This window comes from Candidatus Omnitrophota bacterium, from assembly GCA_028712255.1.
Classification (GTDB): Bacteria; Omnitrophota; Gorgyraeia; order Gygaellales; family Profunditerraquicolaceae; genus UBA6249.
Genome location: JAQTQJ010000009.1, coordinates 1 through 56,173, shown reverse-complemented (window position 1 = coordinate 56,173; position 56,173 = coordinate 1). Strand labels below are relative to the sequence as shown.

The window sequence follows — 56,173 nt, the reverse complement described above, 5'->3', positions numbered from 1 at the left end:
TATTTGCCGAGGTAACTACATCAACTGTGCGGCCGGTATCTCCTGAAGATTCTTCTACTCTAGAAGGGGTAACTACGATTTTATCTAATTCAATATCGCCTGCACTGGCAACACCCGATAAGACAAAAAACAATATTGCCGAAACAACTAGATTCTTTATATTTTTTTTCATTACAATCCTTTCTCTTTCTGCGAGAGTACTTACCTGCCAACAGGTGATCGACCGGGCTACTCCTTAAAATATCAGGTGTTTACCGTTGCGCAACAGCGCCTGGAATTTTACCAAGACTTCCTTCACCTATCCGGTTTTGTATCCTTAGAAATTTTAACCGTATTTTTTAATATCTAAAAACCAATGTTTCCAAAAACTTTCCTTAATTACAGGTTCTGCTTCTAATATTTCAATGGGCTTGCTGAATATCGGCCCATCAACCACTAAAGTATGAAATTCTCCTTTCTCCCCACAGGGACAAATTCCTTTATTCTTAAGTTCTTCAACCAGGCTTCTATCAATATAACGGCCAAGATATTCCTTGCCCATTACATCTGCCTTACAGCTAACAATAACTGCTTTAAATCCTGCTTTTAAAAAATCATCGATAATATTTTCTGTAGGATTATTCCAAAGTGGCTCTAATGCATTAATATTCAAATCTTTACATACCCGTTCAATCCAACTTTCATGCTCTAATAAATATATATCCCCGAACACCATCGAACCGATATCTTTGCCCCGCAGCTGGGTTACCGCAGCTTTAAATTCCTCCTCATATTTTTCCATATCCGGGCTAACTTCTTTTTGCGCCAAAGGAATCCCGATTAAATCCGCCTGATGCTTAAGCAACCTTCCCTCAATCCCATGAAAACATCCGCGCTTTGATTCCCGTGAGACAAAATTTAAAAGCAGCTTTACATCATACCCCTGCTGTATTGCCTTATAACAAGCCAAACAGCTGTCTTTACCTCCGCTCCAGGATGCTATTGCCTTTTGCTTATCCATTGATCACCCCTTGAACAAAACACAAAATTAATAAAGTAGCAACTTCTGTCAATTCAATTAGAGCTCCCAGCGTATCACCGGTTATTCCTTCGATCTTTTTACAAATAGATTTTCCAATTAAATAAATACAACCGGATATAGTTAATAAAATAGCCAATCCCGCTATGCTCAAAACTACAGATACGCAGATAATGACGACTATTGAAGAAATAATAAAGATTTTTAAGTTAATCCCTTCTATAAATAATTTTGCCTTGCCTTCCTGGCGCGCGTAAGGAAATAAATACATACAAAAAACAGCAGACCACCTACCTAAAACACACATCAATATTAAAGCTGCTGGTTTCAGCACAACACTCACAGACAGGAGCAAACCGGTCTTAAGAAGTATAATACTTATCAAGCTCAAAACGCCCATTACTCCGGTATGCGAATCCCGCATAATCGTAAGCATTTCTTCTTTCTCTTTACCACTTAAAAACGCATCTGCTGTATCACTTAACCCATCTAAATGCATTCCTCCGGTAAGAATAATTAAAACCACAACCAGGATTATGTTTACGGTCAACGGAAAAATACCCAAAGCCGTTAATAACATGTTTATACCAGTAAGTATTAATCCTAAAAATAAGCCGACAACCGGAAAGTAGATTAGGGACTTGGCTATTTTAACCTGGTTAAATTTTTTAATCTCTAGAGGCAGAATGGTTAGAAATTGCATTGCCAATAAAAAACTACTCATTCCTTTTTCTCCGATACATTAGCATTCTTAAAAGTAGCCATTTGCGTAAGGATCTTAACTGCTGCATCAGCCAAACCAATACCCAATGCCCCTCCTGTGCCTTCACCAAGCCGTAAATCCAAATCCATTAGGGGTCTTAAACCGATATGCTCTAAAATAATTTTATGGCCCTTTTCTACAGAATTATGCGCGGCGATCATATAATTTTTTACTTTAGGCTCAATTTTAAAAGCAACCAAAGCACTGGCTGCGGATATAAATCCATCAATAACTACAGGAATCTTATTGGCAGAAGCCGCCAGAATAACCCCTACAAGGCCGGCGATTTCAAATCCTCCTATTTTAGATAAAACATCAATAGGATCGGACGAATTAGGTTTATTAATAGAAAGAGACTTTTTAATCACCTCTATCTTATTTTTTAGTCCTCTATTATCTAAACCTGCCCCTCTTCCAACTACCTCTTCAACTTCTCTTTTAGTAAAACAGGCAGCGATTGCGCTGGCAGCAGTAGTATTACCAATGCCCATCTCCCCGGTTCCAATAATATTAACCCCAAACTTAAGCTCTTCTTTAAGTATTTCAATCCCCGCGCAAATGGCTTTTATAGCCTCATCCCTAGTCATTGCCGGACCCTTTGCCATATTTTTTGTTCCGTAATTTATCTTCTTAATCTTCAATTTCTGGTTGGCTTTTAGATCCACAACAACTCCAAAATCTGCGACCACTACCCGTGCATTAACATGCCTTGCTAAAACATTTATTCCTGCCCCACCATTTAAAAAATTGTAAACCATCTGAGCAGTTACCTCCCGAGGATAAGCACTTACCCCCTCATCAGTAACACCATGATCTGCAGCCAAGGTAAAAATAACCTTCTTTTCTAGCAAGGGATTATCTTTTCCGGTAATTCCACAGATTTGTTTTGCTAATTCTTCCAATCTGCCTAGGCTTCCTAAAGGCTTGGTCAAACTATCTAATCTTTCTTGAGTTTTCTTCATCATCAAGATATCGACCTCAGAGATTTCACCGATTATCTTTTTTATCCTTTCCAATTAGTTGCCTCCTTTTATCTTTAAAGGTATTCCGGAGACCATAAAAATTACCTCCTTGGCCTTTGCTGCGACAAATTGATTTACTTTTCCTGCGATATCACGAAAATCTCTTCCTAATTTATTTACGGGAACCAACCCCAGACCAACTTCATTAGAAACTATTATTATTTTTACTCTTTTTTTAACTAAAATAGACAATAATTCATCAAGCTCCTTAAAAATTTTTGGCTCCTTCTCTCCAGCTAAGATAAAATTAGAAACTAAAAGAGTTAGGCAATCAATTAAAATACATTCAAATTTATTATTTATCCCTTCTATTACTTTTTTTAAATTTCTGGGCTCCTCAAAAGTATCCCAATGCTTAGGCCTGGCTTCTTTATGCAACTTGATACGTTGACGCATTTCTTTATCTTGCCCCTGGCAAGTAGCAATAAAGGCAACTTTTTTATATCTTTTAGCAAGAGTCAAAGCATAGGAACTTTTTCCACTACGTGCTCCTCCTAAAATTAAAGTTATTTTATTCATTATTTACTAGAAAGATATTTTTTGTGATAAAATTTACTCAGCTTAAATTTCTTGTCCTTATACTCCACAACTGTAATACTTGAAGAGGCGGGTACATAACGCCAAAATTCACGATCCTTCTTTAATATATTACTTACGAATGCACCGATTACCCCACCGTGACAAACCGCGGCAATAGTTTTTCCGGAATTAATTTTAAATATCTTCTTTATAGTACCCACCACCCTTTTTTTAAAAATCTGCATAGGTTCTGCCCTAGGAATCCGAGCCTTATAAGGATTAGTTAACCAGTTTTTATAAACCTCGGAGTATTTTTTCATAATTTCATCATGCTTTAACCCTTCGAGTACGCCAAAATTAATCTCTCTTAAACCCTTCATCTTGGTAAATTTATGCCTTCCAAAGAGTATTGACCTGCTCTGGAGCGCGCGTTTCCTATCGCTACAGTAAATTTTATCAAATCTTAAACTTCCAAGACTCATGCGTAATTTAGCAACCTGGATCTTCCCTTGGCTGCTTAAAGACACATCCTTACACCCACAGTAACGGCCCTGCTTATTCCAAACGGTTATCCCATGGCGGATTAAAAAAAGCCTTGTCATTATTGATTATCTCCCGGAACCAAAACCACATTTGGCTTACCGGTAAGGGGATTATCATTAACTAAAACGATTGTTTTATACACCGCTTCGATATTCTGATAGGTTAAAACTTCCTGCGCAGAACCCTGCTTAAAAACAATACCCTTGTCTAGTAAAGCAATACGATTAGCATAGGCGCTGGCTAAATTTAAATCATGTAAAATCATTACAATCGTAAGGTTATCACGGCGATTAAGCTTTTTTAATAAATCCAAAATCTGCACCTGATGCCCGATATCCAAATGCGAAGTCGGTTCATCCAATAACAGAAGAAGTGGTTCCTGAGCTAAGGCGCGGGCTATAACCACTCTCTGGCGCTCACCAGCACTTAATTCATCGATATGCTTGTCTTTTAGGCTCAGGGTATCAGTGAGGGCAAGCTTACTAATAGCAATCTCAATATCTTTTTTAGTTTCAAATTGCAGCCTTTTTAAATGAGGAATTCTGCCCATTAAAACTAGTTCCATAACCGTAAAAGAGAAATCTGTTGAGATATCCCCAGATACAAAAGCTATTCTTCGACAAAATTCTTTTAAATCCATCCGCGCTATATTTTCATCTTTATAAAGAATCTCTCCGGCTTTTAAATTAAGCACCCGCGTTACCAGGCGTAAAAGCGTAGTTTTCCCTGAACCATTGGGCCCGATAATTACCAGAAAATCGCCTTGATTTACATTCAGAGTCAATCCCTTGATAATATCTTCTTTATAATAGCCACCGACTAAATTATTTATTTTCAGCAGAGCAGGCATTAAATCCTCTTCCCTTTTTTCAAAAGTATGATAAATACCGGCGTCCCGATTATTGCCGTAAGTACACCAATAGGAATTTCAACAGGCGCAAAAAGTGTACGCGCTAAAAGGTCACAGGCAACCATAAAGACCGAAGCAGCCAGACACGTCACCGGGATTAAAACTTTGTGGTTCGGGCCAACAACCAGGCGCATCATGTGCGGCACAATCAAACCGACAAACCCAATTATCCCGCAGATACAAATAAGGCTAGCAGTAATCAAAGCAGTAATAAAAATAAGCACCTTCTTTATATTCTGTACCTCTATACCCAAATGCCTTGCATCCTCTTCTCCCATGCTAATGGCGTTAAGATCCTGAGCAAACAGATAAATCACACATATCCCCAATACCACTGGAAATGCAACCAAAAGTAAAAGCTTATAATCAAAAACCTGCAGGCTTCCCCACAACCACCAGTTCATCTCATGCATTGCTTTATCCCCAAACAACGATACAAGAAATACTATTACCGAAGAAAAAGCAACAGAGATAATGACACCGGAAAGAATCAGAGTTTTATCCACAATCATACCTCTTTCACGGGATAGATTATAAACAATGATAATACTCAGACCTGCACCCAGAAATGCTGCCAAAGGCATATAAATCCTAGAAACTCCCAATATCATAGCACTAAGCGCCGCTAGGCCCGCGCCGCTTGAAGTACCCAATAAATATGGTTCAGCTAGTGGATTCCTTAATATTGCCTGAAGCGCTATTCCAGACACCGCCAGACCACTTCCCACAAAAATTGCCGCAACAATCCGTAATAAACGTAAATTAATAATCGTTTGGTTACCTTTGGATAAAAGATCGGGCAATGGAATGTTTACCGCACCTTTTATCAGGCCCAGAATTACAGCCACACAGAGTAGTAAAAATAAAATTAAAAGTTTTCTTCCAAGGCGCATAATTATCCTCTATTATTGGTACAATCTTTTATAAATTTGACTAAGCCCTTTGGTAATTCTTGGGCCGGGCCGAAGTAAAATATCCGGATCAATATCGTTGAATATCCGCCCATTCTTTACGGCATCGATTCTTTCCCAGCCAAAACGCTGTTTAATTAATTTTAAAGGAGCCTCCTTATCCATATACGCCAGGATAATGCATTGAGGATTAAGGCTAATTACACTTTCAGCGCTAAAACTGCAATATGGCCGTGGTAAATCATGAGCAATATTAATCCCTCCTGCTAGAGTAACTAACTCGTCAACAAAAGAGCCACCCGCCGCAGTCATTAATGGCTCATGCCAAATCTCAAGAAAAACTTTAATCCTTTTTCCCTGTGGAATAAGTTCTACCTTCGAAGTTACTGCCTGAATCTGGTTTCTCATCTGTTGAATCAATACAGTTGCTTGACTTGTTCTCTTGGTTATCTCTCCTATTTCTTTGATTGTTTTTAACAACTCTTCGACATTTACCGGGTCGGCGACATAAACATTAAGTTTGAGCTGTTTTAACTGTGTAATTACTGGCGCTTGCTCAAGGCCGGTACAAAAAATATAATCCGGCTTTAATGAAATTATCTTCTCAATATTAGGACTACTAAAATCCCCAATCCTGTTCTTGTTTTTTGCCTGCGCCGGATAGTTACAATACGAGCTTACCCCCACAATCTCTTCATCTAACCCTAAAGCAAAAAGTATCTCGGTTGTAGAAGGAGCAAGGCTGATATAGCGCGCATACGCAAAAGCCGTGGAGTAAAAAAATAAACCAAAAAATACGGCTAGAAAAATAGTTTTCTTCATAAAATAAAATACCCGAACCTGGTACTCCTGGTACCTGGATCGGGCTTCACCCTGATAATACTATGGCCCTTCCACGAGGCATTACTTTCTTTATACAGGCAGGTCTTCTGGCTTAAGTCTTATCCTACTTGCTGCGCCTTCCCATACTAATTTCCATAGTACAGTGGCTTTTATCTGCTAGCAGCTTTCGTCAACTTTTACAGCGGCGGGACCGCATCCGATTTCTGGCTTTGGCTTTTTTGTGCCAAACCATGGCCTTGTGGCCAAACGGATTTCCCTTAACCTGTATCACTAAATTGTCTTAATTACTTTAACACTCCATTCTAATTTGTCAATAAACTTTATCTTTTAGAACTCAATGCCTTTTCTTGCTCTAAAACCACGCTTATAATAATGCTTAATTTCCTTTATTTGGCTAACCAAGTCTGCGCATTTTACAATCTGCTCCGGAGCGCAGCGGCCGGTAAGAACCAATTCAATGCCTCTGGGAGTATATTTCATTAAATCCAGCACGTCTTTAATCTCGACCAACCTTAATTTCAGAGCAACGTTAATTTCATCTAAAATTATTAAGCGGTATTTCCTGCGGGAAATAATTTTTTTTACTTTTTCCAGGCCCTTATGAGCTAACGCAACATCGATTGCTTGAGGTTTATATTTTATAAAACAATTCCTGCCAAACTGTTCCACTTTTATATTTTTTATTTTCTTCAATGCCTTATGTTCGCTACAAAACCGGCCCTTTGTAAACTGCGCAATATAAACATTAAATCCTGCTCCGGCAGCACGTATTGCCAGGCCCAATGCCGCAGTAGTCTTACCTTTACCATTACCTGTGTAAACCTGAATCATTCAGAAAACACCTTTTCAAACATGCTTAGGGCTCCTTATAGAGTGCAGAATAATGAAACGCAGGAATCTTAAAGTATCGATAAAAGGATTTATCTGGCTTTTTTGCCCGGAATAAATAGTTTTAATCGGGATAGATTCGATTTTAAAACCGAGGCGCGCCGCCTTAATCAGAATTTCAGACTCAGTTTCATATTTAGAGGTTGATAAGTTTATTTTCTCAAGTAATTCTTTTTTTATTAAACGGAAACCACACTGAGTATCAGGAATATATTGCTTAATGATTAACGAAATTAATGCTGACATAAAACGATTAGTTATAACACGTAAGGCAGGCATGCCTCTAGTTGTGCTCATACGGTTACCAACAATCAAAGCGTTTTGAGAATCTTTAGCCTTATGGATAAATGCCGTAATATCATCGCATGAATGCTGGCCATCCCCATCCATACTTATCACTGCGTCAAATCCCTGAGCAATAACAAAATTATACCCCTTGATTAAAGAGGCGCCTTTGCCCATATTAATATCATTACGCAAAACCTTAGCGCCGCTTGAAAGTGCAATCTTTGCTGTATCATCCCTTGAGCCATCATCCACTATAATTACCTCAAGGCCTAATTTAGTTATCTGGCTAATTAAGCTGCCAATTGCCCTAGATTCATTATAAGTTGGAATAATTACACAGGTGCGCATAATTAGCTAACCCAGAATTTATGGAAAACATACCATTGTTCGGGATATTTACGGATATAATCTTCAATAATCTTCTTATAAACAGTAACTAATCCTGCCAAATCTTTTTCCCTATCTCCGGTAGGAGAAAATTCTATTGGTTTTTCAATTCTCAAAGTAAAACTATCGTCTGGATTCCTAAGCATGAAACCGGGAACAATCAAAGCCCCAGTCATTAGGCTTAAAGCTGCCGGCCCTTTCGGAAAATGCGTAGGTTTACCAAAAAAATCAATTACAATCCCTTTTTCAGTAAAATCCCGGTCCCCCACCAAAGCCACCATATGATTATTTCTGATTTCGGAAATACAGCTTCTGACAGCTTTTCCCATGGCAATAACCTTAACCCCTTTTCCATTCCTCTGCGTGTCGAAAAATCCATTAACTTTTTTGTTTTTATGGGGCAAGGCTACCACCCAAAAAGGATACTTTAATTGCGCGATAACCACTCCTCCAAGCTCCCAATTGCCTAAATGAGCAGTTAATACTATTGCGCCCTTGCCTTTAGACAAGGCGTCATCAAAATGATGCAAATTTTCCAACTTTATATTTTTATCTATATACTCAAGATCCAATTTTTCAAAACGGAAAAAATCTACCAGGTACTTGGCAAAATTTTGAAAAACCTTTCTACTAATCTTTCGTAAATCTCTAATCGGTTTATCCGGAAAAATAACCCTTAGGTTATTTCTTACAAATCTCCTATCACGGAATGCAAAAAAATAATGTAGGTCGGCTAAAAACATTGCAAAACAATAAACAAATTTTAGCGGTAAGTTTAAAGCGATAAATTGGCCAAAGCGGTAAAGATAATAATTTAGCACTATAGGCTCAAAAGAAGTTTAGCAATATCCATGCTGGCCTGCGGCTTGGCAATTTTTAAAGCAGCGCTTTTCAATTGCTCTAATTTTGTTTTATTTTCTAACAGTTCGTCGATAATCTTATGGACTACTTTAGGCTCATCCACTTTGATTGCTGCCCCTTTCTGGGTTAAAAAACTGGTGTTATTGACTTCCTGGCCGGGAATAGGTTTAACAATAACCATAGGCAAACCCATACTTAAAACTTCAGCAGTAGTAACCCCTCCAGGCTTAGAAATAATTACACTAGAAATCCGCATTAATTCATGGATATTCTGCACAAAACCAAACAAGTGAATATCTTTTTTATAATGCTTTATCTTACGCTTGAGAGACCTAAATAATTTCTTATTAATACCGGCGACAATCAGCTCGCAAAGATCATGATTACTTTTTTCAAGGGATCCAACGATAGTTTTAATAGGACCTAACCCCTGGCCTCCCCCCATAATTAATACCACTGGTCTTTGCTTATTCAACCCTAACTTATCAAAAATATGCCCAATATCCAGTTTCTGATTAAACTTGTGGTCGAATGGTATGCCATATGACCTAATCTTACCGGAGGCGACACCTTTTTTTTCTAGGCGAGCCGATACATCTTCGGAAGGAGTTATATAGTAATCTACCGTATCATAAACCCAATATGAATGCGGGATATAATCCGTTAATACCGCAACTAATGGTAAATTTACACTGTAGGTTTTTTTATAATCAGCAACCATCCCGCAAGGAAATGCCTGGGTACAAACAACTAAATCCGGATTAAAACTATCAAAAAGTTTTTTAAGTTTTGGCGAATTTGATTTATGGACACGCCGTTTGATATTTTCAAGCCCTTTAACTACGCTGGGATTATCATAAAGATAATCCCAAATCTTAGGAGTACGCTTGATTACCTCCATATAAATACGGTTAATCACTTTTTCCGATATCGGATTAGTGTAATTAAAAGCATTAATATTTAAGATTTCGGTATCCGGGCGCAATTGCTTAATTGCTTTTTCTATAGCCATAGTAGCGCTGCGATGGCCGGAAACCTCAGAAATATACATTAAGATTATACGTTTAGGGCGCATAGAAGTTAGATTCTGCCTTCCCTGCAGAGCTCTAGAAAAGTATCAGTAACACGGGGACAAAACTGCTTGCCGCTTAGAGACCTGATTTCATTAATTACATCCTTCTTGTCTAAGGCCAAGCGGTATGGCCGGTCAGTACTCATAGCATCAAAAGAATCTGCTACGGAAATTATGGAAGCAATCAAAGGGATCTGCTGGCCTTTTAAGCCTTCAGGATAACCTTGCCCATCAAAGCGTTCATGATGATATTTAACGCCCAGCATTGGCCCATCCAGCTCTTTAATCGGCTTTAGAATATTAACCCCAATCATAGGATGCTCTTTAATCCGATTACGCTCTCCCACTGTGAGATCGCTTCTTTTATTTAAAATATGCTCCGGCACTCCAATTTTTCCAATATCATGTAAAAGACTGGCAATATGCAAATTCTCTAAAAACTTTCCATCAAAATTATTCCTGGATTTATGCGCTATCCTTTTAGCAATCTCAATACTCAAATTTGTTACCCGGGTAGTATGGCCATGGGTATAATTATCCTTGGCTTCAATGGCCGCGGCCAAAGCAATGGTAGTGCGCACAAATAGCTGATGTTTGTGCTCCAATTCATTTTCTAACTCCTTAAATAGCTGGGCATTCCTGATAGCCATTGATGCATTGGAATTAAGAGCAATAAAAAAATCCAGCTCCTCATCAAGGAATTTCCTACCATTACTTTTTCCACCTAAAAACAAAAGCCCAAGCAACTGTTCACGAAAATAACTTGGGATACAAACATGGGTTTCCAAAAGTTCCATCTGGTAAAGAACCTGCCCTAACTGTTGCAATACTTCCTTCTTTAATTTTGCGTTTTTTAATACAGTTCTTGCTTGGTCATAAAGCAATACTTCTCTACCAAAAATAAGGCTGCTTTTATGCTCTTTAAAAAAACGTATCAATACATCATCTTTGTCAATACAAACAAGCCCTAAAGGAACTTTTTTGGACAAAGAACCCCTGGAAACCGTAAGTAGATATCCCTGTTTTTCCTTATCATACAAAAAGAAACTGGCGTGATTAATTTTGGTTTTGGCAACAATCATGCGCACAATCATCTTGATCAAAGAATCCGGATCATGAACAAGAATCATGTTTCTGGCTGCATTCTCTAGCTCTTTTTTATAATCAATTGCCATTTATCTCACCTATTCCTAAGTTTAATTATTATATAATGATAGCAAAGTGTGCATGCTGTTGCAATTAAAATCTTAGTTAAAAATAAGGGGATGGTTCTCTTGCTTAAGAGAACCATCCCCTTATTTTTAACGGAATCAGCTGCCGATTATTCTTCATCGATTACCGCTAGTGTCTGACCTGCCTCTACGCTATCGCCTTCACTATACATTATCTCAGAGATTATTCCAGTACAGGGGCTGGGTAAATTAAATGTAGTTTTATCTGTAGTAAGTTCAACCAAATCATCATTCTTACTTACTTTCTGTCCATCTTTAAAAAACCAATATGATACGGTAGCCTTAGTAATACCTTCGCCTAATTCCGGTAAAACGACTTTTACCATAAAAGCCTCCTTCCCACAAGGAAACACCCGCGCAATTCTTCGCCACCAGGCGAACACTGGCCCAATTCCATTAAGGGCCAGGTGCTCTTAATCACATACAACTTCATGTATTGATTCCGAAAGAGTAGGATGAGCAAAGATTATTGCGCGTATCTGACTAACGGTCAAATGCGCAGAAATTGCTACAGAGAAGATTGCAATTAATTCGCTAGCAAACGGGCCAATTATGCTAGCGCCGATTACTTCCTGAGTATCCCGATTGCTAATAACCTTGATAAATCCCTCAACCTCATCGATAATCCAGGCCATACCGCAAGCACGGAAATCAAACTTATAGGCCTTAACCGATATACCAGTAGCCACCGCCCTATCTTCATTCAAACCTACGCTAGCAATCTGTGGATCAGTAAATACACAAGAAGGCACAACTGAATTATCCGCTTTATGCTTATTATTCAAAACCATATTTTCAACCGCAGCTCTGCCCTGATAAGAAGCATAATGAGCCAGCATTATCCTAGAAGTACAATCTCCTGCAGCATATATATTGTCAACATTAGTTTTAAGGTAATCATCAACAATTATTCTACCATTTTCCAATTTTATCCCTAAACCTTCCAACCCTAAGCCTGAAGTATTAGGAGCCCTTCCTACACAAACCAAAACTCGTGAATAATTCTGTAAAGCCAAAGTTGCAATATCAACACCAGTAATCACTTCAATGGATTTTTTCCTAAATATAACTTCAATCTTTCTAACCACATCATTATCCTGTCCTGCTAATATATTAGGGATTTTCTCAGCTATAGCCACTTTAGAACCCAGAATAGAAAAAAGGCTGGCAAATTCACAACCAATTACTCCTCCACCGGCTATCAATAAAGAAGGCGGGATTTCTGATAAAGACAGAGCTTCATCGCTTGAGATTATTTTTTCCTTATCGAATTTTAATTGCGCTAATTCCAGCGGATGGCTTCCGGTTGAAATCAGTAGAAACTTGGCGCTAATTAAACGGCCATCGACTTTTATTTCATGAGGAGAAAGAATTTGTGCGGTTGATTGAATAAAATCAATACCCGAAAGATTGGCTCTCATACCTTGAGCAAGCTGATAAATAATTTTATTTTTTCTCTCTTGGATTTTTGTGAAATTAAACCGGGGATTATCTAATTCTATTCCAAAAGTTGATGATTTCTTAGTAAGCGAGAATACTTTTGCGCAGGCAATTAATGTTTTGGTTGGAATACAACCCTTGTTTAAGCAGGTTCCGCCGATATTATCGGACTCAATAAGGCAAACTTTTAACTTAAAATCCTTTGCCCTTAGAGCAGCGTTAAAACCCGCCCAACCTGCTCCAATAACAGCCAGATCATACATGGTATGGTTTATAATTGTGCTGCTGCCTGAGTAACAAGTTTGGCTGATTTGATCAGCTTAGCTTTTTCATCGACTGAAAGATCCAATTCAATAATCTGCTCAATGCCATTCTTTCCCAGGCGGCAGGGAACACCAAGGCAACTGTCATTAATACCATATTGGCCATTTAGATAACTACATAAGCCAATGATACGTTTTTCATCTTTTACTATTGTTTTAACGATTGCCGAAACTGCAGCTGAAGGAGCAAAAAATGCACTACCTGTACCAAGGCTGGCAACAATTTCAGCACCTCTTCCAACAGTACGGCTGACTAAAGTTTTAATTTTTTCATCATGAATAAACTCATCTAAAGGAACGCCTTTAACTTTTGTAAGAGCTGGCAAAGGAAGCATGGTTTCACCATGAGCGCCAATTACAAGCGCCTCAATATCCGTAACGGGTAAATTTAATTCACCGGCTATTAGGTTAACAAATCGGGCAGTATCCAAACTAATTCCCATGCCAAAAAGCTTACTAGGGCCAAAACCAGTAATCTTTAAAGCATAAAGAGTCATAATATCCAAAGGGTTAGTTACCACTATAACAATTGCTTGTTTTGCCAGTTCTTTTATATTTAAACATACCCCTTTTAAAATCTGCGCATTCTTAACTAGCAATTCTTCGCGGCTCATCCCAGGTTTACGCGCCAGGCCTGCAGTAACTACTATAATATCTGAATCCTTTATTCGGCTGATATCATCACTGCCAGAAATATTGTAATTATACCTTAAAAGCGGCCGGGCATCCTCTAAATCCAATGACTTTCCGTACGCTAAACCCTTCACCACATCAATAAGCAAAACATCGCCCAATCCATCCTGGGCGATGCGCATTGCCGTTAAGCTACCAACATTACCCGCACCGATAATTGATATTTTCATCCTAAATATCCCTTTTAACAAATCTAAAACTGGAATCTTGGGACCGTTTCTATTTTTCTAAATTTAGAAAAATAGAAACGGTCCCGTGTTTTCTAAAATCTAAACAAGCTGTAAGCTTAAGGCTTATCACTTATAACTTATGCCTTATTTAATTTTTTAACCTTCTCAATAATCGCATCAGCCATCTGCGCAGTACCTACAGCAGTTGAATCAAGCGGATCATTTTTTAAATCGTATGTTACAAATTTACCTTCACTAATTACCTCTTTTACCGCCTCTTCTAATTTATCTGCCGCCTTAGCTTCATTAATATACCGCAGCATCAAAACCCCAGATAAAATCATAGCCGTTGGGTTAACCTTATTCTGACCCTGATATTTTGGCGCAGATCCATGTACTGCTTCGAAAACCGCAATATCAGAACCGATATTGGCCCCCGGAGCAACCCCTAAACCACCAACCAAACCTGCGCAAAGATCTGAAATTATATCTCCATAAAGATTGGGCAACACCAAAACATCATAATTATGCGGCTTCTGTACTAGCTGCATGGTAATATTATCTACAATAGCTTCTTCAAAAATTATCTTTTCTTTATAATTTACTGCGACTTCCCGGGCAACTTTTAAAAATAGTCCGTCGGTAAATTTCATGATATTTGCCTTATGCACACAAGTAACTTTTTTACGCTTATTCTTTAAAGCATACTCAAAAGCAAACTTTACAATTCTTTCTGAGGCAAATTTAGAGATAGGCTTGATAGTTATTCCGGAATCCTGACGAATTATCCGCTTGGTATCTTTTTGAATCTGAGCAATTAAATTTTTGGTTTCAGGCTTACCTTCTTCAAATTCTATACCTGCGTAAAGATCTTCGCTATTTTCCCTAATAATGACCAAATCGATATCTTTAAAAATACTTTTTACTCCTAAATAACTTTTTGCCGGACGCACGCATGCATAAAGATCTAAAGCCTGCCTAATAGCTACATTTACCGATCGAAATCCAGTGCCAATAGGGGTAGTAATCGGGCCCTTAAGAGCGACTTTATTCTTCCTGATTGAATCTAATGCGCTCTGTGGCAAGAGCTCTCCCATTTTCTCCAAGGCGACACTTCCTGCAAGCACAGTATCCCATTTAATCTTAACTCCCGTAGCGTCAATACATCGAGTAGCTGCAAGAGAAACTTCCTGGCCAATACCATCTCCGGGAATCAAAGTTATTTTATATTCCATCTAAATTTTAAGTTCTCCATGCTTCTTATAATAATTAGTTATTCCGCCTTCAGCCAATAAATCCTGCATAAATTTAGGTAAAGGTTTAATCTTTAAATCAATGCCTTTGGTTAGATTCTTCACCAAGCCTAAATTTAAATCAATTTCCAGCTGGTCATGCTCATCAATTTTACTGGTATCAGTTTCAATTAACGCTAAACCGATATTAAAACTATTACGGAAAAATATACGCGCAAATTGTGGTGACAATACCGCCACAATCCCTGCCTCTTTAATTACCAAAGGAGCCTGTTCACGGCTTGACCCCATGCCAAAGTTATTACCTGCTACAATAATTGTTTTACCCGGAATAATCTTTTGAGGAAAATTCGGATCAATATCTTCCATAATATGCTTAGCCAACTCCTTCATATCCGTAATCGCAAACTTATATCTTCCGGAAATAATAAAATCCGTATTTATATTGTCCCCTAATTTTACGCTAGTTCCTGCAATACTCATAGCTGTTTGAATTCTTCCCTATTCTTTACCTTAGACATAGCCATATCTAAAGTAATCAACCCTTTCTGAGTCAACTCCTTAAGACAGCTATCCATGGTATTCATACCATATTGTAAGCCAGTCTGCATCATTGTCGGAATCTGTTCAATTTGTTGTTCACGGATAAGGTTGCGAATACTAGCCGTTGCTATCATCACCTCCGTAGCCAATACCCTGCCCTTCCCTGAGGCATGCGGAAGCAAAAGCTGTGAAATTACTCCTTGCAAACAATCGGAAAGTTGTAATTTAACCTGCGTCTGCTGATGCGGAGGAAAAACATCGATAATCCTAGAAATAGTTTGCGGGGCATCTGGGGTATGCAAAGTAGCCAAAACAAGGTGGCCAGTTTCAGCTGCCGTCAGCGCAGTTGAAATAGTTTCTAAATCACGCATCTCTCCTACCACGATAACATTGGGATCTTGTCTAAGGGCATGGCGCAGGGCATCAGCAAAAGAATGTGTATCCGAATAAACCTCTCGCTGTTTAACTATGCTCTTCTTATTGGCATAAATAAATTCAATCGGGTCCTCAATACAGGTGATCATGCATTCCCGCTCGCCGTTAATAAGATCAATCATCGCCGCCAAAGTAGTGGTTTTTCCCATGCCAGTAGGACCAGTTACTAAAACCAAACCATTTGGCCTACGAGCTAAATCAGATATAATTTTTGGTAAACCTAATTTTTCCACAGCAGGAATCTCTCTGGGGATACGGCGAAATGCCGCCTCAACTGAACCTTTTTGTAAATGGACATTCACTCGAAAACGGTCTAAATCAGGCAGGGCAAGAGAAAAGTCGAGTTCCAGTTCACGCTCGAAAATCTCTTTCTGGGTATTAGAAAGAACGCTATAAATCATTTTCTTTAGGCTCTGCTTATCTAATTTTTCCAGTTGTGTACGCAATAATCTACCATCGACTCGTAAAACCGGAGGTTCATTTTCCGTAATATGTAAATCCGAAGCTCCGTTTTCATTACACATCAAAAGTAAATCGCGAATTTCCATAAAATACCTCCTTATCCTGAAAGGGTATTACTTAAAATAAACTCTGGGGTCAGTTATAAAACCGGTCAGCGCAGAAGCTGCTACTGTAGCCGGAGAAGCTAAATAAATAAATGCCGCAGGATTGCCCATCCTGCCTTTAAAATTACGATTAGCAGTTGAAATCACTACTTCTCCATCGCTAGGAATTCCGTTATGCGTTCCTACGCAAGGGCCACAACCTGGAGCTACAATACAAGCACCAGCTTTAATAAACATCTCGACTAACCCGAGCCTTAAAGCCTCCAGATAAACTTCACGTGAGCTGGGAGCAATAATTAATTTGACTGCCGGGGAAACTTTTCTTTTATTTAAAACTCTTGCCGCAACCACAAGGTCATCTATTCTGCCATTAGTACAGGTCCCCAAGAAAGCCTCATCAATTTTTACCTTATTCAGAGAAGTAACCTCTGCGGTATTATCTACACTATGCGGCATAGAAACCATCGGGCCAAGCGTAGAAACATCAAATTCGTAAACACTCTCATAGATAGCCCCTTTATCCGCCGCAATACTTTCAATACGCACTCCTTTGGCAATTCTAGGTTTTAACCAAGTAACAGTTTTTTTATCAACCGGCATAAAGCCTGCTTTTGCCCCCATTTCAACTAACATATTAGCAATAGTAAAACGCCCATCCATTCCCATATTATCAATCACAGGGCCGTAAAATTCAACTGCTTTATATGTGGCTGCGTCGCTTTTTAAATTACCGATTATATGTAAAATTACATCCTTAGCAAAAACGCCACTTTTAAGCTTACCCTGAACTATAATTTTTATAGTTGCAGGAACCTTAAACCAATTCTTCCCTGTAGATAAAGCTATAGCTAAATCCGTCGACCCTACACCGGTAGAGAATGCGCCAAGGGCTCCATAAGTACAGGTATGGGAATCCGCTCCTAAAATCAGATTCCCGGGAAGGATTTTGCCGGATTCAGGAATAACCTGATGGCATACTCCACAACCAATATCAAAAATCTCTGTCTTAAAATCCCGTGAAAAATCGCGCATCTTCTTATGTACACGAGAAACCCCTTCACTAGGGCTTGGAGAGCTATGGTCAATTACCATACAAAATGAAGTCTTTAATTTCTTTATACCCAGCTCTTTAATGCGATCAATTATTATCGAGGAGGTACCATCCTGGCCAAAAGTAAAATCTACTTTACAAACAGCAAAGTCACCCGCCTTCAAATCTTTACCGGCATGTTTACTTAAAATTTTTTCTGCAATTGTCTTGGCCATAAAATAACTTTAGTTTTAAGCTATAAGTCGTAAGCTTTAAGCTTAAAACTTTCGACTTACAACTTACAGCCTATTTATATTTTCTTTAACCAACCCTCTATCCTATCCATTCCTTTTTGTAATTCTTCAATACTTGTGGCAAAACTTATCCTAATATGATCATCCATTCCAAAGCTGCATCCTGGAATTACGCTTACATATTCTTCCTCCAGCAAGCGCTTAGCAAAGGTTAAAGAGTCAAGGCCTGTTTTAGATATATCACAAAACATATAGAACGCTCCAAACGGCATAGAAAAACTTAGCCTCTTAACTTCCCGAAGCCTTGCAGCCAAATAATCTCTCCTTTTGGCAAACTCAAGGCATAATTTATGCGTGAAATCTTCCGGAGCACTCATTGCTGCCACCGCTGCCTTCTGAGCAATAGAATTCGGATTAGAAGTTGTATGATCCTGCAGATTGGAAATAGCATTTGCAATATCACTGGGAGCCCCCAGGTAACCGATACGCCAACCAGTCATCGAATGGCTCTTAGATAAACCATTGACCGTAATGGTTAAATTATAAATATCTTTATTTAGACTGGCAATAGAATTATGTTTTAAACCGTCAAAAGTAATCTTCTCATAAATCTCATCGCTGATCACAAAAATATTTTTAGCCACACAGATTTTAGCGATAGCTTCCAAATCCTGCCGGTCATAGACAGAACCGGTCGGATTCGATGGGCTATTAAGAATAAGGATTTTGGTTTTTGCAGTAATATGCTTGGAAAGATCAGCTGCAGAAATTTTGAAATTATTTGCGGAGATTGTTTTTATAAAACGCACATTTGCCTCGCACAGATTTACCATCTCAGGGTAACTTACCCAATAAGGCAGGGGAATAAGTGCTTCATCACCACGGTTTAGAAGCACCATCAACGCATTAAAAATGCTATGCTTTGCTCCATTGGAAACGATGATCTGATCCGGAGCATATTCCAAAGAATTATCTTTTTTAAATTTCTGACAAATAAGTTTTTTTAATTCGGGTATGCCTGTGGTAGGAGTATACTTGGTGAATCCTGAATTTATTGCCGCAATTGCCGCATCTTTTACAAAGTCAGGGGTATCAAAATCAGGTTCGCCGGCGGCAAAACTAACAATATCCTTACCCTCGCTTTTAAGTTTCTTAGCTTTAGAGGTTATCGCCAGCGTTGAGGAAGGATTTATTTTTTTCAGCCGCTCAGCAACTCTAGTATCTATTTTCATAAAAGTTTTTCTTATACCCCCCACACTATCTGTACTCTAACGAAATTTAATATACAGCTATTGTGAAGATGAATTTACAAAGAATCACTTTTCTTTCTAAAAATGGTTCTTAAACCACCCATGAATTTCTTCTGCGGCTTCTTCGCATCAAGCGGATTCTCTTTAACTACCTCTTTAGTTTCCTTTTTCGGCTCTTGAGTGATTTTGTCATCCTTGACTTCTTCCGTTACCTGGGCTACTTGAGGCTTTTTCTCTTTTGCCTTCTTAGGTTCTTTTCTCTTTAACTCAGTAAGCTCAAAAATAACCAATTCCGCATTATCTCCTCTACGTTTACCCAATGGAATAATCCGAGTAAAACCACTTGAGCGCCCCGTAAACCGCGGCCCAATTTCAGTAAAAAGTAGATTCACCAGCTTATGTTCACCTAAAACCCTTTGCGCCTGTCTACGGGCAAAAAGCGTATTTCTCTTAGATAAAGTTATAAGCTTATCGACCATTTGTTTAGTAGCTTTGGCGCGAGTCAAAGTAGTTTTAATGCTTTGACAGATTATCATGTTTTTGGCCAAACTCTTTATTGTTGCATCATGCCAACTGGTAAAACGGCCAAGCTGCATCCTTTTCTTTGCGTGACGCATTTTTTAACCTTTCTTCATTTTCTTAGGATCAACCTGCATCCCTAAACTAACCCCCATACTCATAAGAAGCTCTTGAATTTCGGTAAGAGACTTCTTACCAAAATTTTTAAAGTTGAGCATCTCATCTTCGGTTCTTTTAACCAGGTCAGCAATAGTTTTAATTCCGGCTTCTCGTAAACAATTTGAGCTTCTCACTGAAAGTTCAAGCTCAGAGATTGGCAACCTTAGTTTTTCATATAAAGCTGCATCTTCTTTAGTCATCTCCGGCTCTTCTTCTGCGATATCTTCAGGCAACTGGCCAAAGCTGACAAAGATATCTAAATGCCTTTGTAAAATGTTGGAAGCATAAAGCAAAGCATCTTTAGGGTTAATACTGCCGTTAGTCCAGATCTCAAGGATCAATTTATCATAATCCGTGCGCTGTCCTACACGCGTATTCTCCACATAATAATTAATCTTCTTAATAGGAGTAAATATCGAATCAACTACAATAAAACCTGCAATTTTATCTTCTTTATTATTCAACTCAGCCGCAACATAACCCCTGCCACGCGATACTTCCATTTCTATATTGAGCTTGGTATCCTTGGTAAGGGTAGCAATATGAAGCTCTGGGTTAATTATCTCAATGGTCTCATCTGTTTGAATATCTTTAGCCTTAACCTCACCCTTCTTATCCGCTTTTAAATAAATTGTTTTGGGGATCTTGGAATGAGAATTTAAAACTAGGCTTTTGATATTCAAGATGATTTCAGGGACATCCTCAAGAACCCCGGCAATCGTAGAAAACTCATGAGAAGCACCAGCAATTTTAATTGCAGTTACAGCACTTCCTTCGATAGATGAAAGTAAAACTCTTCTTAAAGAGTTACCCAAAGTTACGCCATAGCCTCTTTCAAAAGGAGCTGCTTGGAACTTTCCATATGTATCAGTATATGTTGACTCATCGCACTCAAGTTTTTTAGGAAACTGAAAATCTCTCCATTTTATCCCCATATTACCCCCCTGATTATATTTAATAAACCTGCTTAATTAATGCCTGATTATTTAGAATACAACTCGACGATCAACTGCTCCTGTATCTGCTGCTGGATATCGCCTTTTTCAGGAAGCCTCAAAACTTTGGCTTTCATATCGGCTAAGGTAAACTCAAGCCAACTAGGAACAGTTCTGTCTTTAGAAAGCTCCAGATTATCTTTAAGTTTAATTTTGGCTTTATCCTTAGCTTTGATCTCAACCACATCATCTTTATCAACTAAAAATGACGGAATATTTACTCTACGGGAATTAACCGCGACCCAATTATGCCTAACGATCTGGCGGGCCTGCGAACGCGAAATTCCCAGCCCCATACGAAAAATCACATTATCAAGCCTACGCTCTAACAATTGCAGAAGAACCTTACCGGTTACGCCTTTAGTTTTTGAAGCAATCTTAAAATATATGCGGAATTGTTTTTCCAAAACCCCGTAAATCCTCTTAACCTTCTGCTTCTCTTTTAGCTGTACTCCGTAGTTAGAAAGCTTCTGCCTTCTGCCTTCACCATGCTGGCCCGGCGGATATGCTCTCTTGCTAGCCGCGCATTTTTCAGTCTGGCACCTTGTCCCTTTTAAAAATAATTTTTCACCCTGCCTACGGCATAACCTACAAACTGCACCAATATAACGGCCCATAAATTAAACTCTCCTTTTCTTCTTGGGACGGCAACCATTATGAGGAATAGGAGTAACATCTTTAATCAAAGTTACGACCAATCCTGCTGCCTGAAGCGCCCGAATTGCTGACTCTCTGCCAAAACCCGGCCCCTTCACATAAACTTCCAACTCTTTAACCCCTACCTCTTTAGCTTTTCTGGCAGCATCAGTTGCTGCAAGTTGCGCGGCAAAAGGAGTGGATTTCTTAGAACCACTATAACCTACTGAGCCTGGAGCACTCCAAGCCAAAACATTACCTTGTTTATCGGTTATAGTAATAATCGTATTATTGAAACTTGCCTGAATATGGGCAATACCGCTGGTTATGCCGCGAGCAATTTTTTTCTTCTTTGCGTTATCTTTTGTCGCCATTTTATTTTATCTCCTTGTCTACCTAGACAACACCCGCGCAATACCAATTAGCGCGGGGTGTATATTACTTTCCCGCCTGCTTTGCAGCTTTTGGTGCGCTTTCAACCTTCTTAATAGGCGCCAAATTTACTCTCTTCTTGCCTTTTCTGGTACGCGAATTTGTACGTGTACGCTGGCCACGAACAGGAAGGCCCTTTTTATGGCGCATCCCCCTCCAAGAACCAATATCCATCAAGCGTTTAATATTCTGTGAGATATCACGACGTAAGTCACCTTCAATCCTCAAAGATCCTTTCTGAAGAATATTAGTAATACGCGATACCTCCTCTTCAGTTAAATCCTTGGCCCTCTTATCAGGGCTAATCCCTGCTTCTTTTAGCACAACATTTGAAGTTGCCCTGCCTATTCCATATAAATAAGTAAGCGCTATCTCAATTCTTTTTTCTTTAGGTATATCAACACCGATAATTCTTGGCATATGAACTCCTTGAGCACTGAGTAAAGGCCTTAAAAAGCCTAGCCTTGCCTCTGTTTATGTTTAGAAGTCACGCAAATTACACGCACAACCCCTCTTCGTTTTATTATTTTACACTTATCGCAAATCTTACGGATCGACGCTTTAACCTTCATTCTGCTACGCTCCTAACATTAAATTTATGGTAGAGCTCCGCAGGAATAGTTCCTTCGAAGCCACACCATTGCTTTAAATATCTATTGGCGAAGAAAAACATTTATCTCACCCTAAAAGTAATTCTCCCTCGGGCCAAATCATAAGGAGAAAGTTCTAATTTTACTTTATCACCCGGAAGAATCCTGATGAAATTCATACGCATCTTTCCCGAAACATGCGCTAAAACTACATGCCCATTTTCAAGCTCTACCTTAAACATAGCATTAGGCAGCGCTTCAATAATCTTACCCTCAGTTTCAATTAGTTCTTCTTTTGCCATTTACTTTGTCAGTACTACTGGCCCTTTATCGGTAATCGCCACAGTATGCTCAAAATGGGCTGATGGAGTGCCATCTTTAGTCACTGCTGTCCAGCCATTCTCAAGAATAAGACATTCCCAGCTTCCAACATTAATCATTGGTTCAATTGCTAAAACCATACCGCTTTTTAAAAGAACTCCCAAATGAGGCCTACCAAAATTAGGAATCTCCGGATCTTCATGTAATGCAGCCCCAATACCATGGCCCACAAACTGCCTAACTACGGAAAATCCCTGCGCCTCTGCAAAACTTTGAATACTATGAGAAATATCAGTTAAATAGTTACCTACCCGCGCCTGCGTAATACCAATTTCTAACGATTGCTTGGTTATTTCAATAAGTTTTATTTTAGCCTGATCTGCCTTACCTACTGGCAGCGTTACTGCCATATCCGAGAAATAACCCTGATAGTTTACTCCTAAATCTATACTTATGATATCCCCTTCCAAAATCACTCTTGGACCAGGAATACCATGAACAACCTCTTCATTTACAGAAACACAGGCAGTTGCCGGAAAACCTTTATACCCCTTAAAAGCTGCAATAGCCTTTTCCTTAAGAATTAATTCTTCGCTCAAACGATCGATATCTAAGGTAGTAATCCCTGGCTCTACGATATCCTCTATCCTGCGCATAACAGCTGCCAAGATCTTACCTGAACGCTTAAGCATCTCAATTTCACTTGGAGACCTCAAACAGATCATTTAATTTTTCGTACTTAATTTAATAATCTGCTCCAGAACCACCCCAGGATCTAAATCGGCATTCAAACTGTGCAGCTTTTTTACCTGGTTGTAATACTCTATCAAAGAAGCAACTTCATTTTTATAAACTTCAAGGCGCTTGCGCACCGTTTCCTCATTATCATCAGAACGCTGATATAAAGACCCCTGGCAACTATCGCAAACTCCCTCTTCTTTAGGAGGCATATTAATTACATGAAAATTCGCCCCGCATTTAGAACAAACTAACCTTCCGGTAAGCCGCTTAATAATTACTTCATCGCTTGTATTCAAATAAACTACTAAATCTACCGCTAGTTTCTTTTTACTTAAAATCTCATCTAAAGTCTTAGCCTGAGACAATGTCCTGGGATATCCATCTAAAATAAAACCTTTTTTTATATCCGGATTATTAAAACGTTCATCGAGCATTTTTGCCACTAAATCATCCGAAACAAGTAAACCCTTATCCATAATACCTTTGGCCTGTTTACCAAGGGCAGTGCCATCTTTGACATTCTGTCTTAAGATATCTCCGGTAGATATATGCGGCAGGCTCAATCTTTGCGCCAATCTTTTTGCCTGCGTGCCTTTACCGGCCCCAGGAGGGCCTAAAAGTACTAAGTACATTATCTTCTTCCTCTAATTTGGCCGCTTTTTATAAAACCTTCGTAATGATGCGTCAATAAATGCGATTCAATTTGCTTTAAAGTATCTAACATAACCCCGACAATAATCAAAACGCCTGTGCCCCCAAAAAATGAAGCTACCAAGTATGGAACTTTTAGCCAGGCCATAATGAAATCCGGAAAAATAGCAATTATTGAAATAAATGCCGCTCCTGCTAAAGTAATTCTAGTCATAACATAATCAAGAAACTCAGCGGTTGGTGCACCCGGCCTAATTCCGGGGATAAAACCTCCATATTTTTTCATGTTCTCAGATAAATCATTAGGATTAAAAACAATAGCAGTATAAAAATAACAAAAGAAAATTATCAAAAGAGCATAAACTATTGAATAAAGTATTTGCCCGCGAATAAGGTTCTGGGCTAATTGTTGAAAAGCCGGATTCGGAATAAAAGAAGCCAGGGTCGCCGGAAATAGAATAATTGACTGTGCAAAAATAATCGCGATAACTCCGGAAGTATCTACCTTAAGCGGTATATAGGTGCTCTGTCCTCCGTAAATCTTACGGCCAACAATTCTACGGGCGTATTGCACGGGAATCTTTCTTATTCCCTGTGTAATCATGATTACCGAAAAAACTACCACCACCAATAAAACTGCCATGATTAAAAGAGTAATTGGTTGAATCTGCCTGCGGCTTGGAGCAAACGGTGAAATTAGAACAAATAGCTGGCTAAGTGCCGTAGGAATCCTTGAAATAATACCAGCAGTAATAACTAAAGAAATTCCATTGCCAATACCCCGTTCCTGAATCTGCTCTCCTAACCACATAATAAAGATCGTCCCGGTAGTAAGAGTCAGGACCGTTAAGATCCGAAATCCCCAGCCCGGATGCATAACAATCTGCAAACCTTCAAAACGCGCCGGATTCTCAAGCCACAGAGCTATAAAATATGATTGTATAACCGACAATAATACTGTTCCGTAACGCGTAAACTGATTTATTTTTTCGTATCCGGATTTCCCTTCTTTTGCCATTTTCTCAAAAGCCGGAATAACTGCAGTAAGTAACTGCATGATAATGCTTGATGATATGTACGGCATTATCCCTAAGGCAAATATAGTCAAGCGTTCCATAGCACCACCGGAAAACATATTAATTATGCCAAAGAGCGTACCGCCTTGAGTCTTAGAGATACGGTTAAAAAAATCTGCAAGTGCTGCGCCGTCTATACCAGGAGTAGGGATATAACATCCTACGCGATAAACTGCAATAAGCGCGCCTGTTATAATTAAACGTTTTTTTAAATCCGGAATCTTAAACGCATTAATTAGTGCGTTAAACATTTATTGATTACTCAGTAAGATTTCTGCTTTTCCGCCGGCGTTGACAATTTCACTAGCGGCGCGTTTTGAAAAAGCATGCGCTTGAACAATCACCGCATTCTTAATACTGCCATTGCCTAATATCTTAATTAACGCAGATTCATTTCGAATTAAACCATTTTTCTTTAAAATAAGCGGGGTAATTGTGGCTTCCTTAATTGCGTTTAAGTCATTCAGTTTAACGATCTGGTAAACTTTCTTGAAATTACTCACAAATCCGCGTTTGGGCATCTTACGGATAAGCGGAGATTGGCCACCCTCAAAACCTAAATAAAAATGCCGTCCTGCACGCGAAGTTTGCCCTTTACTTCCGCGGGTTGAAGTCTTACCATGCCCGCTACTTGAACCTCGTCCTAAATATTTTCTCTTTTTGTGTGAACCAAACGGCCTCTTCAGATTATATAAAGAAACCCCGCTTATTGAAATTTTTTGTTGAATCTCTTTAGCTGGTTTAGCAGAAACTTTTTTAGCCACTGCTTTCTTAACGGACACTTTCTTAACTACTGATTTTGTAACTGGTTTTTTTTCTTTCATTTTAAATTTTTAAGCCTTTAGGCTTATTAATCCCTGCATCGTAGCCTTGATAACATTAATCGGATTATTTGATTTTAAACACTTAGTGAGTATATCTTTAATACCAGCCGCTTCACAGATTGCACGTACCGGCCCTGCTGCAATAACACCTGTACCTTCAGAAGCAGGTTTGAGCAGGACACTTGCCGCTCCAAATTTACCAACAACCTCATGAGGAATAGTTGCCCCCTCCAGAGGGATTTTATACAGGCTTTTTTTAGCTTTCGTCAAAGATTTCCGAATAGCTTCGGCGACTTCATTGGCTTTATCTAAAGCAAAACCCACTCTCCCTTTAGTATCGCCAACAACCACTAAAGCACTAAAATGCAATTTCTTTCCACCCTTGGTTACCTTAGTAACGCGGTTTATGCTAATAACTTTCTCGATCAGGTCTGTTTGCTGTCCAATATTTAATTCACGCATAATTTAAAACTCCATTCCACCTTTTCTTAATGCATCGGCAAAAGATTTAACCCTTCCATGATAAAGATACCCTGCCCTATCAAAAATTACTTTGCTATATCCTTTTTCCTTTGCTTCTTTAGCAAACAACTCTCCAAAAATTTCCGCCGATTTAATATTTCCGGCGCTGGTAAATTTCTGTTTTGCCCCCTTATCTTTGGTAGAGAAAGAAAATAATACCTTACCCGCCGTATCATCCAAAAGCTGAGCGGAGATGTTTTTCAGAGAACGATGCACAACCAACCGTGGCATCTCTTTGGTACCCAACATCTTCATTTTAATTCGTTTATGCCTCTTTAGCCTTAACTCTTCTTTTTTTCTCATTTTATTTAGCACCGCCAGTTGCCTGCGCCTTACCCACCTTCTTCTTTACCTGTTCTCCTACAAAACGAATCCCTTTACCCTTATAAGGCTCAGGAGGATAAATTGCGCGTATTTCAGTTGCCACTTCCCCTATTAACTCCTTATCTATGCCTCTTATGACTAATTGAGTGGGTTTAGGAGTTTCGATTTTAATACCTGCGGGAATTGTAAAATTCACCGGATGCGAAAATCCTAAGGCCATATTTAATTTATCCCCAGCCACCGCAGCTTTAAATCCCACGCCGATAATCTCTAGCTCCTTAAGATAACCTTCAGTTACACCTTTAATCATATTCACAATAAGAGCCCGGTATAATCCATGCATAGATTTATCCAACTTAGTATCCGCTACTCTTTTAACCAAAAGTTGATCATCTTTAATCTCAACACTAATCCGATCAGAAAGTTTACGGTCAAGCTTACCCTTAGGCCCCTGGACCAAAACTACTCCATCTTTGACTTCTATTTTTACATCTTTAGGTATTGTTACCGGTTTTTTCCCAATCCTAGACATTTATTTTCCTTTGCCCACAAGGGCATACCCGCGTAATTCCTTATAAACGCAAAGTGTTACCAGATATAGGCGATAACTTCCCCGCCCACACCAAGTTCTTTAGCTTCTTTATCAGTGATAACGCCTTTCGAGGTAGAAACAATCGCCAACCCTCTGCCCCTCAATACTGCGGGAACCTTCTTGCCTCTTACATAAACCCGCAAACCCGGCTTTGAAACACGCTTAATATTACGGATCGCCGATTTTCCCGCATTATATTTCAGGTAAACTCTCACCATGCCTTGTTTCTTATCTTCAATCAATTTAAAATTATCAATATATTCATTCTTCTTAAGAATAGCCATAATTGATTTTATATTACCAGAAGCCGGAACATCAACCACATCCCTTTTAATCAATATAGCATTACGTATGATTGTAAAAACATCTGCAATTAAATCAGTTCTTGACATTTAACTCTCCTTCCGCACAAGCGGAACACCGGCGCAATCCCGCTTAGCGCCGGGTGTAACTTACCAGCTGGCCTTTTTTACGCCGGGGATAAGCCCCTGCCAAACCAGCTCCCTAAAACATATACGACAAAGTTGAAATCTTCTTAAGTATCCACCACTTCTTCCACAAATTGAACAACGGTTGTATTTACGAGTTGAAAACTTAGGCGCTCTTTTCCATCTTGCGATCTGTGAATTCTTTGCCATTTTTTATTTTTCTTCCTTAGCCTTAAAAGGCATACCGAAATATTTCAATAGGCTCCTTGCTTGTTCGATATTTTTAGCGTTCTTGATTACAAAAGTAATATCCATTCCTTGGGTACGGGTAATTTTATCATATTCGATCTCAGGAAATATAATCTGCTCACTTAAACCCAAGGTATAATTAAACCCTTTATCAAAGGAATCCCGGGAAACCCCTTGAAAATCACGAATACGAGGAAGAGCGATATTAAGCAGCCGATCCATAAACTCATACATCATCACACGCCTTAAAGTTACTTTGGCGCCAACCGCTTGGCCCTCTCTAACCTTAAAATTTGCAATTGCTTTTTTTGCGCGTCGGATAATCGGTTTCTGCCCAGTTATATTTCCCAGCTCTTCGACTGATTTCTCTAATAATTTAACATCCTGAGTACCTTCACCAATACCCATATTCACCACAATCTTATCAACTGCAGGAACTGCCATTTTATTTTTTAATTTAAAATCTTCCATTAATTTCGGAACAATTTCATTACGATATTTTTCTAGTAGTCTAGGTATCATCTTATAATGCCTCTTTACATGCTTTACAAAATCTGGATTTGGTTCCGTCTTTTAAAGTCAAAGCTCCTACACGCGAAGGCTTTGAACAATGCTTACAAAAAACCATAAGATTAGATACAGACAAAGGCATCTCTATCGAAATTATCCCGCCTTTTTGATCCTGTCGGCTCTGACGCTTATGTTTCTTAGCAAGGTTTAAACCCTCAACTATGGCGCGCTTGCCTTCCTCGATAACATTAATTACTTTGCCCTGCTTTCCTTTATCTTTACCTTTAATTATCTGAACAATATCATTCTTCCTAATTTTCTGCATTAAATTACCTCTGGCGCTAAAGAAATTATTTTATTAAAATTTTTATCCCTTAATTCGCGGGCAACCGGCCCAAAAACGCGTGTTCCTCGCGGATTATCTTTATCATCAATAATTACTATGGCATTGCGGTCAAAACGTAATATTGAACCATCCGCCCGTCTTATATCACGCCTGGTGCGCACGATTACCGCCCTGGCCATCTCCCCCTTTTTCACTGCAGCTCCCGGGATAGATTCTTTAATATTAACCTTTATGACATCTCCGATATCTGCATTAAAACTACCCATTTTTTTTAAAACACAAATCAAAGAAGCCTTACGGGCCCCGGTATTATCTGCAACATCGAAAATACTACGTAATTGAAGCATTAAACTATCTCCTCAGCAGATACAAGATGCGTATCTGCCGCTTTTTTAAGTACTGCTTTGACTATAAAATGCTTATCTTTGGATAAAGGACGCGTTTCTGCTATACTTACTGTATCTCCCAGCCTAGCCGTGCCTTTTTCATCATGAGCTTTGAATTTATTATGAAGTTTAATTGTTTTGGAATATTTCGCATGCCTGGTCAAATGCATAGTCTTAACTACGACTGTTTTTTGCATTTTATCGCTTACTACTAAACCTATAAATTCTTTTTTCTTTCCCATCTTATCTTTCTTTCTTCTGGTTTAAGATTGTCCTGATGCGCGCAATATCTTTTTTTATCAGTGCAAACTTATGCGGCTTCTCTACTCGGCCTGTATAACGCTGTAAATTTAATTTAGACAATTCAGCATACAGCGTCTTCTCTTTTTCTAACAATTCAGTTCCTGTTAAAGCTTTTAATTCAAGTAGTTTCATATTATTTATGCATCCTGGTTACAAATTTTGTGCGTAGCGGTATCTTATAGGCTGCCAGACGAAAACATGACTTAGCATACTCCTGAGGAATTCCGCCCAATTCAAAAAGTATACGGCCTCTTTTTACTACAGCCACCCAATGATCAAGATCTCCTTTACCTTTACCCATACGTACTTCAGCCGGTTTCTTGGTTATGGATTTATCCGGAAATATCCTGATCCATAATTTACCGCCTTTATGCAACTGACGCGCCAAAATCACGCGTACTGCTTCGATTTGCGTATTTTTAATCCAACCATTTTCTAAAGATTTTAAACCAAACTCTCCAAAAGATAAAGTCGAGCCACAAGTAGCTATCCCACGCCTTTGGCCTTTTTGTAATTTACGATATTTAACTCTTTTGGGCATTAAAACCATTTTTACCTCTTAACGTTGAGACTGCTGCCGAAATGCTTCCTGAGACCGTCCCTGTTGAACCACTTTAACATCTTCTTTGACAAATTCTTTTCCCAGAATATCCCCTTTATAAATCCAAACCTTAACTCCGATTAAACCGTATGTTGTAAGGGCTTCTGCAAAACCATAATCAATATCCGCGCGTAAAGTTTGTAAAGGAACCTTGCCAATTTTATAAGTTTCACGGCGGCCCATTTCTGCGCCATTGAGCCGGCCAGAACAACTAACCCTAATACCTTTTACTCCGGATTGAATTGACTGCTCCATAGCTCTTTTTACTGCCCTACGAAATGCAATCCTCTTTTCTTGTTGCAAAGCAATATTCTCCGCAACTAATTGCGCATCCCAGGCAGGATTATTAATTTCCTGTATATCAATAGACAATTCATTCTTGACCAAACTATTTAGATCCGCGCGTAAGCGCTCAATATCCGAACCATGCCGGCCGATAATAATTCCAGGGCGGGCTGAAAAAATACGAACTTTAATTTTTTCTGCAAGCCTTTCAATAACAATTTTAGATATCGCTGCCTGCTTAAACTTATTTTTAATAAATTTTCTTATTTTTTGATCCTGCTGGATAAACAGCGGGAAATCTTTGGCTTTAGCAAACCAACGCGAATGCCACTGTCTTATAAAACCAATCCTTAACACTAAAGGACTTACCTTATGTCCCATAAATTACTCCCCCGGTTTTAAATCTAATTCAATTTTTATATGAACAGTACGCTTAACTATTGAGGCAGCCCGGCCGAAAGCTGCTGCCTTAAACCTCTTCCACATCGGGCCAGGATTACAAACAATCTTAGAAACATATAATTTATCAGCTACGAAACCTTTTATTTTAGCATTAGCAATGGCAGATTTCAATATCTTTATTAAATATTCTTTTGACCTTTTATTTAAATGCAAAAGAATCCCTTGTGCGACAATTGCATCTTTGCCACGAATAAGATCAGCAACTATACGTACCTTACTGGGAGAAATTCTCAAAAATTTTCCTTCAGCTTTTGAAATCATCTTATGTTTTCTCCAGAGCCTTCTTTGCTTTTATACCGCCATGTTTCCTGAATATCCTCGACGGAGCAAACTCTCCTAGTTTATGCCCTACCATATTCTCGGTTATAAAAACCGGAACATGCTTCTTGCCATCATAAACCGCAAACGTTAAACCTACGAAATCCGGCAACACTGTTGACCTTCTGCTCCAGGTTTTAATTGCCTGACGCAATCCAGCCTTAGTCTGCTTTTGAATCTTTTTTAATAAACTTTCCTCAACGTATGGACCTTTTTTAAGTGAGCGCGGCATAATTATGGCTTCCTTCTTTTAACGATAAATTTATTAGAATATTTATTTCGGTTCCTAGTGCGATAACCTTTGGTAGGCTTACCCCAAGGAGTAACAGGATGCGGATTACCTTGCCCACTCTTGCCTTCTCCTCCACCGTGAGGATGATCAAATGGATTCATTACTACTCCTCTTACTGAAGGTTTGATTCCTAACCAGCGGCTTTTACCTGCTTTTCCTAAAATAATGGCATCGTGGTCAATATTACCAATTTGCCCGATAGTAGCATGACAATCTAGGCTTACTAACCTTACTTCACCGCTTGGCAATCGAACATGGGCCATATCAGACTCTTTTGCCATAATCTGAGCGCTAGTTCCTGCACCACGGACAATTTGTGCACCCTTGCCCTTAGATAATTCAATATTATGAATCAGTGTTCCGGAAGGAATATTGCGTAAAAGAAGGCAATTACCAGGTTTAATTTCAATGTCTTTCTGGTCGCTGGCAACAACAATATCCCCTACATTAAGGCCAAGCGGGGCAATAATATATCTCTTTTGTTTATCAGGATATTCAACTAAAGAAATCCTGGCTGATCGATTCGGATCATATTCAATAGCTAGAACCTTTGCCGGTTGGTCGAGGTTATCGCGTTTAAAATCAATTAAACGCAACATACGCTTATGTCCGCCGCCAATATGCCTAGTAGTAATACGCCCATAAGAATTTCTTCCCCCCGTTTTTTTTAAGGGGACCAACAATGAACGCTCCGGTTTTGTCTTGGTGATCTCGGCAAAATCCGGCCCGCTCATATGCCTGCGGCTTGGTGTAGTCGGCTTGAATTTAATAAGACCCATCTTATGCTACCTCTATTTTTTGTCCGGCCGCCAAAGTAACCACAGCCTTCTTGGTATCAGATGTACGCCCTAACTGATGCCTTACTCTTTTTAACTTCCCAATTGAAACAAATGTATTAACATCCTTTACTTTGACTTTATAAAGCACTTCAACTGCTTTTTTAATTTCAATCTTGTTGGCAGCATTATCTACCAGAAAAAGATATTTACCACCAGGCAAATAAGTACTAGATTTTTCAGTTTGTAAAAGCGCTTTAATTATAGAATCCAACCGAGCCATTATTTTAACCTCTTTGTAAGAAGCCCCAATCCCTCTTTAGTAATAAGCAGTTTTTGGTTGTTCATTACTTCATAAGCATGGCAATCAGAAGCCAAATCTACAGTCAAAAAATTAATATTCTTCAAAGCTGTCTTTAATTTGCTGTCTAGCTTATGCGTTAGAAATAAAACCTTTTTTATCTTTTTTTCTTTTGCTGAGAATAATTTTAAATTACTTAAAACATTAACTGCTTCTTTAGTCTTGGGCAATTCGATTTTAAAATCATCCAGCACCATAAAGTTGTTTTCTTTTAACTTAAGATTCAAACTGGTTTTTAAAGCCAGGGCCTTGATTTTCTGAGGAACATCATAAGAAAAATCACGCGGATGTGGCCCAAAGACTACGCCTCCATGCCTCCAAAGCGGAGAACGAGTAGAACCTACGCGGGCACGCCCTGTACCTTTTTGTTTCCAGGGTTTCTTACCGCCACCGGAAACTTCGCCGCGGGTTTTAGTAGAAGCTAATCCTTTTCTTTGATTAGCCCTATAACCCTCAATGGCTTGATGCAAACTATCGGTATTTTGGCTGCCATCAAAGATCTTCGCGTCCAGCTCAATCGTTTCAACTTCTTTCCCTTGAATATTATATACAGATAATTTAAACATATTATTTCTTTACCGCTACTTTCTTTGCCTTTTTCTTCAAGGCTTTAGTAACCACTAAATACCCGTTCTTGTGACCGGGAACCCCTCCTTCAACCAACAGAAGGTTATTAGCTAAATCTACTTTGATTACTTTTAAGTTCTGTACCGTTACATTTTGTGCACCCATATGCCCTGGCATATGATGCCCGCGAAATACACGGCCAGGAGTGGTGCTAGAACCAATAGAACCGACTCGACGATGTGAAGTAGAACCATGCGTCCTGGGCCCACCCTTCCAATGCCAACGTTTCATACCTCCCTGAAAACTTTTTCCAATAGAAATTCCGCTTACATCTACAAAATCACCTTCCGCAAAAAGATCAACCCTAAGTTCATTACCAACCTTATATTCAACATTAGCCTCTTTTGTAATATCTTTGATTACTTTACGAGGAGTTATATTTAATTTTTTATAAAGGCCTAACTGCGGTTTTTTCAAACTCTTTTCCCTTGCTAAATCAAAACCCAGCTGAATAAACTTGCCCATAACCATAAGTATCGGACAAGGCCCAGCCTCGATAGCAGTAACGCCAACCTGGCTATTATCTGCAGTAAACACTTGAGTCATTCCAATTTTTTTACCAATCAATCCAATCATTTATTTATCCGTTTTTGATTTATTACTTGATTTCTACGTCCACCCCTGCAGGAAGGTTTAATTTCCTTAACGAATCGATGGTCTTGGCTGTGGGTTCAAAGATGTCAATAAGGCGTTTATGGGTAGATAAATCAAACTGTTCCCGCGATTTTTTGTCAACGTGCGGGGAACGCAGTACCGTGTAAATTTCCCTTTTAGTAGGAAGCGGTACGGGGCCGGAAATCTTGGCCCCGGTACGCTTAACGGTATCCACAATTTCAATTACTGCCTGATCCAAGAGGCGATGATCATAGGCTTTTAACTTAATACGAATCTTTTGTGTATTCATTATTTATGCAATAACCTCAGTAACTACTCCTGCTCCAACAGTGTGGCCACCTTCGCGAATAGCAAAACGCGATTCTTTTTCAATGGCAACCGGAATAATCAACTCAACTTCCAAATCCACGTTATCTCCAGGCATAACCATTTCAACACCGGTAGGAAGAATAGCTGTTCCGGTTACATCGGTAGTACGGAAATAAAACTGTGGACGATATCCTTTAAAAAATGGAGTATGTCTTCCGCCTTCCTCTTTGGTTAAAATGTAAACCTTGGCTTTAAATTTTGTATGAGGTAGAATAGATTTAGGAGCCGCAATTACCATTCCACGCTCAACATCATTCTTTTCTATACCTCTTAAAAGTAAACCAACATTATCTCCGGCTTGCCCTTCATCTAAAAGTTTACGGAACATTTCAATTCCGGTAACCACCGACTTCTTGGGCAAATCCCTCAAACCGATAAGCTCAACTTCCTCTCCAACCTTAACTTTGCCACGTTCGATTCTTCCGGTAGCAACAGTACCTCTACCTTCAATACTGAAAACATCTTCAACTGCCATAAGCAAAGGTTTATCTAACTCCCTAGGAGGAAGAGGAATAAACTCATCAACTGCTTTCATCAAATCCATAATACACTTAGCGTCTGCTCCATTAGGATCAGTTGCGGAATAAGCTTTATTGGCACTACCACGGATAATCGGAGTTTTATCTCCTGGGTATCCATATTTGGTTAAAAGATCTCTTATTTCCATTTCAACTAGATCCAAAAGTTCTTTATCATCCACCAAATCAACCTTGTTCATGAACACGACCATTGCAGGTACATTTACCTGCCGCGCTAAAAGTATGTGCTCGCGAGTCTGAGGCATCGGGCCATCTGCTGCTGAAACAACTAAAATTGCTCCGTCCATCTGAGCAGCCCCGGTAATCATATTCTTAATGTAATCGGCGTGCCCCGGACAATCGATATGTGCATAGTGACGTGCGGCAGTTTCGTACTCAACGTGCGCAACTGAAATCGTAACAACTTTTGTCTCATCTCTAACCGTACCACCTTTAGCAATATCTGCATAATCTCTGGCTGTAGCTTGCCCAAGTTTTGATAAAACATTACAAATGGCAGCAGTAAGTGTGGTTTTACCATGATCAATATGTCCAATGGTTCCGATATTTACATGCGGCTTACTTCTTACAAATTTTTCTTTAGCCATATCTTTTATCCTCCTTGCCCCTAAGGGCACACCCGCGCAATTCCTTATAAGCGCGGGGTGTGTTATTAAAAAGTTTTTCTTTCTTTTGTATTTGTTGAACCTTGAATAACTTTTTCCGCTACATGTGCTGGAACTTCGCTGTAGAAGGAAGGTTCCATTGTATACGAAGCACGGCCTTGTGTCAAGGATCTTGTTACTGTTGCGTAATTAAAAACTTCCGACAGTGGAACATTCGCTCGGATAGTACGCAAATTTAATCTCTGGCCAAGGGCAATTATTTTTGCTCGCCTACTGCTTAGATCGCCGATAATCTGCCCCATAAATTCTTCAGGCACGACGACCTCAATATCCATAATCGGTTCCAATAGAACAGGATTTGCTCTTTTCATTCCGTCCTGAAAAGCAATGGATCCTGCCATTTTAAATGCTAATTCTGATGAATCGACCTCATGGAATGATCCATCAATCAAAACAACTTTTACGTCGGTAACCGGATATCCTGCTAATACTCCGTTTTTAACAGCACCCATTACTCCCTGTTTTACCGCAGGAATAAATTCACGCGGAATTGCGCCACTTTTAATTTTATCTTCAAATGTAATACCGGTTCCCGGGGTCTCTTGCGGGCTCATTTCAATAACGCAATGCCCGTATTGGCCACGGCCACCCGATTGTGAAATAAATTTTCCAACACTAGAAACACTCTTTCTAATCGTCTCACGATAAGCAACCTGTGGAGCGCCGACTGTAGCCTCAACATTAAATTCTCGTAAAATTCTATCGACGATAATTTCCAAATGTAGCTGTCCCATTCCAGCAATAAGGGTTTGGCCAGTTTCCTGATTATAGGTAACCCTAAATGATGGATCTTCATCTTCCAGTTTATGCATCGCCATGCCCAATTTTTCCTGGGCATCTTTTGATTTAGGTTCAATCGCCTGCTGAATAACCGGATCAGGAAAACGCATAGCCTCAACCAGAATAGGATTCTTTTCGGTACAAAGAGTATCCCCGGTTTTTGTATCTTTTAAACCTACCAAAGCAGCAATGTCACCCGTAGAAAGGCTATCAGTTATCTCCTGGTGATTAGCGTGTAATTTAACAATTTTAGTAACACGTTCTCTTTCCCTCTTTGAAGCATTATAAATATAAGTTCCTGAAGTAAGTATTCCGGAATACATCCTTACAAAAAATATTTTTCCGACAAAAGGATCAGTTGCTACCTTAAAACATAAAGCAGTGAAAGGAGAACTATCATCAGCTTTAATTTCTTCAAATTCCCCAGAATCAGGATTGGTACCTTTTACCGGGGGAACATCAATCGGCGAAGGAAGATAATCTTTTACCGCGTCTAAAACCATCTGCACGCCTTTATTCTTAAAAGCTGAGCCGCAAAGCACCGGCACAAATTTATTTACAATTACTGCTCTACGAATTGCTGCCTTCAACTGCTCATTAGTAACAACTTTGCCTTGTAAATAAACCTCCATAATTAAATCATCAGCTTCGGCGACTTTTTCAACCAAAACCAAACGGTATTTTTCAAAATCGGCAATCATATCCTCTGAAAGATCTTTTATCACAAACTCTTTTCCTAATTCATCTTCGTAATGAATAAACTTTTTTTCAACCAGATCAATCAAGCCGTTAAAACCTGTTTCTTTGCCGACGGGAAGCTGAATCGGCGCGACATTTGCACCTAATCTTTCATGCATCTGATCAACGGCCGCAAAAAAATCGGCTCCTGTTCGATCCATTTTATTAACAAAAGCAATTCTAGGGACTCCATAACGGTCTGCCTGACGCCAAACGGTTTCTGATTGTGGTTCAACTCCGCCGACTCCACAAAAAACAACCACTGCCCCGTCTAAAACTTTTAATGATCTCTCTACTTCGATAGTAAAATCTACGTGGCCTGGGGTATCGATTAAGTTAATAGTTATATCTTTCCATTTACAGGTAGTAGCAGCGGCAGTAATAGTAATCCCTCTTTCCTGCTCCTGAACCATCCAATCCATAGTAGCTGCCCCGTCATGCACTTCGCCGATTTTATAATTTTTACCCGTGTAAAATAAAACATGTTCACTAGTTGTAGTTTTTCCGGCGTCAATATGGGCAATTATCCCAATGTTCCTAATTTTATCTAATGGTATCTTCCTCATAGTTTACCAGCGGAAATGCGCATAGGCTTTATTAGATTCAGCCATTTTATGCGTATCATCTCTCTTTTTAATTGCCGATCCTTCTCCCTTATAGGCTGCGATAATTTCTTCCGCCAATTTTTGCTGCATAGGTTTACCTTTTTTATTTTGAGCAAAATCCCGAAGCCAGCGCAATGCTATAGAAGTACCACGTTCCTGCCTTACTTCTATAGGCACCTGATAGGTTGCTCCACCCACCCTGCGCGGTTTTACTTCCAGGCGTGGCCGGGCATTATCCAATGCCTTATAAAACACCTTTAAGATATCTTGCTCATTTAGATTTTTGAGCACAATATCAAAAGCGCTATAAACCAATCTTTCAGCTATAGCTTTTTTTCCATCAACCATAACCATATTCATAAATTTGGCTATTATCTTACTGTTATATTTAGGATCCGCTAGAATAACTTTTTCCTGTGCTTTTCTTCTTCTCATCGATTATCCTTTATTGCGTTAAATTCTATATAAGTTTAAGCTGCCTTCGGTCTCTTTGCTCCATATTTAGAGCGGCCTCTCCTACGTGCGTTAACACCAGAAGCATCCAACGTACCTCTTACAATATGGTAACGAACACCCGGTAAATCTTTAACCCTTCCTCCTCTAACCATAACAATGGAGTGTTCCTGAAGATTATGCCCTTCTCCAGGAATATAAGCGGTAACCTCTAAGCCAGTAGTAAGCCTAACCCTGGCAATTTTTCTTAAAGCTGAGTTAGGTTTCTTAGGCGTCATAGTACGCACCTGAATACATACCCCTCTTCTCTGGGGGCAAGCTTTTAAAGCAGGAGATTTACTTTTCTTCTTTTTGGAGATCCTACCAAATCTAATCAGTTGCGCAATTGTGGGCATAATTTATTCCTTTTCTTCCTTTTTTTCTTGGGCATTTTCAGCGCCTATTTTTACTACTTCGATATCACGGTGAGCCTTAAATCCTGTACCTGCAGGAATTAAGTGCCCTACAATAACATTCTCCTTTAAACCAAATAATTCGTCTTTTTTACCGCTTGTGGCGGCTTCAGTTAAAACACGTGTAGTTTCCTGAAAACTGGCTGCAGAAATAAAACTCTCAGTGGTAAGAGAAGCTTTGGTTATACCCAAAAGAAGAGGCGTTGCCTGAGCCGGCCGGGCACCTTTCTTAATTACACGGGTATTTTCTTTCTGGAACACCCACTTGTCTACCTGTTGAGTGGCAAGAAATTCGGTATCACCCGGATCTTCAACTCTTACTTTTTTGAGCATTTGGCGAATGATTACCTCAATATGCTTATCATTAATACGCACGCCCTGTAAACGATAAACTTCCTGAACCTCATTCACCAAGTATTCCTGTAAAACCTTATCACCGCAAACACTTAAAATATCCTGTAAAACTACCGGGCCATCAGTAAGCTGTTGTCCTGCAGTAACCTTATCCCCTTTATAAACATTCGGATGTTTCCCATGAGGAATAATGTATTCCCTGGACATACCAGTAGCAGATTTAACGACTATAACACGCTGATTTTTCTTGGTTTCACCAAATTCTATGAATCCGTCGATTTCACTGATAACCGCAGGGTCTTTCGGGCGCCTTGCCTCAAAAAGCTCAGCTACGCGCGGAAGGCCTCCGGTAATATCGCGAGTTTTAACTACGGTGCGTGGAATCTTTGCAAGAAGGTCTCCACCGCCCACCTGATCACCATCTTTGACAATAATGTGGGCACCGATTGGAATTGGATAGATACCTAAAACTTCTTTTTTATCATCCAGGATAACTACCTGTGGATGGTATTCCGGTTTATGCTCAACCACAACCCTCTCAATTAATTTTGTAACCGGATTTATTTCTTCGCGCATAGTGACATTCTCGCGCAGGTCTTCAAAACGCACTAACCCTGCCACTTCAGTAAGTACCGGCAAAGTATACGGATCCCAATGCACAAAAGAAGTACCTTTTGTAACAACCTTTCCATCCTCAATAAGAATAAACGCGCCTTGCGGAAGCGGGTAACGTTCAAGCTCCCTTCCCTGTGCATCATTGACACTGATAGCGCCATTTCTATTTAAAACAACATATTCTTTATTTTTAAGTGTAACCCTTAAAGAATGGTATTTGATTATACCTTCATTCTTAGCTTTAATAAACGACTGCTCGATAGTCCTGGAGGCCGTACCACCGATATGAAAAGTTCTCATAGTCAACTGCGTACCGGGTTCACCAATACTCTGGGCTGCCACAACTCCAACTGCTTCCCCTAACTCAATCAATCTACCAGTAGATAAATTACGGCCATAACATTTAGCACAAACTCCCCGGCCTGATTCACAAGTTAAAACACTGCGGATACGGATTTTTTCAATTCCTAATTTTTCTATCCTATCGGTTTTTTCTTCGGTTATTTCGCTGCCTTGCTCAACAATTACCTCATCGGTAATAATATCAACCACGTTGTCCAAAGCGACTCTTCCGATAATCCTATCCTTCAAACCTACAACCTCTTCATCCCCTTCTACAATCGCCGAAACAGTAATACCATTAAGCGTTCCGCAATCTTCTTCGCAAACAATTACCTCTTGAGCAACATCTACAAGCCTGCGGGTTAAATATCCAGCATCTGCAGTTTTTAACGCGGTATCTGCCAATCCTTTTCGCGCACCGTGAGTAGAAATAAAATACTCCAGGACATTTAAGCCTTCACGGAAATTTGCCGTAATAGGATTTTCGATAATTTCACCGCTTGGTTTAGCCATAAGCCCACGCATACCGGCAAGCTGCCTAACCTGCAGGCGCGAACCACGAGCACCGCTATCTGCCATCATAAAAATAGGATTAAATGAATCCATCCCCTTGAATAAAAGATCGGAAATTTTATCTGTGGCATGCGTCCAAATATCAATTACTTTTGATTTACGCTCACTATCGGTAATAATACCTTTACGGTATTGATCTTCAACACGAGCTACCTCTTCCTTTGACTCCTTTAAAACTTGTGGTTTATCTACCGGAACAGTCATATCGTCGATACCGATAGAAATTCCTCCCAGGGTACCCATTTCAAAACCCAATCTCTTAATATCATCAAGTAACTTGATAGTTGTAGTATGCCCAAACCTCTTATAGCAACTAACTACAATATCACTAACCCTGCTTTTATTCAGGTCACAATTAACAAATCCAAACTCTGGCGGTAAAACCTGATTAAACAATACCCTACCGACAGTGGTAGTAACCAGCTGTTTACCATCGATAGCCTTTTTCTGATCGAAATTATATAAACTCATTACCCGAATCTTGATTTTAGCATGCAGCTGCGCTGCTTTATCATCATAAGCCATCAAAACTTCATCGCTACTTGAAAAAATCTTACCCTCGCCAAGGGCACCTGCTTTTTCACGGCTCAAATATGCCATACCTAAAATTATATCCTGAGTAGGAGAAATTACGGGACGCCCGTCTGCAGGAGAAAATATGTTATTTATGGCCATGATAAGAACCTTGGTCTCTAACTGTGATTCCAGAGACAACGGTACATGCACGGCCATTTGGTCTCCGTCAAAGTCCGCATTAAAAGCAGTACAAACTAAAGGGTGAATTTTTATTGATTTTCCTTCGATTAATAATGGTTGGAATGCTTGAATCCCTAAACGGTGCAAGGTAGGAGCACGATTTAGCATAATCGGATGGTCTTTAATTACTTCATCCAGAATATCCCAGACCTCGATCTTACCGCGCTCAACCATGCGTCGTGCGCCTTTAATCGTATGTACAAAACCTTTTTCTCTTAATTTTTTAATGATGAAAGGCTCGAATAACTCTAAGGCCATTTGTTTAGGAAGGCCGCATTCATGCAATTTTAACTCAGGCCCCACGACGATAACTGAACGCCCCGAATAATCAACGCGTTTACCAAGAAGATTCTGGCGGAATCTTCCTTGCTTTCCCTTAAGCATGTCGGAAAGAGATTTTAACGGGCGGTTATTTGCGCCATTAACAGCCTTACCATGGCGGCCATTGTCCAAAAGCGCATCTACTGCCTCCTGAAGCATGCGTTTTTCATTACGGATAATAATTTCAGGGGCGCTTAATTCCATTAATTTCTTTAATCGGTTATTGCGGTTAATTACCCTACGATATAAATCATTGAGATCACTTGTGGCAAATCTTCCACCCTCTAAGGGGACTAGGGGGCGTAAATCCGGAGGAATTACCGGTACGATTTCTAAAATCATCCATTCCGGTTTATTTCCACTTTTCTTAAAATCTTCAACAATCTTTAAACTTTTAATGGCTTTGCGATTATTTAAAACATCTTTGGATTTTTCTAAATCTTTCCTTAATTTACGGCAGACAATATCTAAGTCTAGTTCTTTTAAAAGCTCGGCTATTGCTTCAGCACCGATCTTAGCTTTAAAATTTGAACCGTACTTGCTTAATGCTTCCTGGTATTGTTCATCGGTAAGCATTTCTCTCTTCTTTAATGGCGTAGTTCCCGGATCAACCACAACATATTCTTCATAATAAATAATTCTTTCCAAATCCCTCAATCCGATATCTAAGAGAGCGCTCATTCTACTGGGTACTGCCTTGAAAAACCAGATATGCGTAACCGGTGTAGCTAAATCGATATGGCCCATACGTTCACGCCTGACACTTGAACGATCAACCGTTACTCCGCAACGATCGCAGGTGATACCTTTGAATTTTATCCCTTTATATTTACCGCAATTACATTCCCAATCACGCACCGGCCCAAAAATCTTTTCACAAAATAAACCATCTTTTTCCGGCTTAAGCGTACGGTAATTAATAGTTTCTGCTTTTTTAACATCACCCTTAGACCAGGATTTAATCACCTGAGGGCTGGCAATCTTAATTGAAATACTATCAAAAGATACGATCTCTTCCATTATTTAGCCTTTTCTGTTCTGATATCAAGGCATAAGCCTTGGAGTTCTTTGATTAAAACATTAAATGACTCTGGTGTCCCGTGAGTTAAACGCTGTTCGCCCTTAACAATCGCTTCATAAATACGCGTTCTGCCGCTCACATCGTCGCTCTTAACCGTAAGCATTTCCTGAAGAGTAAATGCCGCCCCGTATGCTTCAAGGGCCCAAACTTCCATTTCCCCTAACCTCTGGCCACCAAATTGCGCTTTTCCTCCCAATGGCTGCTGAGTAACCAAAGAATAAGGGCCGATAGAACGTGCATGAATTTTTTCGTCAACTAAATGAATAAGCTTTAGAATATACATGTACCCTACGGTAACCTTTTGATCAAACGGCTCTCCCGTATAACCATCATGAAGAGTAATCTTGCCATCCTCCGGTAAATTTGCTTTTTTAAGCAGCTCTTTAATCTCAAATTCTTTAGCACCGTCAAAAACAGGACAGCTAACATTTATACCTAATGCCTTAGCTGCCCAACCTAAATGGCATTCCAAAATCTGGCCTACGTTCATACGTGAAGGCACACCCAGTGGATTCAAAACTACATCTACCGGAGTACCATCGGGCATATAAGGCATATTTTCCTCAGGAATAATCCTGGCAACTACACCTTTATTCCCATGGCGCCCAGCGAGCTTATCACCTTCAGAGAGTTTACGTTTTGTGGCAACATAAACCACAACCCTTTTTAAAATACCTGTAGGTAGTTCATCTCCGCGGCGTACCTTCTCAATCTCTTGTTCCTCTTCACCCAATAACTCCTGCATCTGCTCATCAAAAGATGCGGCTAAAATTTTGGCCTCTTCATTCTCACTTAAATCAAACTTCTCAACTTTTTTCTTATCTATACCCAAAACCTGAGAAAGACGTAAAGTCTTTTCAGTCTGTAAAAATTCAATCTCCTGCTTATAATAAGCTTTTAATTCGCGGATTTTAGCTAGTTCCTTGGCCTTTTCTTCTTTAGTTTTACGGCCGCGATCTTTACGCGCAAATACATGCACATCAATAACTATACCTTCAACTCCGGGAGGGACAATTAACGAGGTATCACGAACATCCCCTGCCTTCTCACCGAATATCGCTCGCAGCAATCTTTCTTCGGGACTAGGCTCAGAATCGGTCTTGGGGGTAATCTTACCAACTAAAATATCCCCAGCTCCAACCTCAGCCCCTACACGTATAATTCCATCCTCATCGAGATTTCTTAAAGCATCCTCACTGACATTAGGAATATCACGCGTTATCTCTTCATTACCAAGCCTAGTTTCAGCAGCCTCGATTTCAAACTCTTCAATATGTATAGAGGTAAAAGTATCCTGCTTAACTAATCTTTCACTGATAAGGATAGCATCTTCAAAGTTGTAACCTCTCCAAGGCATCAAAGCAACTAAAACGTTCTTACCTAAAGCCAACTCCCCTTCTTTAGTGGCAATACCATCTGCAATTGCCTGGCCCGCTTCTATACGATCACCTAATTTTACCAGCGGACGCTGATTTATAGAAGTATCAGCATTAGTACGTAAAAATTTCTTAAGATGATAAATTTTCTTGCCAACGGTTATTGCCGAAGCATCAACGCTAGTTACCTTACCGGAGTCCTCAGCGATAACTACTGTTCCAGAATCCTGCGCAACTTTGGCCTCCATATCAGTACCTACTAAAGGCGCCTCAGTAATCATAAGCGGCACAGCTTGTCTTTGCATGTTTGACCCCATCAACGCGCGGTTTGCATCATCATGCTCTAAAAATGGAATTAATGAAGCTGCAACAGAAACCAGCTGTTTTGCAGAAACATCCATATATTGCACATCTTTTGCCGGTACTTTTGGAAAATCATCTTTGTAACGACAAGTAACAAATTTATCGACAAAATAACCTTCAGCATCCAGCGGAACATCAGCCTGAGCAATAAACTTATCCTCTTCGATATCCGCGGTTAAATACTCAGACTTTTTAGTCACTCTTCCATCTTCTACCTTGCGATATGGAGTCTCTATTAAGCCTAAAGAGTTAATACGCGCAAAACAACTTAAAGATGCGATTAAACCGATATTCGGGCCTTCTGGAGTTTCAATAGGGCATACTCTTCCGTAATGTGAAGGATGAATATCTCTAACTTCAAAACCTGCCCTTTCACGCGAAAGCCCTCCTGGACCCAATGCACTTAAACGACGCTTATGCGTCATCTCTGCCAAAGGATTAATCTGATCCATAAATTGGGAAAGCTGGCTGCGTCCAAAAAAATCACGAATCTGATTAGACAAAAGCTTAGAATTAATCAGGTAATGGACATTTAAATTATCAAACTCACCTAAAATACTTAATCTCTCTTTGATTGAACGCTCTACGCGGGAAAGGCCAATACGCACCTGGTTTTGCACCAGTTCTCCGACACTTTTTACGCGGCGATTACCTAAATGGTCAATGTCATCAATTTTACCTGTGCCGCTATTGAGTTTTATCAAATATTCAATAACTTTAATTACGGTATCAGAATCAAGAATCCTTTTCTCTAAAGATACCTCCATGCCTAATTTACGGTTTAAAATAAAACGTCCCGCGCGTTCTAAATCATAACGGGCCGGATCAAAAAATAGTCTATAAAACAGGTTTTCAGCTGCCTCTTTAGTTACCGGTTCCGTAGGCCGCATTTTACGGTAAAAATCAAGATAGGCTTCTTCTTTATTCTTTGTGTAATCTTTTTTTAGGGTATTAACAATCTCCGGATGCTCTTTACCGAAAGCAGCAAATATCTGGCTATCTTCGGAGAAACCAAGGATTCTTAAAATTTGTGTCGCGGGAAAATTCCTACGGCGGTCAACATAAGCAGTAACTGTTTCGGTAAGGTCGTATTTAAATTCAAGCCATGCTCCTCGATAAGGAATAACCCTGCCGTAAAAAATTTTCTTTCCTGTGGGATGTAATTCTTCTTCAAAAGATACACCAGGAGAACGCTGAAGTTGACTAACTACTACACGCTCATCACCGTTAATAATAAAAGTACCGGTTTCTGTCATCAAAGGAATCTCGCCGAAATAAGCATCCTGCTCTTTTGTTTCATGTGGTGTAGTTAAGCGGAATTTCACCTTTAGTGGAGCAGCATAAGTTAATGAGCGATTTTTGGATTCGCCCATCGTATATTTGGGCTTCCCAAAGGAGTAGCTAATAAATTCTAACTTAACTGAACGATCGGTATTTTCTATAGGGAAGATTTCACCAAAAACTTCCTGTAGGCCCTGATTCTTTTTTTCAGCTGCAGGCACATCCATCTGTAGAAATTCACGATAAGTATCTAACTGAACATCTAAAAGATCTGGCAAATCATAAACTTCTTTAATCTTTGCAAAATTTTTTCGTTTAATCATTATTTTTTAAGGCCGACCTTGAGCCTACTTAACTAAACTTACTTTTATTTACTCATACTTACTTATAATTACTAATTTAGAATCAATTAAAGTTACTTAAGCTTACTTATACTTACTTTAATTCTACGGTTGCGCCAGCTGCTTCTAATTTCTTTTTCATTTCCGCAGCCTCATCTTTAGTGGCGCCTTCCTTGATCGGTTTAGGAGCAGCATCTACTAGATCTTTGGCTTCTTTCAAACCCAGATTAGTAATAGTGCGTACTTCCTTAATTACTGCGATCTTGTTTGCACCAGCGCTAGTTAAGACTACCGTAAAGGCAGTTTTTTCTTCAGCAGCAGGAGCAGCAGCCCCGGCAGCAGCAGGAGCAGCAGCCATCGGCATATTCGCGCTTACACCAAATTTCTCTTCCAGCGCTTTGACTAAATCAGAAAGCTCCAGAACACTCATCGTCTCAATTGACTTGATTAAATCTTCCAATTTTGCAGTTGCCATTTCTTCCTCCTTGTGTACAAACACAACATCAACGCCTAAACGCTGAGTGCATTTGTTCGTTAATTTGGTTTCTTCTGTTTAATTTGATCCAGACAATAAACAAACTTCTTTATTGTCTGATTCAAAACGATCGCTAATTTTAAAATTGGCCCATTTAAAACCACAACCACCTTAGCCCTCAACACATCCTTAGACGGCAGAGTACTCATTACTTCGATATCTTTTAAGGTCAATAATTTTTCCTGCAATAATCCGCCTTCTAATACGAGCTTCTCATGGTCTTTGCGGAATGCACATAATATCTTAGAAACATCTACTGGTTCATCTTTAAAAAAGATCATTCCACAGGGGCTCTCAATAGATTTAAGCAAATCCTCAAGGCCTAATTCTTTCATCGCCCTTTTAGCGATGCTATTTTTAACCACGAAAAGTTCAGACCCTGAAACTTTAAGCGTTTTCCTTAAAGTACTCATATCCGGGCTACTTACTCCAGAGTATTTTATAATGATTAGACCTTTGGATAACTTAAAACTTTCCTTTATCCGGCTCTCTGAAGCTTCCTTAATTACTTGGCCTATTTTTTTCATATTAGCAAATGATTTTAAATCCTGGATTCATGGAAGTAGTTATACTTAAACTTTTTACAAATTTACCTTTTACTGAAGCCGGCCTAGACTCATTAACCGCCTCAATTACCTTAGAGGCATTATCATTTATCTGGCCCTCGTCAAAAGAAATCTTTCCTATAGATAAATGCATTCCGCCCTGTTTGTCCACGCGGAATTCGACTTTTCCTTTCCTTACATCTTCAATAGCTTTTGAAATATCATTGGTAACTGTGCCAGTTTTAGGGCTAGGCATCAGGCCTCTCGGGCCTAAAACTTTACCCAATTTACTTAAATCTTTCATCATCTCCGGAGTAGCTATAGCACAATCAAAATCAAGAAAACCGGCGGCAACCTTATCCATCAACTCCGTGCCTCCCACATAGTCAGCCTTTGATTCTCTGGCCTGGCGTTCATGCTCGCCTTTACAAAATACCGCAACCCGTACCTTTTTACCCGTACCATGCGGAAGCACAACTGTACCGCGAATCATTTGATCACTTTTTTTAGTATCCACACCTAGATTAAAATGCAAATCGACTGAACCATCAAATTTTGGCTTGGGAAGTTTTTTTAATATAGTAACAGCCTCTTTTAATTGATAAAATTTTTCCGGCTGTACCTGTTTAATCGATTCTTTATATCTCTTGCTCTGCGTCTTCATTTTTTATCCTTCAATAGCAATGCCCATACTACGGGCAGTTCCTTCGATACTTTTTATTGCCTGAGCCATATTATTTGTATTTAAATCCGCAAGTTTTAACTTAGCAATTTCTTCAATCTGTTTCTTGGTTACCTTGCCAATAGTCTCTTTTCCAGTTATCCCTGAAGCTTTAGCTAAGTTCGCCGCTCTTTTCAATAGAATAGATGACGGCGGGCTCTTTATTATAAAGGTAAAAGTCCTGTCTTCAAAAACACTGATGACTACCGGCAAAATTAAACCATCCCTGCCCTTAGTCTGATCGTTGAATTGTTTACAGAACTGCATAATATTAACACCATGCTGGCCTAATGCCGGGCCAACCGGAGGCGCTGGATTTGCCTGCGCTGCAGGGACATGTAACTTAATCTGTGCTTTGATTGCTTTTGCCATAATTATACCTTTTCAACCTGCCAGTATTCTAACTCTACAGGCGTAGAACGCCCAAAAATAGAAACACTCACTTTAACCTTGCCTTTTTCAGGATATACCTCTTCAATTGTACCGTTGAAATTCAAAAATGGCCCTTCATTAACTCGAACCTGTTCACCTTTTTCAAAGATTATCTTAGGAGAAGGCTTAGCGGCAGTTTCTTTGGTACGCTTGAGAATATTATCTACCTCTTCCTGAGGAAGAGGCACAGGTTTTCTTCCTAATCCTATAAAACCTGTAACTCCAGGAGAATTCTTAACAAAAAGATATGTCTTTTCGCTTAAATCCATCTGAACCAATAAATATCCGGGGAAAAACTTCCTCTGAGAAATCTTCTTTTTTCCGGCGCGTATTTCAGAAACCTGTTCGGTAGGAATGACGACACTTAAGATTAAATCCTGCAAACCTTCAGCTTGAATCTTCTTTTCTAAGGATGTTTTTACCTTCTCTTCAATTCCAGTCTGCGTATGCACAACGTACCAATTCTTCACCCCGTAATTCTCCTCTGTTTAGTTACACACCAATTGCATATCTCAATATTCATATTGCAATTAATCTGGGGGTTCATTTAAAGACCACACTTAGAAATCTGGATAAAACCAGATCAACTATCCCAATAAAAATTGTCATAATCAACGTAACGGTAATTACTAAAACTGTTGAAGCCAATAGTTCTTTTCTTGTCGACCAGGCAACTTTGCTTAATTCACTTCTTACTTCATTTATAAAATTAACTGGTTTTGCTAAAATATTCATAATTTTTAAAAACTTTTTTCCTAAAACCAACAGACTACAGGAGCGGCAGGACTTGCCCGCCACAGATCTTTGGCGGGTCCGCCTCCGGCGGAAACCTGCATAACATTTTTATGCCGCTCTTACTTTCCAAATCAACAGGAGCGGCAGGACTTGAACCTGCAGTCACGGTTTTGGAGACCGTTGGTTTGCCATTAACCGACGCCCCTAGATCAATTATTTAATCTCTTTATGCGGGGTATGCTTATGACAAGAATTACAGAACTTGCTAAGCTCTAGCCTGTCCTGATGCAATTTTTTATTCTTTGACGTCGTATAATTTCTATTTTTACAAACCGTACATTCTAAAGTTATTGTTTCGCGCATATTATTTTAATGTTGTAATCCTTCGCTCCGCAAGGCGGGACTCAGGATAAATTTTCCGCACTTTGCGGCTATTTTAGATCCCTCGTCGCTGTCGCTCCTCGGAATTAAATTTCCACTTAAGCTTCGGAAATTTAAGCTGGAGACGAGAATTGAACTCGTGACCCCGTCCTTACCAAGGACGTGCTCTGCCAACTGAGCTACTCCAGCAATAATGGATTCGCTTTCGTCACGCAGCCAAAATTTAAAAAAAACCTAAAGCCCAAGAAATAATTCAAATTCTTTCTTCGGTAATAAAAACCAGTTTGGAACTACTATTAAGCTTGATAATCGTGAAAGTAAAAGAGTTTATAACAAAAAGGCATGCTTGTCAAGATATTTTTTGACTTTTTTTCGCTAAGCCGGCAAACTGCTCCAAAGAAAGATCTTCCGGCCGCACATTTTTATCAATACCGGATTCTTCCAAAAACTCCTCCAACACTTCTTGTAAAACAGAACCACCCAAACTATTCCTTAAGGTCTTTCTTCTCTGGCCAAAAGCTGTCCTGATTAATTTAAAAAACATTTCTTCATTATCTATCTGGACTAAAGGCTTATCTCTAAACTCCAGGGATAAAAAACAGGAATCGACCTTCGGGCTTGGTTTGAAACAACCCTTCTTGATCTCAAAAAGAATTTTTCCGGAAACATAATATTGCACAAAACAACTAAAAGAACTGTACTCCTTTGAGCCAGGCCCAGCAACAACTCTTCGTCCAAACTCTTTCTGTACAGTCATAAAAACTACACTGATATTATCCCTGTACTTGATAAGATGCTCAATAATCGGACTAGATATATAATATGGAATATTGCCGATAATTTTTATCTTTTGTCTTATTCCATTATCTTGAAAGAATTTATTTATATTGAATTTTAATATATCATTCTTAATAAGTTGGCAATTATTGTAAACGCTTAAATTCTGCTCAAGGTATGGATAAAGGCGTTGATCAATTTCAAGAGCATAAATCTTCTTTACGTAAGGAGCAATAATCCTGCTAAGATCGCCAAAACCTGCGCCTATCTCCAAAACAATATCTTCATTAGCCAAGCCACAGGCGTTAATTATTTTTTTCTGTATATTTTTATCTATAAGGAAATTCTGGCCTAAGCTTTTCTTCGGTTTAATGTGCATTTAATCGCAAGCTCTATAGCGCAAACTAACGAACTGGGATTGCTATTTTGAGGTTTTTGGGCAATATCAAAAGCGGTGCCATGCAATGGAGAAGTGCGCACAAAAGGCAACCCTAAAGTAAGATTTACTCCACTGTTAAAATCCGTTAATTTTAAAGGGATAAGCGCCTGATCATGATAGGCTGCAATTATACAATCAAATTTTCTTTTGACCGCCTCAGATATTGCTATATCAGCGCCAATTGGGCCCTCTATAGTTATATTCCTGATTTTTTTTCTTAAATCCCTAACCACAGGAATAATTATATTGTTCTCCTCTTTACCGATTAGACCATTATCCGAGGCATGCGGATTAACCCCACAGACAATCAACTTTGGTTTTTTTATCAAAAATAAATGCCTTAGCCCACTAATAGTACCCAGGATATTATTGACTAAACTCTCTCTGCTCAACTGCGTACAAACTCTATTTAAAGCAACATGCCGGGTAACCAAGCTAAATTTTAATTTATCATTAAGTAACATCATTACTAAATTCCTGCTCTGAGTCTTCTTACCCAGATATTCTGTGTGGCCAGAGAATCCTCCATTTACCAAATTAACTGCTTCTTTTGAAATTGGACAAGTTACCAGGCAATCGATTTTATTTTGCTTTAACAGTTCTAGGGCTGTATCCAGATATTCCAAAGAAGCCAAACCATTTTGCGCATTCAAGCTGCCGAATACAAATCCTTTTTCCTTAACATTGTTTGAATCAATCAATTTATAAGACAAGGAAGCAAGATTTAAAATTTTAGCTGCTTTAGTTAATACAAATCTGTCTCCAATAACCGTAAAATCTGCCTTAGCTTTTAATATTTTAAGCGCCTTTAAGGTGATAGCCGGGCCGATACCTGAAGGGTCGCCTATGGTAAGAGCAACTCTAATTTTCGAGGATTTTGATATATGATTGTTTTTTAAGCTCATCTAGCCATTTAACCATCTCTTCCTGCATCTTCTTCTCAAACAAATAAGACTGTATTTTATCCTGCGCCTGACCCAAGCTCAATTGCTGGCCTACGACAATATCATCTAACTTAAAGATATAAAACTTCTGATCTATGCGGACCGGATCGGAAACCTCTTTTACACCTAACTTAAATACTGTATCTTCGATTTCACTTCGCAATTCCTGGCCTTTTAAAGCAGAAAGTTTATCAGTAGTAAATGAATATCTTCCGGCAAGCTCCTCTATTTTAGTTCCCAGGCGCAGTTGATAACTTAAAGTTTTAGCTGTATCTTCGTCGAGTGAAATAATAACCAACAGAATTCTCTCTTCCGGTTTTAAAAAGTCCTTCTTATTTTGATTAAAAAAGCTGGTAATTTCATCTGGCCAAACCACCACTTTACTACGGACCTTCTGCTCAACAATACTATACATAAGCATCTGTTCACGAATTTTATTCTCTAAATCTGCCTGCACCAAACCTTGCTTTGCTAAATCCCGCTCAAATTCCGATTCCGTAGGATAACGCTTTTTTATTTCATTAATTTTTGATTTAATCTTATCCGGATCAATAATTATTTTTTCATTTTTGGCCTGGTCAAGTATTAATTTATCTTCAATCAAACGCTGTAATAAATCCTGTTTCATTGTCCCAATCTTCTCCTCCAAAACTTTGCCTTTAAACTGCCGTGAATATTGCATACGCATAAAATTCGAGAAGTCATCAAGATCTTTTTGTGTAATAATCTCGTTACTAACTATTGCCACTACCTTATCTAGCGCCCAAAGGCTGGGAACAGAAAAAGAAATAAAAATTGCAAAAATAAAAAAACTAATTATTGATCGTTTCATTAAAAACACCTGCTTTCTTAAAATTAACCACTGCTTCTTTAAGTAAACGGCAATAAAGATCAAACCCCACGGCAGCAATATAACCATGTTGCTCCTGTCCTAAAAGGTTGCCTGCGCCGCGAATCTCTAGGTCCTGCATAGCAATATTAAAACCCGCGCCCAGCTCAGTATATTCCTCTATCGCCTGAAGCCGTTTCTTGGCAATAGACTCTAAAGCTACATTATGAGGAATCATAAAATATGCATAAGCAGTCCGATTAAACCTACCTACCCTGCCACGTAATTGATGCAGATCGGATAAGCCAAACATGTGTGCGTTATTTACAATAATGGTATTGGCATTGGGTATATCAATCCCAGACTCAATAATCATCGTAGAAACTAAAACGTCGATCTTGCCGCAGATAAAATCAGACATTATTTGCTCAAGTTGCGCAGATTGCATTTGTCCGTGGGCAATGGCTATACGCACACTTTGAGGCAGGCCCTTTACAATCTTATTCCTGATTTTTTCCAGGCCGAGAATACGATTATGTAAGAAAAATACCTGGCCTCCCCTTGCCAGCTCACGATTAATAGCTTGGTTTACTAAATCAGCGTCATATTCTACCACAACAGTTTTTATTGGCAACCTATTTTGAGGAGGAGTATTAATTACAGAAAAATCTTTGGCCCCCATCAAGCTCATGTATAATGTGCGCGGAATTGGAGTAGCCGTTAAAACCAAAACATCAGTCGTGGTTTTAAGTTTTTTCAGTTTTTCCTTGGCTTTAACGCCAAAACGCTGCTCTTCATCTACGATAACTAGTCCTAAATCCTTAAAAACTACGTCATCCGAAAGCATCCTATGCGTACCAATAACAATATCAACGCTCCCACAAGCTAATCCCTTAATAATCTGTTTCTGTTGAGAAACAGTCCTAAAACGAGAAAGCATCTCTATATTAACCGGAAAATTAGTTAGCCGGCCAGTGAAATTCTTATAATGCTGTTCGGCTAAAATAGTTGTTGGGACAAGATAAGCCACCTGCTTATTGTCCATAACCGACTTAAATGCTGCCCGCATGGCTACTTCGGTCTTTCCATAGCCTACATCCCCGCAAAGCAACCGATCCATAGGCTTAATGGACTCCATATCATCCTTAACCTCCCTGGTTGCCTTAATCTGGTCAGGCGTTTCTTCGTATGGAAATGTCTTTTCAAAATCAGCCTGCCAATCGGTATCTGTGGAAAATTTAAACCCACGCCCGGCAAGGCGCATAGCCTGCAAACTCAGCAATTCCCAGGCTAATCTCTGGATGCCTTTGCGGGTACGCGCCTTTACATGCTCCCATTCCTTGCTCCCCAAACGATAAAGCTTAGGCCTACCTGCGTGAAAAGCAATATACTTTTGTACCAGGTGCATTGAATCAGTAGGAACATAAAGCTTTTCACTACAATCATACTCAATTACTAAATGGTCCTTAAAAACTCCTCTTACCTTAATTTTTTGTATGCCCTGAAACTTTCCTATTCCATGCTGGTTATGCACTACAAAATCACCAACATTTAAATCTACAAAATTCTTTAAAGGAAACTCCTCACTGAATACGTTACTCCTACCTTTTAAGGATTTTTTGTATGGCAAAATAATAACAATATTATGCAGCCAAAGAGCTTCTCCAGTAACAGGATTAAACGATTTAATGGAAATTATTTTTTCATTATCTAACTCAATTCGAATGGGTAACTCAAAAGAAACCGGGAATATATCAATAATGGAGCCTCGAAAGCTAAAATCGCCTTCTGCGTAAACTAATTCCTGCCGCTTATAACCAAAACCAATCAAGGTTTCAGCTAAATATTCCAGGCAGATTTCCTGATTAAAGTATAATTTGAGAGATTTAAATAACATATAAAGAGAGAAAAAAATGGGACCGTTTCTATTTTTCTAAATTAAATCGGAGAAAAATAGAAACGGTCCCATTTTTTCTTTTTAGATTCCCACTTTCGTGGGAATGACGCGAAGAAAAAGAATATGGTCGTCCCCATTTTTTTATTTAGAGCCTTTGCGGCTCCAGGCAAGAACTAATGGCGAAGCAATATAAACTGTAGAATAAGCTCCACAGAAAAAACCTATTAGCAGGGCAAATGAAAAGTTACCGAGTATCTCGCCACCGTATAGAAAGATTGCCAAGACGCATAGCAAGGTAACTCCAGTAGTAAGAATTGTACGGCCCAAACATTGATTCACGCTTAAGTTTATTAATTCATAAGGGTTCAATTTACGGTAAAGCTTGGCATTTTCTCTGACTCGATCATAAACAACGATTGTATCATTTATAGAATAACCGGCAATAGTCAGAAAGGCAGTAACACTTAAAAGATCTATCTGTTTTCCGGTCAAAGAAAGCACGCCTAAGGCTACTAAAACATCATGCAAAAGAGCAATAATACCGGCAATTGCAAAATTAAAATGCTTAAACCTAAAAGCAACATAAATAAGGATACCGGCTAGCGACCAGACAAGCGCAAGCACCGCTTTATCCCTTAAATGTTTTCCTGCTACAGGGCCAACACGTTCAATCCTTAAAACCTGAATATTATCTTCAGGGAAACTTTGCGCAAGCTTCTCAGTCAACATTTTATTTTTGTCTTCGGAGGTTCTAATCAACAGAACGTTAGGGTTATCTTTAAATTGCTGTATTGAAGCATTTTTAAGATTGATCTCATCTAAAATTTTTCTAACTTTATCAACAGATGGCGCACTTTTAAACATATACTCCTGGAGCTGGCCTCCGGAAAAATCTATTCCATAGGCCTTATTACCTTTCATAAAGAATGAGGCTAACCCCACCACAGTTATCCCAATAGAAAGCGCATAAAAAATCTTTCTTTTGCTGATAAAATCTATTTTTGTGTCTTTAATCAACCTTAACATCGGTAATGATTTCAAAATTCCCGAGCCTAAAAGAAGTTCAAATATTACCCTGGTTACAACGATAGCGGTAAATATACTGGCAATTAAACCGATAGTTAAAGTAACCGCAAAACCTCTTATGGGACCAGTGCCAAATTGAAACAAGAGAAAAGCAGCAATTAGAGTGGTAATATTTGAATCAAATATGGCGCTAAATGCGCGGTCATATCCATTGGTTATTGCCAGGCGTAAGCTTCTTCCTGCGCCCAACTCTTCTCTTATACGCTCATTAATAAGAACATTGGCATCCACTGCCATGCCTAAAGAAAGAGCTATGCCGGCGATACCTGGTAATGTTAAAGTAGCAGATATGCCAGGAAATATTAAAGGAAGCATTCCCAATGATCCTAAAATTATCAGTAAGTTAAGAAATAATGCAATATCAGCAATAAGGCCGGCTAAAAGATAATAAATAGCCATAAAAATAAAAACCAAGCTAATACCAATAACACAGGCCTTAACTCCCTTATTTATCGAATCCTGCCCCAGCAATGGTCCAATGGTTCGCTCCTCTTCAATATGCATAGGAGCTGGTAGTGCTCCCACTCTCAAAACTAAAGCTAAATCCTGAGCTGTTTGCACATCAAATCGTCCGCTGATTACCGCCTCACCTGAGGGAATTGCCTCTCTAATCCGCGGAGCTGATTGAACTTACCATCCAAAACAATCGCCAAGCGTTTACCTATATTAGCGGCAGTCACTTCAGCAAATTTT

Annotated in this window: 70 protein-coding genes, 2 tRNA genes, 1 pseudogene and 1 riboswitch (1 of these 74 cut by a window edge); all 73 genes and pseudogenes read right to left on the bottom strand. The window is 39.3% G+C overall.

Annotation, left to right across the window (positions count from 1 at the left end; translation table 11 throughout):
- Positions 1-172: the 5' end (the start) of a TonB-dependent receptor gene (locus PHC29_05550; GenBank protein MDD5108954.1), read on the bottom strand. The gene continues 1,676 nt to the left of window position 1, outside the view; 172 of the gene's 1,848 nt are visible here — the first part of the coding sequence; it begins with the start codon at positions 170-172; the stop codon falls past the left edge of the window.
- A gap of 153 nt (positions 173-325) precedes the next feature.
- Complete coding sequence (locus PHC29_05545; protein MDD5108953.1) at positions 326-1,000, bottom strand: diphthine--ammonia ligase; 675 nt, start codon at positions 998-1,000, stop codon at positions 326-328.
- The gene (gene cobS, locus PHC29_05540; GenBank protein ID MDD5108952.1) at positions 993-1,742 is read right to left on the bottom strand and encodes an adenosylcobinamide-GDP ribazoletransferase; all 750 of its coding nucleotides are present in this window, start codon (positions 1,740-1,742) and stop codon (positions 993-995) included. The genes PHC29_05545 and cobS overlap by 8 nt, the downstream gene beginning before the upstream one ends.
- Positions 1,739-2,797 (bottom strand): nicotinate-nucleotide--dimethylbenzimidazole phosphoribosyltransferase, encoded by a 1,059-nt coding sequence (gene cobT / locus PHC29_05535; GenBank protein ID MDD5108951.1) that lies wholly within the window; start codon positions 2,795-2,797, stop codon positions 1,739-1,741. Before cobT ends, cobS begins: the two co-directional genes overlap by 4 nt.
- Positions 2,798-3,322, bottom strand: a complete 525-nt coding sequence (cobU, locus tag PHC29_05530) for a bifunctional adenosylcobinamide kinase/adenosylcobinamide-phosphate guanylyltransferase (protein MDD5108950.1) — start codon at positions 3,320-3,322, stop codon at positions 2,798-2,800. It abuts the gene before it with no gap.
- Positions 3,322-3,924, bottom strand: coding sequence for a histidine phosphatase family protein (locus PHC29_05525; GenBank protein ID MDD5108949.1), 603 nt, complete (start codon positions 3,922-3,924; stop codon positions 3,322-3,324). Before PHC29_05525 ends, cobU begins: the two co-directional genes overlap by 1 nt.
- Positions 3,924-4,715: an ABC transporter ATP-binding protein gene (locus tag PHC29_05520; protein ID MDD5108948.1), complete on the bottom strand. Its 792-nt coding sequence runs from the start codon at positions 4,713-4,715 to the stop codon at positions 3,924-3,926. The genes PHC29_05525 and PHC29_05520 overlap by 1 nt, the downstream gene beginning before the upstream one ends.
- On the bottom strand, positions 4,715-5,668 hold the full coding sequence (locus PHC29_05515; protein ID MDD5108947.1) for an iron ABC transporter permease: 954 nt from the start codon (positions 5,666-5,668) through the stop codon (positions 4,715-4,717). The genes PHC29_05520 and PHC29_05515 overlap by 1 nt, the downstream gene beginning before the upstream one ends.
- 12 nt (positions 5,669-5,680) lie before the next feature.
- Complete coding sequence (locus PHC29_05510; GenBank protein MDD5108946.1) at positions 5,681-6,508, bottom strand: cobalamin-binding protein; 828 nt, start codon at positions 6,506-6,508, stop codon at positions 5,681-5,683.
- Between the two features lie 79 nt (positions 6,509-6,587).
- Positions 6,588-6,810, bottom strand: a riboswitch (cobalamin riboswitch).
- A 46-nt stretch (positions 6,811-6,856) separates the two neighbouring features.
- On the bottom strand, positions 6,857-7,360 hold the full coding sequence (locus PHC29_05505; GenBank protein MDD5108945.1) for a cob(I)yrinic acid a,c-diamide adenosyltransferase: 504 nt from the start codon (positions 7,358-7,360) through the stop codon (positions 6,857-6,859).
- A 15-nt stretch (positions 7,361-7,375) separates the two neighbouring features.
- Positions 7,376-8,053, bottom strand: coding sequence for a glycosyltransferase family 2 protein (locus PHC29_05500; GenBank protein ID MDD5108944.1), 678 nt, complete (start codon positions 8,051-8,053; stop codon positions 7,376-7,378).
- Between the two features lie 2 nt (positions 8,054-8,055).
- Positions 8,056-8,913 carry a lysophospholipid acyltransferase family protein gene (locus PHC29_05495; protein MDD5108943.1) on the bottom strand — a complete coding sequence of 286 codons (858 nt, stop codon included), beginning with the start codon at positions 8,911-8,913 and terminating at the stop codon, positions 8,056-8,058.
- Positions 8,913-10,028: a glycosyltransferase gene (locus PHC29_05490; protein ID MDD5108942.1), complete on the bottom strand. Its 1,116-nt coding sequence runs from the start codon at positions 10,026-10,028 to the stop codon at positions 8,913-8,915. Before PHC29_05490 ends, PHC29_05495 begins: the two co-directional genes overlap by 1 nt.
- Before the next feature lie 5 nt (positions 10,029-10,033).
- Positions 10,034-11,200 carry an HD domain-containing protein gene (locus tag PHC29_05485; GenBank protein ID MDD5108941.1) on the bottom strand — a complete coding sequence of 389 codons (1,167 nt, stop codon included), beginning with the start codon at positions 11,198-11,200 and terminating at the stop codon, positions 10,034-10,036.
- Positions 11,201-11,346: 146 nt separating this feature from the next.
- Positions 11,347-11,583 carry a biotin/lipoyl-binding protein gene (locus tag PHC29_05480; protein ID MDD5108940.1) on the bottom strand — a complete coding sequence of 79 codons (237 nt, stop codon included), beginning with the start codon at positions 11,581-11,583 and terminating at the stop codon, positions 11,347-11,349.
- 87 nt (positions 11,584-11,670) lie between these two features.
- Positions 11,671-12,960: a dihydrolipoyl dehydrogenase gene (lpdA, locus tag PHC29_05475; protein MDD5108939.1), complete on the bottom strand. Its 1,290-nt coding sequence runs from the start codon at positions 12,958-12,960 to the stop codon at positions 11,671-11,673.
- A gap of 8 nt (positions 12,961-12,968) precedes the next feature.
- Positions 12,969-13,883 (bottom strand): malate dehydrogenase, encoded by a 915-nt coding sequence (locus PHC29_05470; GenBank protein ID MDD5108938.1) that lies wholly within the window; start codon positions 13,881-13,883, stop codon positions 12,969-12,971.
- A gap of 137 nt (positions 13,884-14,020) precedes the next feature.
- Positions 14,021-15,118 (bottom strand): isocitrate/isopropylmalate dehydrogenase family protein, encoded by a 1,098-nt coding sequence (locus PHC29_05465; GenBank protein ID MDD5108937.1) that lies wholly within the window; start codon positions 15,116-15,118, stop codon positions 14,021-14,023.
- Positions 15,119-15,619, bottom strand: coding sequence for a 3-isopropylmalate dehydratase (locus PHC29_05460; protein MDD5108936.1), 501 nt, complete (start codon positions 15,617-15,619; stop codon positions 15,119-15,121).
- Positions 15,616-16,662: a type IV pilus twitching motility protein PilT gene (locus tag PHC29_05455; GenBank protein MDD5108935.1), complete on the bottom strand. Its 1,047-nt coding sequence runs from the start codon at positions 16,660-16,662 to the stop codon at positions 15,616-15,618. The genes PHC29_05460 and PHC29_05455 overlap by 4 nt, the downstream gene beginning before the upstream one ends.
- A 27-nt stretch (positions 16,663-16,689) precedes the next feature.
- Positions 16,690-17,946: a 3-isopropylmalate dehydratase large subunit gene (locus PHC29_05450; protein ID MDD5108934.1), complete on the bottom strand. Its 1,257-nt coding sequence runs from the start codon at positions 17,944-17,946 to the stop codon at positions 16,690-16,692.
- Between the two features lie 74 nt (positions 17,947-18,020).
- Positions 18,021-19,196 (bottom strand): pyridoxal phosphate-dependent aminotransferase, encoded by a 1,176-nt coding sequence (locus PHC29_05445; GenBank protein ID MDD5108933.1) that lies wholly within the window; start codon positions 19,194-19,196, stop codon positions 18,021-18,023.
- Between the two features lie 74 nt (positions 19,197-19,270).
- A complete protein-coding gene (rplQ, locus tag PHC29_05440) occupies positions 19,271-19,831 on the bottom strand; it encodes a 50S ribosomal protein L17 (GenBank protein ID MDD5108932.1) in 561 nt (186 codons plus the stop codon).
- A gap of 3 nt (positions 19,832-19,834) precedes the next feature.
- On the bottom strand, positions 19,835-20,827 hold the full coding sequence (locus PHC29_05435; GenBank protein ID MDD5108931.1) for a DNA-directed RNA polymerase subunit alpha: 993 nt from the start codon (positions 20,825-20,827) through the stop codon (positions 19,835-19,837).
- A 47-nt stretch (positions 20,828-20,874) separates the two neighbouring features.
- A complete protein-coding gene (rpsD, locus tag PHC29_05430) occupies positions 20,875-21,504 on the bottom strand; it encodes a 30S ribosomal protein S4 (GenBank protein MDD5108930.1) in 630 nt (209 codons plus the stop codon).
- Positions 21,505-21,507: 3 nt separating this feature from the next.
- Positions 21,508-21,897, bottom strand: coding sequence for a 30S ribosomal protein S11 (rpsK, locus tag PHC29_05425; protein ID MDD5108929.1), 390 nt, complete (start codon positions 21,895-21,897; stop codon positions 21,508-21,510).
- A gap of 64 nt (positions 21,898-21,961) precedes the next feature.
- Positions 21,962-22,375 carry a 30S ribosomal protein S13 gene (gene rpsM, locus PHC29_05420; protein ID MDD5108928.1) on the bottom strand — a complete coding sequence of 138 codons (414 nt, stop codon included), beginning with the start codon at positions 22,373-22,375 and terminating at the stop codon, positions 21,962-21,964.
- Positions 22,376-22,413: 38 nt separating this feature from the next.
- The gene (gene rpmJ / locus PHC29_05415; protein MDD5108927.1) at positions 22,414-22,527 is read right to left on the bottom strand and encodes a 50S ribosomal protein L36; all 114 of its coding nucleotides are present in this window, start codon (positions 22,525-22,527) and stop codon (positions 22,414-22,416) included.
- Positions 22,528-22,628: 101 nt separating this feature from the next.
- Positions 22,629-22,847 carry a translation initiation factor IF-1 gene (infA, locus tag PHC29_05410; GenBank protein ID MDD5108926.1) on the bottom strand — a complete coding sequence of 73 codons (219 nt, stop codon included), beginning with the start codon at positions 22,845-22,847 and terminating at the stop codon, positions 22,629-22,631.
- Positions 22,848-23,591 carry a type I methionyl aminopeptidase gene (map, locus tag PHC29_05405; GenBank protein MDD5108925.1) on the bottom strand — a complete coding sequence of 248 codons (744 nt, stop codon included), beginning with the start codon at positions 23,589-23,591 and terminating at the stop codon, positions 22,848-22,850.
- Positions 23,592-24,239 (bottom strand): adenylate kinase, encoded by a 648-nt coding sequence (locus PHC29_05400; protein MDD5108924.1) that lies wholly within the window; start codon positions 24,237-24,239, stop codon positions 23,592-23,594.
- Positions 24,239-25,585: a preprotein translocase subunit SecY gene (secY, locus tag PHC29_05395; protein ID MDD5108923.1), complete on the bottom strand. Its 1,347-nt coding sequence runs from the start codon at positions 25,583-25,585 to the stop codon at positions 24,239-24,241. Before secY ends, PHC29_05400 begins: the two co-directional genes overlap by 1 nt.
- Complete coding sequence (gene rplO / locus PHC29_05390) at positions 25,586-26,158, bottom strand: 50S ribosomal protein L15 (GenBank protein ID MDD5108922.1); 573 nt, start codon at positions 26,156-26,158, stop codon at positions 25,586-25,588.
- 9 nt (positions 26,159-26,167) lie between these two features.
- Entirely contained in the window at positions 26,168-26,620 is a 453-nt protein-coding gene (rpsE, locus tag PHC29_05385; GenBank protein MDD5108921.1) for a 30S ribosomal protein S5, read from the bottom strand.
- Positions 26,621-26,623: 3 nt separating this feature from the next.
- Positions 26,624-26,983, bottom strand: coding sequence for a 50S ribosomal protein L18 (gene rplR / locus PHC29_05380; GenBank protein ID MDD5108920.1), 360 nt, complete (start codon positions 26,981-26,983; stop codon positions 26,624-26,626).
- 1 nt (position 26,984) lies between these two features.
- Positions 26,985-27,536, bottom strand: a complete 552-nt coding sequence (gene rplF / locus PHC29_05375; protein ID MDD5108919.1) for a 50S ribosomal protein L6 — start codon at positions 27,534-27,536, stop codon at positions 26,985-26,987.
- 56 nt (positions 27,537-27,592) lie between these two features.
- Positions 27,593-27,988 carry a 30S ribosomal protein S8 gene (gene rpsH / locus PHC29_05370; protein MDD5108918.1) on the bottom strand — a complete coding sequence of 132 codons (396 nt, stop codon included), beginning with the start codon at positions 27,986-27,988 and terminating at the stop codon, positions 27,593-27,595.
- Positions 27,989-28,048: 60 nt separating this feature from the next.
- Positions 28,049-28,234: a type Z 30S ribosomal protein S14 gene (locus PHC29_05365; protein MDD5108917.1), complete on the bottom strand. Its 186-nt coding sequence runs from the start codon at positions 28,232-28,234 to the stop codon at positions 28,049-28,051.
- Positions 28,235-28,237: 3 nt separating this feature from the next.
- A complete protein-coding gene (gene rplE, locus PHC29_05360; GenBank protein ID MDD5108916.1) occupies positions 28,238-28,795 on the bottom strand; it encodes a 50S ribosomal protein L5 in 558 nt (185 codons plus the stop codon).
- A 1-nt stretch (position 28,796) separates the two neighbouring features.
- Complete coding sequence (gene rplX / locus PHC29_05355; GenBank protein MDD5108915.1) at positions 28,797-29,108, bottom strand: 50S ribosomal protein L24; 312 nt, start codon at positions 29,106-29,108, stop codon at positions 28,797-28,799.
- Positions 29,108-29,476: a 50S ribosomal protein L14 gene (rplN, locus tag PHC29_05350; GenBank protein MDD5108914.1), complete on the bottom strand. Its 369-nt coding sequence runs from the start codon at positions 29,474-29,476 to the stop codon at positions 29,108-29,110. The genes rplX and rplN overlap by 1 nt, the downstream gene beginning before the upstream one ends.
- The gene (gene rpsQ, locus PHC29_05345; protein ID MDD5108913.1) at positions 29,476-29,757 is read right to left on the bottom strand and encodes a 30S ribosomal protein S17; all 282 of its coding nucleotides are present in this window, start codon (positions 29,755-29,757) and stop codon (positions 29,476-29,478) included. Before rpsQ ends, rplN begins: the two co-directional genes overlap by 1 nt.
- A gap of 1 nt (position 29,758) precedes the next feature.
- Positions 29,759-29,950, bottom strand: coding sequence for a 50S ribosomal protein L29 (rpmC, locus tag PHC29_05340; GenBank protein ID MDD5108912.1), 192 nt, complete (start codon positions 29,948-29,950; stop codon positions 29,759-29,761).
- A gap of 1 nt (position 29,951) precedes the next feature.
- Positions 29,952-30,368: a 50S ribosomal protein L16 gene (gene rplP / locus PHC29_05335; GenBank protein MDD5108911.1), complete on the bottom strand. Its 417-nt coding sequence runs from the start codon at positions 30,366-30,368 to the stop codon at positions 29,952-29,954.
- 9 nt (positions 30,369-30,377) lie between these two features.
- Positions 30,378-31,085: a 30S ribosomal protein S3 gene (gene rpsC, locus PHC29_05330; GenBank protein MDD5108910.1), complete on the bottom strand. Its 708-nt coding sequence runs from the start codon at positions 31,083-31,085 to the stop codon at positions 30,378-30,380.
- A gap of 3 nt (positions 31,086-31,088) precedes the next feature.
- Positions 31,089-31,427, bottom strand: a complete 339-nt coding sequence (gene rplV, locus PHC29_05325; protein MDD5108909.1) for a 50S ribosomal protein L22 — start codon at positions 31,425-31,427, stop codon at positions 31,089-31,091.
- A gap of 1 nt (position 31,428) precedes the next feature.
- On the bottom strand, positions 31,429-31,716 hold the full coding sequence (gene rpsS, locus PHC29_05320; protein ID MDD5108908.1) for a 30S ribosomal protein S19: 288 nt from the start codon (positions 31,714-31,716) through the stop codon (positions 31,429-31,431).
- A gap of 2 nt (positions 31,717-31,718) precedes the next feature.
- Positions 31,719-32,555 carry a 50S ribosomal protein L2 gene (rplB, locus tag PHC29_05315; GenBank protein ID MDD5108907.1) on the bottom strand — a complete coding sequence of 279 codons (837 nt, stop codon included), beginning with the start codon at positions 32,553-32,555 and terminating at the stop codon, positions 31,719-31,721.
- A 1-nt stretch (position 32,556) separates the two neighbouring features.
- Positions 32,557-32,835, bottom strand: coding sequence for a 50S ribosomal protein L23 (gene rplW / locus PHC29_05310; protein MDD5108906.1), 279 nt, complete (start codon positions 32,833-32,835; stop codon positions 32,557-32,559).
- Positions 32,835-33,479 carry a 50S ribosomal protein L4 gene (rplD, locus tag PHC29_05305; GenBank protein ID MDD5108905.1) on the bottom strand — a complete coding sequence of 215 codons (645 nt, stop codon included), beginning with the start codon at positions 33,477-33,479 and terminating at the stop codon, positions 32,835-32,837. Before rplD ends, rplW begins: the two co-directional genes overlap by 1 nt.
- 1 nt (position 33,480) lies before the next feature.
- Entirely contained in the window at positions 33,481-34,116 is a 636-nt protein-coding gene (rplC, locus tag PHC29_05300; protein ID MDD5108904.1) for a 50S ribosomal protein L3, read from the bottom strand.
- A 22-nt stretch (positions 34,117-34,138) separates the two neighbouring features.
- The gene (gene rpsJ / locus PHC29_05295) at positions 34,139-34,444 is read right to left on the bottom strand and encodes a 30S ribosomal protein S10 (GenBank protein MDD5108903.1); all 306 of its coding nucleotides are present in this window, start codon (positions 34,442-34,444) and stop codon (positions 34,139-34,141) included.
- Positions 34,445-34,447: 3 nt separating this feature from the next.
- The gene (tuf, locus tag PHC29_05290; GenBank protein MDD5108902.1) at positions 34,448-35,650 is read right to left on the bottom strand and encodes an elongation factor Tu; all 1,203 of its coding nucleotides are present in this window, start codon (positions 35,648-35,650) and stop codon (positions 34,448-34,450) included.
- A gap of 65 nt (positions 35,651-35,715) precedes the next feature.
- Positions 35,716-37,812, bottom strand: coding sequence for an elongation factor G (fusA, locus tag PHC29_05285; GenBank protein ID MDD5108901.1), 2,097 nt, complete (start codon positions 37,810-37,812; stop codon positions 35,716-35,718).
- Positions 37,813-37,815: 3 nt separating this feature from the next.
- Entirely contained in the window at positions 37,816-38,286 is a 471-nt protein-coding gene (gene rpsG, locus PHC29_05280) for a 30S ribosomal protein S7 (GenBank protein ID MDD5108900.1), read from the bottom strand.
- A 35-nt stretch (positions 38,287-38,321) separates the two neighbouring features.
- Entirely contained in the window at positions 38,322-38,699 is a 378-nt protein-coding gene (gene rpsL / locus PHC29_05275) for a 30S ribosomal protein S12 (GenBank protein MDD5108899.1), read from the bottom strand.
- A gap of 3 nt (positions 38,700-38,702) precedes the next feature.
- Positions 38,703-42,737, bottom strand: a complete 4,035-nt coding sequence (rpoC, locus tag PHC29_05270) for a DNA-directed RNA polymerase subunit beta' (protein MDD5108898.1) — start codon at positions 42,735-42,737, stop codon at positions 38,703-38,705.
- Entirely contained in the window at positions 42,737-46,141 is a 3,405-nt protein-coding gene (gene rpoB / locus PHC29_05265; protein ID MDD5108897.1) for a DNA-directed RNA polymerase subunit beta, read from the bottom strand. The genes rpoC and rpoB overlap by 1 nt, the downstream gene beginning before the upstream one ends.
- Positions 46,142-46,253: 112 nt before the next feature.
- Positions 46,254-46,634, bottom strand: a complete 381-nt coding sequence (rplL, locus tag PHC29_05260; GenBank protein ID MDD5108896.1) for a 50S ribosomal protein L7/L12 — start codon at positions 46,632-46,634, stop codon at positions 46,254-46,256.
- A gap of 59 nt (positions 46,635-46,693) precedes the next feature.
- Positions 46,694-47,221, bottom strand: coding sequence for a 50S ribosomal protein L10 (gene rplJ / locus PHC29_05255; protein MDD5108895.1), 528 nt, complete (start codon positions 47,219-47,221; stop codon positions 46,694-46,696).
- 1 nt (position 47,222) lies between these two features.
- Positions 47,223-47,903 (bottom strand): 50S ribosomal protein L1, encoded by a 681-nt coding sequence (gene rplA, locus PHC29_05250; protein MDD5108894.1) that lies wholly within the window; start codon positions 47,901-47,903, stop codon positions 47,223-47,225.
- Positions 47,904-47,906: 3 nt separating this feature from the next.
- Positions 47,907-48,332 carry a 50S ribosomal protein L11 gene (gene rplK, locus PHC29_05245; GenBank protein ID MDD5108893.1) on the bottom strand — a complete coding sequence of 142 codons (426 nt, stop codon included), beginning with the start codon at positions 48,330-48,332 and terminating at the stop codon, positions 47,907-47,909.
- 2 nt (positions 48,333-48,334) lie between these two features.
- The gene (nusG, locus tag PHC29_05240) at positions 48,335-48,862 is read right to left on the bottom strand and encodes a transcription termination/antitermination protein NusG (protein ID MDD5108892.1); all 528 of its coding nucleotides are present in this window, start codon (positions 48,860-48,862) and stop codon (positions 48,335-48,337) included.
- A gap of 73 nt (positions 48,863-48,935) precedes the next feature.
- Positions 48,936-49,157: a preprotein translocase subunit SecE gene (secE, locus tag PHC29_05235; GenBank protein ID MDD5108891.1), complete on the bottom strand. Its 222-nt coding sequence runs from the start codon at positions 49,155-49,157 to the stop codon at positions 48,936-48,938.
- A 105-nt stretch (positions 49,158-49,262) separates the two neighbouring features.
- A tRNA-Trp gene (locus tag PHC29_05230) sits at positions 49,263-49,333 on the bottom strand.
- 7 nt (positions 49,334-49,340) lie between these two features.
- Entirely contained in the window at positions 49,341-49,490 is a 150-nt protein-coding gene (gene rpmG, locus PHC29_05225; GenBank protein MDD5108890.1) for a 50S ribosomal protein L33, read from the bottom strand.
- A 134-nt stretch (positions 49,491-49,624) separates the two neighbouring features.
- A tRNA-Thr gene (locus tag PHC29_05220) sits at positions 49,625-49,697 on the bottom strand.
- A 160-nt stretch (positions 49,698-49,857) separates the two neighbouring features.
- A complete protein-coding gene (gene rsmA, locus PHC29_05215) occupies positions 49,858-50,664 on the bottom strand; it encodes a 16S rRNA (adenine(1518)-N(6)/adenine(1519)-N(6))-dimethyltransferase RsmA (protein MDD5108889.1) in 807 nt (268 codons plus the stop codon).
- Positions 50,637-51,629 carry a 4-hydroxythreonine-4-phosphate dehydrogenase PdxA gene (gene pdxA, locus PHC29_05210; protein ID MDD5108888.1) on the bottom strand — a complete coding sequence of 331 codons (993 nt, stop codon included), beginning with the start codon at positions 51,627-51,629 and terminating at the stop codon, positions 50,637-50,639. The genes rsmA and pdxA overlap by 28 nt, the downstream gene beginning before the upstream one ends.
- A complete protein-coding gene (locus PHC29_05205; GenBank protein MDD5108887.1) occupies positions 51,586-52,500 on the bottom strand; it encodes a SurA N-terminal domain-containing protein in 915 nt (304 codons plus the stop codon). The genes pdxA and PHC29_05205 overlap by 44 nt, the downstream gene beginning before the upstream one ends.
- Positions 52,481-54,394, bottom strand: coding sequence for a transcription-repair coupling factor (mfd, locus tag PHC29_05200; GenBank protein MDD5108886.1), 1,914 nt, complete (start codon positions 54,392-54,394; stop codon positions 52,481-52,483). Before mfd ends, PHC29_05205 begins: the two co-directional genes overlap by 20 nt.
- Before the next feature lie 141 nt (positions 54,395-54,535).
- A complete protein-coding gene (secF, locus tag PHC29_05195; GenBank protein ID MDD5108885.1) occupies positions 54,536-55,420 on the bottom strand; it encodes a protein translocase subunit SecF in 885 nt (294 codons plus the stop codon).
- A gap of 54 nt (positions 55,421-55,474) precedes the next feature.
- Positions 55,475-56,095, bottom strand: a pseudogene (gene secD, locus PHC29_05190) (protein translocase subunit SecD).
- Positions 56,096-56,173: the final 78 nt, after the last annotated feature.

Excerpts from the sequence above, each read along its gene's own strand:
- PHC29_05365 (MDD5108917.1), bottom strand. The coding sequence starts at position 28,234 with ATGGCAAAGAATTCACAGATCGCAAGATGGAAAAGAGCGCCTAAGTTT.
- map (MDD5108925.1), bottom strand. The coding sequence starts at position 23,591 with ATGATCTGTTTGAGGTCTCCAAGTGAAATTGAGATGCTTAAGCGTTCA.
- fusA (MDD5108901.1), bottom strand. The coding sequence starts at position 37,812 with ATGAGGAAGATACCATTAGATAAAATTAGGAACATTGGGATAATTGCC.
- mfd (MDD5108886.1), bottom strand. The coding sequence starts at position 54,394 with ATGTTATTTAAATCTCTCAAATTATACTTTAATCAGGAAATCTGCCTG.
- rpsJ (MDD5108903.1), bottom strand. The coding sequence starts at position 34,444 with ATGAATACACAAAAGATTCGTATTAAGTTAAAAGCCTATGATCATCGC.
- rplO (MDD5108922.1), bottom strand. The coding sequence starts at position 26,158 with ATGAAAGAAAAAAAACCAGTTACAAAATCAGTAGTTAAGAAAGTGTCC.
- rpmC (MDD5108912.1), bottom strand. The coding sequence starts at position 29,950 with ATGAAACTACTTGAATTAAAAGCTTTAACAGGAACTGAATTGTTAGAA.
- rpsK (MDD5108929.1), bottom strand. The coding sequence starts at position 21,897 with ATGGCGACAAAAGATAACGCAAAGAAGAAAAAAATTGCTCGCGGCATA.
- PHC29_05435 (MDD5108931.1), bottom strand. The coding sequence starts at position 20,827 with ATGGGGATAAAATGGAGAGATTTTCAGTTTCCTAAAAAACTTGAGTGC.
- rplA (MDD5108894.1), bottom strand. The coding sequence starts at position 47,903 with ATGAAGACGCAGAGCAAGAGATATAAAGAATCGATTAAACAGGTACAG.
- pdxA (MDD5108888.1), bottom strand. The coding sequence starts at position 51,629 with ATGAGCTTAAAAAACAATCATATATCAAAATCCTCGAAAATTAGAGTT.
- PHC29_05520 (MDD5108948.1), bottom strand. The coding sequence starts at position 4,715 with ATGCCTGCTCTGCTGAAAATAAATAATTTAGTCGGTGGCTATTATAAA.
- rpoC (MDD5108898.1), bottom strand. The coding sequence starts at position 42,737 with ATGGAAGAGATCGTATCTTTTGATAGTATTTCAATTAAGATTGCCAGC.
- rpmG (MDD5108890.1), bottom strand. The coding sequence starts at position 49,490 with ATGCGCGAAACAATAACTTTAGAATGTACGGTTTGTAAAAATAGAAAT.
- PHC29_05505 (MDD5108945.1), bottom strand. The coding sequence starts at position 7,360 with ATGATTCAGGTTTACACAGGTAATGGTAAAGGTAAGACTACTGCGGCA.
- rplR (MDD5108920.1), bottom strand. The coding sequence starts at position 26,983 with ATGAGAAAAAAAGAAGAGTTAAGGCTAAAGAGGCATAAACGAATTAAA.
- PHC29_05515 (MDD5108947.1), bottom strand. The coding sequence starts at position 5,668 with ATGCGCCTTGGAAGAAAACTTTTAATTTTATTTTTACTACTCTGTGTG.
- rplF (MDD5108919.1), bottom strand. The coding sequence starts at position 27,536 with ATGTCTAGGATTGGGAAAAAACCGGTAACAATACCTAAAGATGTAAAA.
- PHC29_05445 (MDD5108933.1), bottom strand. The coding sequence starts at position 19,196 with ATGAAAATAGATACTAGAGTTGCTGAGCGGCTGAAAAAAATAAATCCT.
- rpoB (MDD5108897.1), bottom strand. The coding sequence starts at position 46,141 with ATGATTAAACGAAAAAATTTTGCAAAGATTAAAGAAGTTTATGATTTG.
- rpsS (MDD5108908.1), bottom strand. The coding sequence starts at position 31,716 with ATGCCGCGCTCACTTAAAAAAGGTCCATACGTTGAGGAAAGTTTATTA.
- lpdA (MDD5108939.1), bottom strand. The coding sequence starts at position 12,960 with ATGTATGATCTGGCTGTTATTGGAGCAGGTTGGGCGGGTTTTAACGCT.
- rpsQ (MDD5108913.1), bottom strand. The coding sequence starts at position 29,757 with ATGGGAAAGAAAAAAGAATTTATAGGTTTAGTAGTAAGCGATAAAATG.
- rplV (MDD5108909.1), bottom strand. The coding sequence starts at position 31,427 with ATGATTTCAAAAGCTGAAGGAAAATTTTTGAGAATTTCTCCCAGTAAG.
- rplC (MDD5108904.1), bottom strand. The coding sequence starts at position 34,116 with ATGATTGGATTGATTGGTAAAAAAATTGGAATGACTCAAGTGTTTACT.
- PHC29_05525 (MDD5108949.1), bottom strand. The coding sequence starts at position 3,924 with ATGACAAGGCTTTTTTTAATCCGCCATGGGATAACCGTTTGGAATAAG.
- infA (MDD5108926.1), bottom strand. The coding sequence starts at position 22,847 with ATGGCAAAAGAAGAACTAATTGAAACTGAGGGTAAGATTATTGAAGCG.
- rplE (MDD5108916.1), bottom strand. The coding sequence starts at position 28,795 with ATGATACCTAGACTACTAGAAAAATATCGTAATGAAATTGTTCCGAAA.
- PHC29_05470 (MDD5108938.1), bottom strand. The coding sequence starts at position 13,883 with ATGAAAATATCAATTATCGGTGCGGGTAATGTTGGTAGCTTAACGGCA.
- rplN (MDD5108914.1), bottom strand. The coding sequence starts at position 29,476 with ATGCTTCAATTACGTAGTATTTTCGATGTTGCAGATAATACCGGGGCC.
- PHC29_05465 (MDD5108937.1), bottom strand. The coding sequence starts at position 15,118 with ATGGAATATAAAATAACTTTGATTCCCGGAGATGGTATTGGCCAGGAA.
- PHC29_05205 (MDD5108887.1), bottom strand. The coding sequence starts at position 52,500 with ATGAAACGATCAATAATTAGTTTTTTTATTTTTGCAATTTTTATTTCT.
- rpsE (MDD5108921.1), bottom strand. The coding sequence starts at position 26,620 with ATGCGTGAATTAAATATTGGACAGCAAACAGACCTGATCGAGAAAGTT.
- PHC29_05510 (MDD5108946.1), bottom strand. The coding sequence starts at position 6,508 with ATGAAGAAAACTATTTTTCTAGCCGTATTTTTTGGTTTATTTTTTTAC.
- PHC29_05500 (MDD5108944.1), bottom strand. The coding sequence starts at position 8,053 with ATGCGCACCTGTGTAATTATTCCAACTTATAATGAATCTAGGGCAATT.
- rplX (MDD5108915.1), bottom strand. The coding sequence starts at position 29,108 with ATGCAGAAAATTAGGAAGAATGATATTGTTCAGATAATTAAAGGTAAA.
- rpsM (MDD5108928.1), bottom strand. The coding sequence starts at position 22,375 with ATGCCAAGAATTATCGGTGTTGATATACCTAAAGAAAAAAGAATTGAG.
- cobS (MDD5108952.1), bottom strand. The coding sequence starts at position 1,742 with ATGAGTAGTTTTTTATTGGCAATGCAATTTCTAACCATTCTGCCTCTA.
- rpsH (MDD5108918.1), bottom strand. The coding sequence starts at position 27,988 with ATGTCAAGAACTGATTTAATTGCAGATGTTTTTACAATCATACGTAAT.
- rplW (MDD5108906.1), bottom strand. The coding sequence starts at position 32,835 with ATGGCTCGGTTGGATTCTATAATTAAAGCGCTTTTACAAACTGAAAAA.
- rsmA (MDD5108889.1), bottom strand. The coding sequence starts at position 50,664 with ATGCACATTAAACCGAAGAAAAGCTTAGGCCAGAATTTCCTTATAGAT.
- PHC29_05545 (MDD5108953.1), bottom strand. The coding sequence starts at position 1,000 with ATGGATAAGCAAAAGGCAATAGCATCCTGGAGCGGAGGTAAAGACAGC.
- rpsC (MDD5108910.1), bottom strand. The coding sequence starts at position 31,085 with ATGGGACATAAGGTAAGTCCTTTAGTGTTAAGGATTGGTTTTATAAGA.
- rpsL (MDD5108899.1), bottom strand. The coding sequence starts at position 38,699 with ATGCCCACAATTGCGCAACTGATTAGATTTGGTAGGATCTCCAAAAAG.
- rplD (MDD5108905.1), bottom strand. The coding sequence starts at position 33,479 with ATGTTTAAATTATCTGTATATAATATTCAAGGGAAAGAAGTTGAAACG.
- rplP (MDD5108911.1), bottom strand. The coding sequence starts at position 30,368 with ATGGTTTTAATGCCCAAAAGAGTTAAATATCGTAAATTACAAAAAGGC.
- rplK (MDD5108893.1), bottom strand. The coding sequence starts at position 48,332 with ATGGCAAAAGCAATCAAAGCACAGATTAAGTTACATGTCCCTGCAGCG.
- secF (MDD5108885.1), bottom strand. The coding sequence starts at position 55,420 with ATGTTAAGGTTGATTAAAGACACAAAAATAGATTTTATCAGCAAAAGA.
- PHC29_05485 (MDD5108941.1), bottom strand. The coding sequence starts at position 11,200 with ATGGCAATTGATTATAAAAAAGAGCTAGAGAATGCAGCCAGAAACATG.
- rplJ (MDD5108895.1), bottom strand. The coding sequence starts at position 47,221 with ATGAAAAAAATAGGCCAAGTAATTAAGGAAGCTTCAGAGAGCCGGATA.
- rplQ (MDD5108932.1), bottom strand. The coding sequence starts at position 19,831 with ATGCGTCACGCAAAGAAAAGGATGCAGCTTGGCCGTTTTACCAGTTGG.
- PHC29_05490 (MDD5108942.1), bottom strand. The coding sequence starts at position 10,028 with ATGCGCCCTAAACGTATAATCTTAATGTATATTTCTGAGGTTTCCGGC.
- rpsG (MDD5108900.1), bottom strand. The coding sequence starts at position 38,286 with ATGAGAAGAAGAAAAGCACAGGAAAAAGTTATTCTAGCGGATCCTAAA.
- rpmJ (MDD5108927.1), bottom strand. The coding sequence starts at position 22,527 with ATGAAGGTTAAAGCGTCGATCCGTAAGATTTGCGATAAGTGTAAAATA.
- rplL (MDD5108896.1), bottom strand. The coding sequence starts at position 46,634 with ATGGCAACTGCAAAATTGGAAGATTTAATCAAGTCAATTGAGACGATG.
- PHC29_05480 (MDD5108940.1), bottom strand. The coding sequence starts at position 11,583 with ATGGTAAAAGTCGTTTTACCGGAATTAGGCGAAGGTATTACTAAGGCT.
- cobU (MDD5108950.1), bottom strand. The coding sequence starts at position 3,322 with ATGAATAAAATAACTTTAATTTTAGGAGGAGCACGTAGTGGAAAAAGT.
- secY (MDD5108923.1), bottom strand. The coding sequence starts at position 25,585 with ATGTTTAACGCACTAATTAATGCGTTTAAGATTCCGGATTTAAAAAAA.
- rpsD (MDD5108930.1), bottom strand. The coding sequence starts at position 21,504 with ATGGGCCGTTATATTGGTGCAGTTTGTAGGTTATGCCGTAGGCAGGGT.
- PHC29_05455 (MDD5108935.1), bottom strand. The coding sequence starts at position 16,662 with ATGGAAATTCGCGATTTACTTTTGATGTGTAATGAAAACGGAGCTTCG.
- PHC29_05400 (MDD5108924.1), bottom strand. The coding sequence starts at position 24,239 with ATGTACTTAGTACTTTTAGGCCCTCCTGGGGCCGGTAAAGGCACGCAG.
- PHC29_05450 (MDD5108934.1), bottom strand. The coding sequence starts at position 17,946 with ATGGCCAAGACAATTGCAGAAAAAATTTTAAGTAAACATGCCGGTAAA.
- rplB (MDD5108907.1), bottom strand. The coding sequence starts at position 32,555 with ATGGGTCTTATTAAATTCAAGCCGACTACACCAAGCCGCAGGCATATG.
- PHC29_05460 (MDD5108936.1), bottom strand. The coding sequence starts at position 15,619 with ATGAGTATTGCAGGAACTAGCGTAAAATTAGGGGACAATATAAATACG.
- tuf (MDD5108902.1), bottom strand. The coding sequence starts at position 35,650 with ATGGCTAAAGAAAAATTTGTAAGAAGTAAGCCGCATGTAAATATCGGA.